The sequence below is a fragment of the Streptomyces sp. NPDC057623 genome, assembly GCF_042800355.1.
Taxonomy (GTDB): domain Bacteria; phylum Actinomycetota; class Actinomycetes; order Streptomycetales; family Streptomycetaceae; genus Streptomyces.
Map to the genome: position 1 here is coordinate 1 of NZ_JBHVGZ010000021.1, position 57,214 is coordinate 57,214.

Consider the following 57,214-nt stretch of genomic DNA (forward strand, 5'->3'; position numbering starts at 1 on the left):
CGCTCCCACCCGCATCAGCCCCCTGGCAGCACTGCGCCCCACCGGATGACCCGATGGGGCGCAAAGACAGCCCACAATTCGCCAACAGCGTCCCGATTCACCTGGTCAGGGGCCGTTCTCACTGCTCTCAGAGCGGAGGCGGTGGGATTTGAACCCACGGTGACATCGCTGCCACGACGGTTTTCAAGACCGTTCCCTTCGGCCGCTCGGGCACGCCTCCCCGCGCCGGTCCTGATCGGCGGCGCGGGGACAAGAGTAACGGGTGGGCACACGCGCGCGCGGTGGGCTCTTGCCGAAGTCGGCGTACGCGCGCGTGGCCGGTCGTGTCAGCTGTCGCCGGTGCGGGCGCCCAGGGTGACGTCGACGGTGCGGGACTGGCCGCCCCGTTCGTAGGTGATCATGACCTTGTCCCCGGGCTGGTGGGTCCAGATCTCGCCGATCAGGGTGGGGCCGGAGTCGATCACCGTGTCGTCGAGCTTGGTGATGACATCGCCGGGCTTGAGGCCGGCCTTGGCCGCGGGACCGCCCGACTCGACCGCGTCCGAGCCGCTGGCACCCTGCTCGGTGATCTTGGCGCCGTCGCCGGTGTCCTCCAGGGAGACGGAGGCGCCGATCTTGGCGTACACCGGCTTGCCGGTCTTGATCAGCTGCTGGGCGACGTACTTGGCCTGGTTGACCGGGATGGCGAAGCCGAGGCCGATCGAGCCGGACTGGCTGGTGCCGCCCAGGCCGTTGGCGGCGGACTGGATCGCGGAGTTGATGCCGATGACGTTGCCCTGGGCGTCCAGCAGCGGACCGCCGGAGTTGCCGGGGTTGATCGAGGCGTCCGTCTGCAGGGCGCTCATGTAGGAGGCGTTGCTGCCGGTGCCGTCGCTGGAGGCGACCGGGCGGTTCTTGGCGCTGATGATGCCCGTGGTGACCGTGTTGGAGAGGCCGAAGGGGGCGCCGATCGCGATCGTCGAGTCGCCGACCGCCACCTTGTCGGAGTTGCCGAGTGTCAGCGGCTTCAGGTTCGACGGGGCGTTCTTGAGCTTGATGACCGCCACGTCGTAGCCCTGCGCGTGGCCGACGACCTCCGCGTCGTACTTCTTGCCGTCCGGGAAGGTCGCCGTGAGCTTGCCGCCGTCGACCGCGTCGGCCACCACGTGGTTGTTGGTGAGGATGTGTCCCTCGGTGTCGAAGACGAAGCCCGTGCCGGTCCCGCCCTCGCCCGCGTTGCTCTCGGCCTGGATGGTGACGGTGCTCGGCAGTGCCGTGGCGGCCACGCCCGCGACGGTGCCGGGGTCGCGCTTGACCGAGCCACCGCTGTCGGAGGCGGAGACGGTCGTCGAGGAGGTGTTGTCGTCGTTCTTGGCCAGCGTGTAGCCGAGGCCGCCGCCCAGGCCGCCCGCGACCAGCGCGGCGATCAGGACCGCGGCGAGGATTCCGCCGCGCCCACGGCCGGACTTCGGCGCCGGCTCCTGGTAGGTCGCACCCCAGCCGGAGCCCACACCGGCACCGCCCACACCGGCACCGCCCATCCCCACGCCGGCCGCGGCACCAGCACCCGCGGCGGCGCCGGTGTCGGCGTACGGCGGTGCGGCGGGCGGCGGCGGAGGCGGCCAGGAGGCGTCAGGGGCCGAGCCCTGCGGGCCGGTCGGGCCGGCCGGCTGAGCCCCGTTCGAGGCGGCCTGTGCGGGGGCCTGCCGCGATCCGTCGGCCGTCGGCTCGGCGGCGTACGGCTGGGTGCCGTTCGAGCCGGCCGGGTTGTCGCTCGGCACCGGCGGGAGCGGCGTGGTCGGCGCGGCACCACTCTCGGGAGCCGGGGGCTCCTGGGACGCCGGAGCAGCAGGAGCATCCACCGGCACGGGGGGTGCGGACGGGGCCGGGGGTACCGCGGCGCCCTCGTTCTCGGTGCTCACAGCTTCTCTCCTCGATCCACGGCTGGTGTTTTCGGTCGCACTCGGTCACGCCCGTTCACGCTTGTCGACGGCCGGTGCGCTTCAGCTGTGCAGGCCTATTCGTATGCGGTCAGCTTTTCCCACGGGCCGTCAGAGCACCATAAGCGGTTGCTGTGCGTCCACGGCCACTCCTTACATAGGTCATGTGCGGTTAAAAAGGCACAATCCCAGTGTCCTCATGACTCCTACGACCGCACGTCTACCCCCGCGCGGTGGCACCATGACGCGGTGACCCACGCACGGCAGCACCAGATCCAAGTCGTCGCCCATCGCGGAGCCTCCGAAGACGCCCCCGAGCACACCCTGGCCGCGTACAAGAAGGCGATCGAGGACGGTGCGGACGCCCTTGAGTGCGACGTACGCCTCACCGCCGACGGTCATCTCGTCTGCGTCCACGACCGCCGCGTCAACCGTACGTCCAACGGCCGCGGCGCGGTCTCGGCACTGGAGCTCGCCGAGCTCGCCGCCCTGGACTTCGGCTCCCGGAAGAACCGCGACTCGTGGAAGAACCGGGCCGAGGAGCCCGACTGGGAGTTCCGGCCGGAGGACCCGGAGGACACCTCCGTACTCACCCTGGAGCGGCTGCTGGAGCTCGTCGCGGACTCGGGGCGACGCGTGGAGATGGCCATCGAGACCAAGCACCCGACCCGGTGGGCGGGGCAGGTCGAGGAGCGGCTGCTGCTTCTGCTGAAGCGGTTCGGGCTCGACGCGCCCGCGTCGGCCGCCGAGTCCCCGGTGCGCGTCATGAGCTTCTCCGCGCGCTCGCTGCATCGCGTGCGTGCCGCAGCGCCGACGCTGCCGACGGTCTATCTGATGCAGTTCGTCTCACCGAGGCTGCGGGACGGCCGGCTGCCCGCGGGTGTCCACATCGCGGGCCCCTCGATCCGCATCGTGCGCAGTCACCCGGCCTACATGGAGCGCCTGAAGCGGGCCGGCCACCAGGTGCACGTCTGGACCGTGAACGAGCCACAGGACGTCGATCTCTGCGTCGACCTGGGCGTCGACGCCATCATCACCAACCGCCCGCGCGCGGTGCTGCACCAGCTCGGCCGCTGACACGCGCGCGTGAAGCGGGTCGAGCACGGGGGCCGCGTCCGGCCCGGGCGGCGCGCGTCCCCCGCAAACCGCGCATCCGGAAACCCCTGAAACCTCATCAATCCCTGCGCAACCTCTTGACCCAGGTGCCCCTTCAGCCCCATCCTCCACTCTCGGCCACACCGACGGATTTCAGCCATCCCGATTACAGGGAGTGCTCCGGCGCGTTCGGTCCGTGTTCGATCGTTGCGAATGCGTCCCCGGACCTTGATTGGCCGGTTTCCGGTACAGGCCAATGGGGCATCCACACCGTGGCGTGGGGCAAAGGAGGTCTCGGGGGTGGCGTTGGTGGTGGCACAGGAGGTGCCCACGTCGTCGAGCATGGCCGTACCCCATGGCCCTGCGGGCGTGGGCAATGCGAGACACCGTATGCGCTCACAGTTGCGTAGGGGTGGCGTAGCGGAATCGGTCATCGACGATGCCGTTTTGATTCTTTCCGAACTCTTGAGCAACGCGTGCAAACACGGCCGGCCGTTGGGTGACGCGCTGTCCGGGGACGGCGACGTCCTGGCCGCATGGCGCGTGGACACGAGCGGCAGGCTCACCGTGGAGGTGACCGACGGCGGCGGGCCCACCCGCCCTGCTCCGGCCACGCCCTCGGTCACCGCGCACGGCGGCCGCGGGCTGAACATCATCACCGCCCTGGCAGACGACTGGGGTGTCCGCGACGACGCCCGTGGCGAGGTCACGGTCTGGGTCGTGGTCCATGACGACGTTCACGATCCTGACGCGGGGCACCGTCGTGATGACTTCGCTACGCGCGTCGCCGCTCCGGCGGTGAGCGCGATATCCGGCCTCGACTTCGCGGACGCCTTCGAGAGCATGGACTGAGGGCACCGGTTTCGGCAGCGGTTCCGCTTCCGCCCGGAATCGGCTCCGGCACGACCGGTGGGTTGTCCACAGGCTCCCGTCGACGATGGCGTGAACGGCTAGGCTCGCGCCCGTACGAGACGAGCCGTAACCGGGAGACACCCACGATGGCCAAGAAGCGACCCCAGACCAAGGCCAAGCGCCCGCAGCTCAGCGACGGGGCCCGCGCCGTAGGCGCTGATGGACAGGTTCCGGTTGTCGGCGCGCGCGAACCCTGCCCCTGTGGCAGCGGCCGACGCTACAAGGCGTGTCACGGCCGGGCCGCCGCGCAGGCGGTGACCGAGCTGGTGCAGCGTCCGTTCGAAGGACTGCCGGGCGAGTGCGACTGGGTGGCCCTGCGCGAACTGGTGCCTGCCGCCACCGTCGAACTTCCCCTGAAGGGCGGCCTCCCCGAGGGCGTCCCGTCGGTCACGCTGGCCACGGTGCTGCCGATGGCCTGGCCGGCTCTGCGCCGCGACGACGGCTCGGTGCTGCTCGGCCTCCAGAACGACACGGCGTCGGGCGACATCAGCCGCGACCTGGCCGACACGCTCCAGCAGGCCCTCACCGCGAAGCCCGGCACCCCGGTCCAGGGCCGGCGCGCCCCGGCCGACGGTCCGCGGCTCCAGGATCTGCTCGACCCCGAAGGCACCTTCGAGCCAGTTGTGCATTCGGGCTTCGAGTTCTGGGTCCCGGACGCGGAGAACGCCACTCCGGAAGTGTCCGCGTCGCTGGAGCGGGCCAACGCCGCGGCCATCCCGACCGTGAAGCTGACGGGCGTGGACGCCGCCTACTGGTGCGAGACGCCGGAGAAGAACCACCTGCGCTGGGTCATGCCGCACCCCGAGGAGCAGCTTCTGGACGCCCTCGCGCGGCTGCACGCGGCAGGGAGGTCGAACCTCGGCGAAGGCACCCGCTTGGTGGGCTCCTTCCGCGCTCACGGGCTCACGGTGCCGGTCTGGGACCTGCCGAGCGGCGTCGGCGCGGAGGATGTGGAGAAGCCCGCGGCCGAGTTCGCCGAACGCCTCGCCACGGCACTGGCCACGGACGCGCCGCTCACCCCCGACGAGCGTCGCGCGCGGGGCGGCCTGACCAACCGGCAGGTCACGCTCAGCTGACGCGTACCGCGGAGATCGGGTTCGGCTGAACGGCCGTTCAGCCGAACCGGTCCGCGCATGAGGGTGAATCCGCTCACAACTCCCATGCGGAGCAAGGGAATCCGTGACTGGAAAGCCCGGATCGAATTTGCGAACCGCCGATCTCTTGTTACCGTTCGAGTAGCCCGGTTGCTGGTGCATCCCCCGTCGCCAGCAACCGGGTCTTTCCATGCGCTCGTTCCTTTACGGAACGACGTCACATGTCAACTGCCCGTGGAATCCTCGGAATTACCCGCCGCGGAGTTGCTCGCGGAACGCAGCAACAGCGCCCCGCGCCCGGCCCGCTCCGCGAACTCCGTGACCGCCGTATAGGCGTCCTGGCCTCCGCGCGTGCGCCCCCGGGGCGTCTCACACGTTCCCGGCTCGTCCTCGGCGCCCACGACGCACCGCATCTGGAGCGTGCGCCCACCGGGCCCCATGAGGCTCAGCACGGAGTCCAGCGCACCGCCCGTCGCGTTGCGGAAGTACGTGCGTGCCCAGGTTTCCTCACCCTGGGTGAGGACACAGGTCTGCGCCTCGATGCCTTCGGGCGAGGTGAGTTCGGGGCCGCAGCGCACGGCGGTGGCGAGGCCCAGGTCGAGCAGCAGTGCGGTTCCGGACGGATCGGCGGAGGGCGCCTTGGCGTCGACGCGTGGGGACGGACGTACGGCGCCGCCCTTCGGGGCGGGTGAGGGGGACCGTACGGCATCCCGTTCGGGCGCCCCCACGGCGGCCCGGCCCGCGTCGACGACCTGACCGGCGGCCGCCCAGGCCAGTGGCAGGGCGACCGCGGCCGCGGCGACGGACGCGAGGGCGATCAGACGGACTCTTCGGTGGTTCGGCCCGCGGCGATGCGACGACGGTGCCCTTTTTCCCCTGATATGACGCGGCATATAGCGGAAGATAACGACCACGCGCGCGTGCACCGTCCCGCGCACGCCGGACGGCCCTACAACTCGGGCGCGCTCACACCCGTACGAGTGAGGGCCTCGACCACGGCGTCCACCACGGCCTCCACGTCGGGCACCCAGGGGGAGGCCGAGCCGGGGAGGGGGGCGCGCTGCCAGGTGATGGGTCCCTGGCCGGTCTCGGACGGCGGCAGGGCGATGTAGCCGCCCTCGCCGTGGAAGCGGAGCGAGCCGGGGACGAAGTCCTTGGCGTAGAGCAGTTCGCCCAGCTGCTCCATGGAGTACGGCTGCACCAGGATCGACCAGCGGGCGGGCGAGGCGACGACCGGGCCGAGCCGCATGCCCATGCGGTCGAGCGCGGCGAGGGCGTGCGCGGCCGGCAGGGCGGGCAGGCTGACCGCGCAGGGGGCCGTGTCGCCGGTGGCGAGGATGATCGGCGCCGTGGGCCGGTTGCTCCACCACCAGCGCACCATGCGCTCGTCGGTGGTGGCCGCGAGGAGGCCGGGGTCGAAGGGGTGCGCGCCGGGCACCGTGCAGTCCGGGTCGGGACAGCCGCAGCGGGAGTTCCCCTGCGGGTGCGTCGTCACGCCCGGGAGTACGGGCCAGCGCCATTCTGTCGCGAAGGTCAGGGCCGCGCTGATCAGCTCAGACTTCCCGTCGCTGCGCAGGAGCCTGCGTCGCCTTCCGAGGATCTCGCGCATGAGCGCTCGTTCCTTTCCGTTGCACCGCTGGCAACACCGTGGTCACATCACACCATGTGTCGATCACTTCACTGTGCGTACCTGTAGGCGCATCACACCCCTGCGATGAGCAAGGGGATCCCCTATGGGCCGAGCGTTGGCTGCTTCCGTGGCAGCCTCGTCCATACCGCGTCTGTCAAAAGCATGGGCGTGGCGTGGGGTGGCGAAGTATGGCGTTTGCCGTCGCGCGTATTTCTCCTCGCCTCCACCACGGGAGGATGGGGCACGATCGTCAGTGGCTAAGACGCCCGGGTCCGTCACCAGGTTCCGGGTGGTTGTCAACCACCCCTGGCCTTCACCGAGTACGTACCCATCACGACCGCTGTGACGCTCTGTGGAGCGAAACCAGTCGACCGCAATACCCCGTTCCCTGAGGCAGTTTTAGGCCAACATTGCCTTTACGCAAGAGGCCTACGACAAGTGCTCGGGTTACCCACGGACACCAGGAATCCCGGCAGGACAATGCTGGACATCCCCTTACGAGTGCGTGTACATGTGGAGACACTGCTAGCGGCGCAGAATGACATGGGGGTTTGCGATGCTTTTGAGCAATACGCACCGGTCGGAAAGCCGGACGCCATGAACGCTCCTCACCCTCCGAAAGTGGCCGGAATCGATTCCACGGTTCCCTCGCCCGCACACACTGTCGCGCCCGCGCCCGTGGCCTCGGGAACCTCAGCGGTCCCCCCGCCGAACCCACCGGGCGCCGTGCTGCAGGACCGTCTCGCCGGCTGGGTCTCGGACCTCACGACACTGCACGAACTCACCGAGCGCCTGGTCCGCACGGACACGCTCGTCGACGCCCTCCAGGAACTGCTGCGCGCCGGATCCGCCCTCGTGGGTGCCCGGCGCGGTCTCGTCGTGCTGGAACCGGCGGACGGACTGGGCCCGGACACGACCATCGGGCTGGGCCTCGCCCGCGCCGACCTCGGGCACATCGAAACCGTGCCGCGCAGCGCGATGTCGTACGGCAGGATCCTCGACGGACTTCCGGGCGGCGACGGTGAGATCGCCCAGCCGGACCTGCTCTCCGAGGACGGACTCGACCCCCGCCACCGCGAGGTCGCGGCCCGCCTCGGCTACGCCGCCAGCTATGCGCTCCCCCTGTCCAGCGAGGCCGCCGGCCGCCTCGGTGCCGCCGTGTGGCTGTACGACGAGCCCGCCGAACCGGCCGAGCGCCAGCGCCACCTCGTCGGCCTGTACACCCGCTACGCCACCGAACACCTCGCCCGGCTCCTCGAAGTCGAGCGCACGCGTGCGTGCCTGCGGACAGTGGCCGAGGAGCTGCTCCCCTCCCGGCTGCCCCGGATGGCCGGCGTCCAGCTCGCCGTGCGGCACCGCACCGGCCCGCGCGGGGGCGGCGACTGGTACGATGCGCTGCCGTTGCCGGACGCCGCCCTGGGCCTGGCGGTCGGCTCGGTGACCGGGTCCGGGCCGAGCGCGATCGCCGCGATGGGACGGCTGAGGGCCAGCCTGCGGGCGTACGCCGTGATGGAGGGGGAGGATCCGGTCGCGGTCCTGTCCGACCTGGAGCTGCTGCTCAGACTCACCGAGCCCGCCCGCTCCGCCACCGCCCTGTTCGCCTACTGCGAGCCCTCCCTGCGCAAGATCACACTCGCCGGGGCCGGGCACACCCCGCCGCTGCTGATCGGCGACCGGCGCACGGAGTTCGTGGAGACCTCCGTCTCCGCGCCGCTGGGCATGCTGGCCTGCTGGGAGGCGCCGAGCGTGGAGCTGACGGCGGAACCCGGAGAGACGGTTCTGCTGTACACCGACGGGCTGCTGCACCGCACCGGCGACCCCACCGACCGCGCCTTCGCCCGGCTGCACGCGGCGGCGGCCGGCGTGCCCAGGGCGATCCGGCACGACCCGGACGCCGTCGTCGACCATGTGCTGCGGACCGTGCTGCCGAACGGACTGGACCAGGCGGCCAGCGAGGAGGACGTCGTTCTGCTGGCGGCCCGCTTCGAGTAGCGGCGCGGGGCCCCTCGGTCACTTCCCATAACAGGCACGTGGTCCGCGCCATAGCAGCGGCGGGCGGCAGTTCGGTCGTCCCTGGGTCCTGCCCCGTACGACCGTACGATGGACGGGGTCCAGTGCCGTATCGAGGAGGATGACCGTGGCCGACGAGCTCACCCCGGCTGTGTCAGATCCTGCTGCTGACGCAGCGGGCCCGGAAGGCGAGTCCGAGGAGCCGATCAAGAAGCGCAAGAACGGCCTGTACCCGGGCGTGTCCGACGAGCTCGCCGAGAACATGAAGTCCGGCTGGGCCGACACGGAGCTGCGCGACCTGGAGCCGATCCCCCAGGCCGCCGAGACCGCCGCACGGCGCTCCGCGCTGTCGGCGCGGTTCCCGGGCGAGCGTCTGGTGATCCCCGCGGGCAACCTGAAGACACGCTCGAACGACACCGAGTACGCCTTCCGGGCGTCCGTCGAGTACGCGTACCTCACCGGCGGCCGGCCCGATGAAAGCGCAGACGGCGTGCTCGTCCTGGAGCCCGAGGGCGAGGGCCACCGGGCCACGATCTACCTCCTGCCGCGCTCCGACCGGGAGAACGGCGAGTTCTGGCTCTCCGGCCAGGGCGAGCTGTGGGTCGGCCGCCGGCACTCGCTCACCGAGGCGCAGACGCTGTACGGCATCCCCGCGTCCGACGTGCGCGAGCTGGCGGACACACTGCGCGAGGCGACGGGTCCCGTGCGGGTCGTGCGGAGCTACGACGCCGGCATCGAGGCCGCGCTGACCGACAAGGTCACCGCCGAGCGGGACGAGGAGCTGCGCGTCTTCCTGTCCGAGGCACGGCTGGTCAAGGACGCGTTCGAGATCGGCGAGCTGCAGAAGGCCGTCGACTCCACGGTGCGCGGCTTCGAGGACGTGGTGAAGGTCCTCGACAAGGCCGAGGCCACGAGCGAGCGCTACATCGAGGGCACGTTCTTCCTCCGCGCGCGCGTGGAGGGCAACGACGTCGGCTACGGCTCCATCTGCGCGGCCGGCCCGCACGCCTGCACCCTGCACTGGGTGCGCAACGACGGGCCCGTGCGCTCCGGTGAGCTGCTGCTGCTCGACGCGGGCGTCGAGACGCACACGTACTACACAGCCGACGTCACGCGCACGCTGCCGATCAACGGCCGGTACAGCGAGATCCAGAAGAAGATCTACGACGCCGTGTACGACGCCCAGGAGGCCGGTATCGCGGCCGTGAAGCCGGGTGCGAAGTACCGGGACTTCCATGACGCGTCGCAGCGGGTGCTGGCCGAGCGGCTCGTCGAGTGGGGGCTCGTCGAGGGGCCGGTGGAGCGGGTGCTGGAGCTCGGGCTTCAGCGGCGGTGGACGCTGCACGGGACCGGGCACATGCTCGGCATGGACGTCCACGACTGCGCCGCCGCGCGCGTGGAGTCGTACGTCGACGGCACGCTGGAGGCGGGGATGGTGCTGACCGTCGAGCCGGGGTTGTACTTCCAGGCCGACGACCTGACCGTGCCGGAGGAGTACCGGGGCATCGGTGTGCGGATCGAGGACGACATCCTGGTGACGGAGGACGGGAACCGGAACCTCAGCTCCGGGCTGCCTCGGCGGTCGGACGACGTGGAGAGCTGGATGGCCTCTCTGAAGGGCTGATGTTTGATTGATGGCCGGATACCAAGGGGGTATCCGGCCATCATCGCGGTCTGCGGGCAGTTCGTGGCTGGTCGCGCAGTTCCCCGCGCCCCTTCAGGGAGTTGGTGTGGACCTGCATATAGAAATCGCCGCCGTCCAAGGGCGCCGCGCGGGACTGGAGCGCGCCCTGCGGGACGCTGTGCGGGATGGGCGGCTCAGCCCTGGAACGCGGTTGCCGGCCACCCGGCGCCTGGCCGACGAACTCGGCATCTCGCGGAACACCGTGAAGGCCGCCTACGACCAACTCGTCGCCGAGGGATATCTGAGCGCTCGGCAGGGGTCGGGGACCCTTGTCGCCTCACTGCCCACCACCGACGCCGAACCGCATGAGACCGCCGCACACGCGCGTGCGCCGCGTTTCGATCTGCGGCCCGGCAGTCCGGACGTGGGGGCGTTTCCGGCAGCCGCCTGGTTGCGGGCGCTGCGCAGGGCCATCGCCACGGCGCCCTCACTGGCGTACGACTACGGCGATCCGCGTGGGCGGATCGAGTTGCGGACCGCGCTGTCGGGGTATCTGGGGCGGGCGCGTGGGGTGATCGCGCCGCCGGAGCGGATCGTGATCACCTCCGGGTATGTGCAGGGGCTGGCGCTGCTCACACGTGTGCTGGAGGGCGGGGTCATCGCCATGGAGGACCCCGGGCTGCCGTTCCATCGGGAGGTGGTGCGGCGGGCCGGGGGTGTCGTCGTGCCCGTGCCCGTCGACGAACGGGGCGCGTGCGCACAGGCGTTGGGGGACTGCGCGGCCGTTGTCGTCACGCCCGCGCATCAGTACCCGACCGGTGTGACCCTGCACCCGCAGCGGCGGCGGGCGCTCACCGACTGGGCACGCGCGCGTGGCGGCCTGGTCGTCGAGGACGACTACGACGGGGAGTTCCGCTACGACCGCCAGCCCGTCGGTGCGCTCCAGGGGATGGCGCCGGGGCAGGTGGCGTATCTGGGGACCGCCTCGAAGACCCTCGGGCCCGCGCTGCGGCTCGGCTGGATGGTGGTGCCGCCGCACCTGGTCGACGCCGTCGCCGACGCCAAGCTGCACAGTGACCACCACACCGAGTCCATCGGCCAGTTGGCGCTCGCCGAGCTGATCGAGAGCCATGCGTACGACCGCCATGTGCGGGCCTGTCGGCTGCGGTACCGGCGGCGCCGGGATCAGCTCGTGGAACGGCTGGGCGGGCTGGGGGCGCGTCGGCCCGTGCGGGGGATCGCGGCAGGGCTGCACGCGCTGGTGGAGGTCGACGACGAGCCGGCGGTGCTGGCGCGGGCGGCGGCTGAGGGGCTCGCGGTGGGGCATCTGGGGGAGCACTGGCATGCGCCGGGCGGAGGCGAGGGGCGGCCCCAGGGGCTGGTCGTGGGGTACGGGACGCCTCGGGAGCGGGTGTACCCGGAGGCCCTGGACGTGTTGGGGAAGGTGCTGGGCGGCGGCTGAATTGGACCACTCAGGCGGGGGGTCATTGGGCCTGTCGAGGGGCCCACGGTGTCTTTAGCGTCGTGGGCATGAACGTCGTTGGCATGACCGACCGGCTCGTCCCGCCCGCGGGCCCGCAACGCGTCCTGGCGTCGGCCCAGTTGGCCAACTCGATCGGCGACGGCGCCTACTACGTGACGTCGGCGCTGTACTTCACCGAAGTCGTCGGTCTCGCTCCCGCGCGCGTGGGGCTCGGACTGACCCTCGCGTGGGGCGTCGGCTCGCTGGCGGGGGTGCCGCTCGGGCGGCTCGCCGACCGGCGCGGGCCACGAGGCACGGCGGTGCTGCTCGCGCTGGCGACAGCGCTGGCGGTGGCGTCCTTCCTGGTCGTCCGCGGCTTCGTGCCCTTCGTCGCCGCCGCGTGCGCGTACGCGACCGCCCAGTCGGGGCTGGCCGCGGCCCGGCAGGCCCTGCTCGCCGGGCTGGTGTCCGCCGGGGACCGGACCGGGCTGCTCGCGCATCTCCAGTCCACGCTCAACGCGGGGCTCGCCGTGGGGGCGGCGCTGGGCGGACTGGCACTGAACGCCGGGACGCGGGAGGCGTATCTCGGCGTGTTCGCTCTGGACGCGGTGAGCTTCGTCGTGTGTGCGGGGGTGCTGCTGCGGCTGCCTGCCGTGGAACCCGTTGCCGTGCGCGCAGGTGCCTCCCTCGGCGTCCTGCGTGACCGCCCGTACGCCCTGGTCACGCTCCTCAACGCCGTCCTGCTGCTGCGGATGCCGCTGCTCAGCCTCGGGCTGCCGTTGTGGATCGCCGAGCGGACGGACGCGCCGGCCTGGCTGGTCTCCGCGCTGTTCGTGCTCAACACCGGGGCCGTCATGGTCTTCCAGGTGGGGATGGCGCGCGGCGTGACCGGGCTCGCGTCGGCCACGCGCGCGGTGCGGCGATCGGGGTGGGTGATGCTGGCGGCGTGCGCGGTGTTCGCGCTGTCGGCGGGAGCGTCGCCGTGGGTGGCCGCCGGGGTGCTGGTCGCCGGGGCCCTGCTGCAGGTCGTCGCCGAGATGGGGCAGTCGGCGGGGTCCTGGCAGCTGTCGTTCGATCTGGCGCCGGCGGATCGGGTGGGCGAGTACCAGGGGTTCTTCGGAACGGGCGTGACGGTCGCGCGGACACTGGGACCGCTCGTCCTGACCTCGCTGCTGGTGGGGTGGGGGACGCCGGGGTGGCTGCTGCTGGGCGCGGTGACGCTGGTGGCGTCGTACGCCATGGGGCCGGCGGCGGGGTGGGCCGCCGGCACCCGGGCGCGCCGTGGGCTCAGGCCCGAGTGCGTGCCGTGACGGGCAGCGCGTCCAGGAACAGCGCCCCGGCGAGCAGCCCCGCACTCCCCCGCGGGCTCCACGCGCGCGCGTGCAGGTCGGCGTCGAGGGCCGCCAGGGCCTGGGCGCCCGCGTCCGTCGCCGAACCGCCCGCTTCCATGACTCCCCGGGCGCCCGCCTGGACGTGCCGCAGTCCGTGGGGGCCCGCGGTGTGGAGGAGTTCGGTGTCCTGGAGGGTGGACATCACGGTGAGCAGGGCGTCCAGGCGGGCCTGTCCCTCCGTGGCGCCGGTCGAGCGGGCTGCGGCGAGGGCGTCCAACGCCCGCCGTACGTGCGGGAATCCGGCCCGCGCCTCACCCCGTGCCCCGGCGGCCCCGTACTTCGCGGACACCGAGGAGCCCCGGGAGGGCCTGCGCGGGGCGCGCTTGTCGGTGTGCGCGGCGATGCGCTTGGCGGTCGCCGCGACGTCCCGCGCGCCGGCCCGTGGGTCGAGCGCGGCCGCGGCGACCAGCAGGCCGAGGGCCCACAGGGCGCCCCGGTGACCGCCGCCCGCGAGGTGCACCGAGTGCTCGGTGCACCTGCCGATCGCACCCAGCTCGGTACGGAGCCCGGGCGTCGGTTCGCCGGTGCGCCGGGCGGCGGCGGCCATCGCCGCGAGGCCCGGCGCCAGCGCCTTGGCCGACCAGCGCAGCATGCGGTGGTCCCGGTGGCTGACACGGGCGCCGAGGTCGCGCGGGTCGGGCAGGCCCGGCTTGGGAGCCAGGGCCAGTTGCCCGGTCAGCGCGGTCACGGCGGCCTGCGCGAGCGCCTCGTCCTCACGGCTGCTCATGGCCGTACCCCCTACGAGGAGGCCGAGGCCGACGGGGCGCCGCTGGGCGGGGTGCCGGTCGGGGCGTCGCCGGGCGGCGTACCGCCCTCGCCGCCACCGCCGCCGCTGCCCGCGCCGGTGTTCTCGGCATCGGGGTCGACACCGATGGTGAGGAAGCCCTTGTAGCCCTTGGAGGGGTCCTTCTTGTGTACGGCCTTCAGGGTCAGCAGGCCGCTGGAGGCGCCGCCGCCGTCGTAGACCATGTCGTTGTCGAGGGTGGTGTAGCTGCCGGAGTGCTTCGAGTAGGGCTCCAGCGTGAAGACCTCCTCGGCGATGTCGTCGGCGAAGAACAGCTGGCCGGTGTAGTTGACCTTGCCGCCCTCGTAGGTGCCGTCCTCCTTCTGGCCGCCCGTGTGCACCTTGAGGTGGATGTGGCAGGTGCGCGGGGTGTACCAGCCCGGGAAGATCGTCTCGAACTTGACGACCCCGTTGGCGTTGGCGATCTGGTAGCCGCGCAGGTACGTCTTGTCGTTGGCGGTCGAGCCGTCCTCGCTCTCGGCGGGCGCGGAGCCGCCGGGGTTGGCCGTGGTGTAGCCGGAGTAGTAGCCCCAGGCGTCGCAGTGCCAGATCTCCACGGCGGCGCCCTTGACCGGGGTGCAGCCGTCGGTGGCGTCCACGACGGTGAGGCGCAGCGTCAGCGGGACGCCGCTCTTGCCCTCGGTGATGTCCTTTCGCACCAGCGCGTTGTCGAGGTAGTACGGGCCTTCGGTGACGCTGGACATCAGCGTCATGCAGGTGGTGCTCTCCGAGGCGGTCGTGGTGGCCGTGGCCGCCGCGTCCGTCGTGGTCGTCCCGGAGTCGGCGAAGGCCGCCTGGTAACCCGCGACGGCGAGGCCGCCCGCCGCGACCGTGCCCCCGGTCACCGCGATCGCGCGGCGCCTGGTGATCGACTTGTCCTTGTGGTTTCCCGTCATGACCAGGAAATTAGGGACGCCACCCGTCAACAGCTTGAGGTGGCGCTGTGCGGCGGCTGTGAGTCCTGAGGAAGCTGAAGTCGCCGGCGCTCGCTCTCCGCGCCGCCGACCGCCGGCTTCAGCACTACACCGCCACCAGAGGGGCGCCTTCCCGCCACTTGAGGATCTTGTCGAAGCTCACCACCGCCCCGCCCCGGCCCGGCTTGTTGCCGATCTGGACGTGGTCGGCGAGTTCCTGGATGAGGCAGAGCCCCCGGCCGTGCTCCGCGTCGGAGGTCGCCGGGCGGGGTGGGCGGTGGGGTGCGGTGAAGCCGGGGCCCGCGTCGGCGACCTCGATGTGGCACTTCTCGCCGTCCAGATAGGCCGTGACGCGGTACGCCTGCGGGGGGCCGTCGGGCACGGTCTCGCCGCCGTGCTCGACCGCGTTGGCGCAGGCCTCGCTGAGGGCGACGGAGAGGTCGTAGGACACATCGGGGTCGACGCCCGCGGTCTCCATGGTGCCGATCAGCAACCGCCGGGCGAGCGGCACGCTCGCGGCTTCCCGCCGCAGATGGAGTGACCACCAGATGCTCATGCTCCAGCCTCCTGGCCGCGGCTCGACATACCGTTACGTATTGCCGCGAGTGCCCGGCTGTAAGCACATCATTGACGTGATGCCGCCCATATGGTCGATGTGCCTACGCAGGAATCGGTGTATGTGGGTGCGGGCCACATCAGATGGTGATCTTTTGGTCGTACGACTCCTATGCCCCGTACGTCCCCAACCACCCGTATGTCATCTTGCGGACCTGCCGTATGGCGGTCATAAGGCCAGTGCGATGATGAGCCCGCCATGCCTGCCCCCCACCCGCGCACGACGCGCTCCGGAAGTGATCTCCGGATACTGCGGGCCGCGGTGTTCGCCGCGGTCTGCGTCGTGCTGGCCGGAGTCGGGCACGTGCTGGGCTCCTGCGCCTCGATCCCGCTGTGGACGCTGGGCGCGGGGTTCCTGGGGGTCCTCCTCGTCACGGTGCCGTTCGCGGGGCGCGAGCGCTCGCTGCCCGCGATAGCGGCGCTGCTGGCGGTCGGCCAGACCGTCCTGCACACGCTGTTCGGGCTGGGTCAGCACGGGGCGGCCGGCGGGGTCTCCGCCGCGTCCGCCGCCACCTCCGCGCCCGCCTCCGACGCCGCGCTGGTCGAGCAGGCCGCACGTCTCGTCTGCGGGACCGCCGCGGCCGCGATCAGCCCCGCCCAGGCCCAGCGGATCCTCACCGAGGCGCGGATCGGCCCGGCCACCGGGGCGCACGCCGCGCACCCGTCGGCGGACGCCCTGTCCACCGTCACGGACTCCGCCACCGGCTTCTCCTCCTCGCTGCTGCCCTCCCTGCCCATGCTGCTCGCCCACGTTCTCGCGGCGGTCGCCGCCGGGTGGCTGCTGCGGCGCGGGGACCTGGCCCTGCTGCGGATCGTCGAGATGTCCGCGGTGTCGGCGCACTCGGTCGCCGAGGGAGCGTTCATACGATCCCTGCGCGGGGCGCTCGCGCTGGTGCGCGCCCTGCGTGCGGGGCTGCCGGGCGCACCCGAGGCGGGACCCCGCTTCCGGCGCACCGCGCCGCTCGCACGGCCCGCTCCGCGCACCGTCGCCCTCCAGCACACGGTGATCAGACGCGGCCCGCCGGCCACCGCTTTCGCTCTCGCCGCCTGACACGACGCGACCACCGCACTCCACCGAAGTGGCTCTCCACCGAAGTGGGAACGAGGGCCGCCGTCGTGCGGCACGCGCGCGTACCCGTGTTTCCGATCGTGGGACGACTCGACGACTCTTTCGCGTCGTTCCCGGCTGATCGGGCACCCCTGCGCACGCGTACTCCTCTTCACCACCGGAATCCCGAATCTCACTCACAGTGGAGTGCTCCGAATGAAGGCCTCTCGTCTCGCCGCCGCAGGCACCCTCGCCGGCACCGCCGTGCTCGCCCTCTCCGCCCCCGCCTTCGCCCATGTCAGCGTGCAGCCGGAGGGCACCGCCGCCAAGGGCGGTTACGCGGTCGTCGACTTCAAGGTGCCCAACGAGCGTGACAACGCCTCGACCACCAAGCTCGAGGTCAGCTTCCCGACCGACCACCCGCTCGCCTCCGCCATGCCGGAGCCGATGCCCGGCTGGAAGATCGAGGTCACCAAGTCCAAGCTCGACAAGCCGATCGAGATGCACGGCGAGAAGATCTCCGAGGCGGTCTCCAAGATCACCTGGACCGCCGACGGCAAGGGCGTCGAGCCGGGCTACTTCGAGAAGTTCCCGGTCTCCATCGGCCAGCTCCCCGAGGACGCCGACCAGCTCGTCTTCAAGGCGATCCAGACGTACTCCAACAAGGAGGTCGTGCGCTGGATCGAGGTGCAGCAGGAGGGCCAGGACGAGCCCGAGAACCCGGCGCCGGTCCTCGCGCTGTCCGCCGCCGAGGACGGTCACCACGGCTCGTCCTCCTCCGACAATGCCTCCGACTCCGACGACTCCGAGGCCGCCTCCGCGAAGACCGAGGCCGCCGAGCCCGCCGACACCAGCGACACGACCGCCCGTGTCCTGGGCGTGGTCGGCATCGTCGTCGGCGCACTGGGGGTGGCGTACGGCGTACTCGCCGGCCGTCGGCGCACCAACGCCTGACAGCCCCTCCGATTCACGGCGCGCGCCGGGGCACGCCTCCCGGTGCGCGCCGGGGCACTCATCACTGGGACGTTTTTTCTATGCGTAAGAAGAATTTCTATGCCTGAGACCGCGCGTAAGACCATGCGCAAGAAGACCTTCGCCGCGGCCGCGCTGCTCGCCGCCGCCACCCTGACCCTCTCTGCCTGCGGCAACGGTGACGACAGCGCCGAGCCCGTGACCGTGGTCTCCGAGGAGGCCGGCTCGGACAAGGCGGCCATCGTCCTCGACAAGCCGTTCGAGAAGCCGGACCTGGTCCTCACCGACACGAACGGCAAGAAGTACGACCTCCGCAAGGAGACCGAGGGCCGGCCGACGCTGATCTACTTCGGCTACACCAACTGCCCGGACGTCTGCCCGCTGACGATGAACAACCTCGCCGTCGCCAAGAAGCAGCTGCCCAGGGCCGAGCAGGACGAGCTGCGCGTCGTCTTCGTCACCACCGACCCGGAGCGCGACACCGCGTCCGCGCTCGGCAAGTGGCTCAAGGGCATCGACCCGCAGGTCGTCGGCCTGACCGGCGACTTCGACACCATCCAGGCCGGCGCCCGCACCCTCGGCATCTCCATCGAGCCGCCGCACAAGGACAAGAACGGCAAGATGGTCTCCACCCACGGCACGCAGGTCGTCGCGTTCTCGCCGAAGACCGACGCCGGGTACGTCCTCTACACCGAGGACGCGAACGTCGACGACTACACCAAGGACCTCCCCAAGCTCATCAAGGGGGAGAAGCCGTGAGGCGTCTCGTCGCGCCCGTCGCGGTGCTGGCCGGGGCCCTGGTCCTCGCGGGCTGCGGTTCCGGTGACTCCCGGGCCGAACTGTCCGTCAGCGGCGCCTACATGCCGCAGCCCGTCTCCGACTCCATGGCGGCCGGCTTCCTCACCGTCACCAACAAGGGCGGTACGAAGGACGAGTTGACGTCCGTCACCAGCGACGCCGGCGAGGTGACCGCCCACGAGACGGTCGGTTCGTCGATGCAGGAGGCCAAGGACCTGGCCGTACCCGCACATGGTCGACTCGTGTTCAAGAGCGGCGGAAGCCATCTGATGTTCGAGAAGCTGAAGCGCAAGCCCGAGCAGGGCGAGAAGGTGACCGTGAAGCTCCACTTCGCCGAGTCCGGCACGGTCACGGTCGAGATGCCGGTGAAGCCGGCGACGTACAACCCGAAGACCGGACACTGAGGGAGAGATCGCCTTGACCCAGACCATCGCCCCCCGCGTCCGGACCCTGGTGCTGCTGCTCCTGGCCGCCACCAGCCTGCTTCTCGCCGGTGCCGGGCCGGTCTCCGCGCACGCCGCGCTGACCGGCAGCGACCCCCGGCAGGGGGCTGTGGTCGACAAGGCCCCCACGCAGGTCTCGCTGACCTTCTCGGAGAAGGTCGCCCTGTCCGACGACTCCCTGCGCGTGCTCGACCCCAAGGGCAAGCGCATCGACCGCGGCGACCCGGCCAACCTCAGCGGCACGACGTACGCCGTGAAACTCCACAGCGGCCTGCCCGACGGCACGTACACCGTCACGTACCAGGTGGTGTCCGAGGACAGCCATCCCGTCGCCGGCGCCTACACCTTCTCCATCGGCGCGCCCTCCCAGACCACCGTCTCCGTCTCCGGCCAGACGGCGGGCGGCGGGATCGTCGGCACGCTCTACGGCTTCGGCCGGTACGTGTCGTACGCCGGCTTCATCGTCATGGTCGGCGGCGCCGCCTTCGTGCTCGCGTGCTGGCAGCGCGGGGCGGGGGTGCGGGCGCTCCAGCGGCTCGTCGTCTCCGGATGGCTGGCCCTGACCGCCGCCACGCTCGGACTGCTGCTCCTGCGCGGCTCGTACACCAGCACCGGGAAGGTCGGGGACATCTTCGACCTGGAGCTGCTGGGGCAGGTGCTGCAGACCAAGACGGGTGCGGCACTGGTGTCCCGGCTGCTGCTCCTCGCCGCGGCGGCGCTGTTCATCGCCGTGCTGTTCGGGGCGTACGACAAGCGGGAGGACGAGGAGAAGCGGGACCTCACCTTCGGGCTCGCCATCGGCGGAACCGTGGTGGCGGCGGGGCTCGCGGCGAGCTGGGCGATGTCCGAGCACGCCTCGACCGGGCTCCAGGCCGGGATCGCGATGCCGGTCGACGTCGTCCACCTGATGGCCGTCGGCAGCTGGCTCGGCGGCCTCGCCGCGCTGCTCGTCGCCCTCTACCGGGCCCCCTCGGACACACCGGTCGACGGGTCCGCCGTACGACGGTTCTCGCGCGTCGCCTTCGCCAGTGTGCTCGCGCTCATCGCGACCGGGATCTACCAGTCGTGGCGCCAGCTCGGCTCGTGGTCGGCGTTCACCGGCACGCGATACGGCCAGTTGCTGCTGGTCAAGATCGGGCTCGTGGTGCTGCTGGTGGGGATCGCGTGGATCTCGCGGCGGTGGACGGCGCGGCTGGCGGAGACCGTGGCGGTGAAGCCGGGGAGGGCGAAGGCCGCGGGCGAGGCGGACAAGTCCGCCGAGGGCGGGACGGAGGCCGTCGAGCGCGGGACGGAGGCCGTCGAGCGCGGGACGGAAGGGGCCGACGACGAGGAGAAGGCGGTCGGGGGAGAGAAGGAACACGCCGCTGCCCGGGCCGGTGCCTCCACCGCCGCCGGCGGCGGCAAGGGCGGCGATTCCAAGGACGGCAAGTCCAAGGGCGGCGGCTCCCAGCGCGCCACCCAGCTCGCCCGGCAGCAGGCCGCGATCGACACGGCACGGCAGAAGAAGCAGCGGGACGCCGACCCGAACCGGTTCGGACTGCGCCGCTCGGTGCTCGCCGAAGCGGGCGTCGCCGTCGTCCTGCTCGCCGTCACCACGATGCTGACGTCGACCGAACCGGGGCGCACGGAGGAGGAGGCCAGGGCGGCCACCGCGTCCTCGGCCGCCGACGCGTCGTCGGCCGGGGCGCTGACCCTGGACATGTCCTTCGACACCGGTGGCGAGGACGGCGCGGGCGTCGTACGGATCGACCTCGATCCCGCGCGCGTGGGCGGCAACGAGATGCACGTCTATGTGCAGCGGCCCAACGGCCGTGCCTTCGACATCCCCGAGGTGAAGGTCGCCTTCACCCTGGAGTCCCAGGACATCGGGCCGCTCCCCGTCGTCCCCGACCACATCTCCACCGGCCACTGGTCGGCGAGCGGCGTGCAGATCCCCATGGCGGGCGAGTGGAAGATCGCCGTGACCGTGCGGACCTCCGACATCGACCAGACCACCATCTCCAAGAACGCGCAGATCGGCTGAACCACACCATGGCTGACCAGTCCATTCCGGAGGCCCGTACTCCCAAGAGCCCCAAGGCGGCACGCACCACTCCCGAGACGGGACTTAATGCCGGCGTTTCCGGAGGTGCCTCCCTCAAGGAGGGCCTTTCGCGACGCCGGCTGCTCGGAACCGCCGGTGCGACCGGGCTGGTCCTCGGTGCGGCCGGCGGGGCCGTGGGATACGCCGCCCGGCCGGCCGAGGCGACGCCGCTGACCTCCCTGGGCGCCGATCAGGTGATGTTTCACGGGAAACATCAGCCCGGCATCCTCCAGGGCCTCCAGGCCCGCGGCCACGTGGTCGCCTTCGACCTGGCGGCGGGCGCGGGCCGCAAGGAGGCGGTGGCGTTGCTGCGCCGCTGGTCGGAGACGGCTCGGCGGCTGATGGCGGGCGAGGCGGCCCGGCAGGACGACACGGATGTCGCCCAGGACGCCGGGCCGTCGTCGCTGACGATCACTTTCGGCTTCGGCCACAGCTTCTTCGCGCGGACCGGCCTGGAGAAGCAGCGGCCGGTCGCCCTGGATCCGCTGCCCGACTTCTCCTCCGACCAGCTAGACAAGGCACGCAGCAACGGCGACCTGTGGGTGCAGATCGGCGCGAACGACGCCCTGGTCGCCTTCCACGCCCTGCGCGCGATCCAGAAGGACGCGGGGCGGGCCGCCAAGGTGCGGTGGCAGATGAACGGCTTCAACCGGTCGCCGGGCGCGACCGCCCACCCGATGACGGCACGCAACCTCATGGGCCAGATGGACGGCACGCGCAATCCGAAGCCGACCGAGGCCGACTTCGACGAGCGGATCTTCGTGCCGGAGTCCGGCTCGAAGGACCCCGCGTGGATGGCGGGCGGCTCCTACGCCGTCGTACGCCGCATCCGCATGCTCCTCGACGACTGGGAGCAGCTCTCGATCAAGGAGCAGGAGGACGTCGTCGGGCGCCGCAAGTCCGACGGGGCACCGCTGTCCGGGGGCACCGAGACGACCGAGATGGACCTGGAGAAGACGGACAAGGCGGGGAACCTGGTCGTCCCCATCAACGCGCACGCCCGCATCACAAGGCCCGACCAGAACGGCGGTGCGGCGATGCTGCGGCGCCCGTTCTCGTACCACGACGGCATCGACGCGGACGGGGTGCCCGACGCGGGCCTGCTCTTCATCTGCTGGCAGGCCGACCCGCTGCGCGGTTTCGTCACCGTCCAGCGCAAGCTCGACCGGGGCGACGCGCTGTCGAAGTTCATCCGCCACGAGGCGAGCGGGCTGTTCGCGGTGCCGGGTGGGGCGGCGGAGGGGGAGTACGTGGGGCAGCGGTTGCTGGAGGGGTGACCGGGGCGCGGTAAGGGCGACGTCGGCACAGAAGAAGTGACGTCGAGGCCGGACGGGGCGGCTTCGACGCCCGTTCACCCCTTTCGGCGGCCGGGCGAGATCTGTACGCGGCTTTTTACACGGCCCATTAGGGTGAGGTCATGCCAGCGAGCTATGCCTATCTCGGCCCCGAGGGCACCTTCACCGAGGTCGCCCTGCGCACGCTTCCCGAGACCGCGACCCGGGAGCTGATCCCGTACGTGTCCGTGCAGTCCGCGCTCGACGCGGTGCGCGTCGGCGAGGCCGAGGCCGCGTTCGTACCGATCGAGAACTCCGTCGAGGGCGGGATCACCACCACGCTCGACGAGCTGGTCTCGGGCGCGCCCCTGATGATCTACCGCGAGGTGCTGCTGTCGATCACCTTCGCGCTGCTGGTCCGGCCCGGCACGAAGCTGACGGACATCAAGACGGTCTCCGCGCACCCGGCCGCCCAGCCACAGGTGCGCAACTGGCTGAAGAAGAACCTCCCCGACGCCGACTGGGAGTCGGCCGCCTCGAACGCGGACGCCGCGCGCCTGGTCCAGGAGGGCCAGTACGACGCCGCCTTCGCCGGCGAGTTCGCGGCCGCCCGGTACGGCCTGGAGGCCCTGGAGACCGAGATCCACGACGCGGAGAACGCCCAGACTCGGTTCGTGCTGGTGGGCCGGCCCGCCCGACCCGCGGCGCCGACCGGCGCGGACAAGACGTCCGTCGTGCTGTGGCAGCGCGACGACCATCCCGGTGGCCTGCGCGACCTCCTGGGCGAGTTCGCCACGCGTGGCATCAACCTGATGCTGCTCCAGTCCCGGCCGACCGGCGCGGGCATCGGCAACTACTGCTTCTGCATCGACGCCGAGGGGCACATCTCCGACCGCCGGGTGGCCGAGGCGTTGATGGGACTCAAGCGGATCTGCCTGGAGGTGCGGTTCCTGGGCTCGTATCCGCGCGCGGACCTGAAGCCCGGGGAGGTCCTGCCCCCGCGTGCCGGGACGTCGGACGGGGAGTTCGTGTCGGCGGCGGACTGGGTGGCGCGCTGCCAGGACGGGCGTTTCTGAGCGGTTTGTGACAGGCGCTCCCGGCGGCCCTGGGGTGCGCCGGGGACCGGCTTCAGCACGCTTTCCCCGCCAGTACTACCAGCCGATTATCGTTATCCACAGGGGTTATCCACAGGTACTCTTCTCGACCTGGGGACAAGTCGACAGGCAGGCGTGAGTCTGTCGACAAATAGATCCCCAGGCCGTTCCGGAGTCCACCATCGCGCAAGTCACCCTTCGTCCACTCTTTTCCTTTGGGCCATCCTTTGGGGCGACCAGTTTCCACTCGAACGTGGGGATGGAGAGGGTTTGTCCTGGGAATCCTCGACTTGCTCGGCACGTTACGGAGTGATCAATTCCGGCATCCACAGATCATCCACACACCCTGTGGATAACTCTTCGGGGGCTGGGGATTCCTGTGGACAACCGCGACCCAAGTCCCTTTCTCCACAAGGGAATCGAGTCAACCGGCCACCCTGGGCCTGCCCCGTTCCAGGGAGTGAGACGCCTTTTATTGACACGGCCCCCATTCCCCCCATAACGGTAGATAAGACTCGGCTCGGAATAGCGAGTCGTGGGCTGTCACCCCACCCCGGTAGCCTTGAGCGCGTGATTGACCTTCGCCTGCTCCGTGAGGACCCCGACCGAGTGCGCGCCTCGCAGCGCGCCCGTGGAGAGGACGTCGCGCTCGTCGACGCCCTCCTGTCTGCCGACGAGCGGCGCAGGTCGTCCGGCGTCCGCTTCGACGAGCTGCGTTCCGAGCAGAAGTCGCTCGGCAAGCTCATCCCCAAGGCCACCCCTGAGGAGCGTGCGGAGCTCCTGCAGAAGGCGGAGCAGCTCAAGGCCGACGTCAAGGTTGCCGAGGCCGCGCAGAACGACGCCGACGAGGAGACCAAGCGCCTCGCGGCACAGCTGGGCAACCTCGTCCACCCCGACGTCCCCGTGGGCGGCGAGGAGGACTTCGTCGTCCTGGAGACGCACGGCACCATCCGCGACTTCGGTGCCGAGGGCTTCGAGCCGAAGGACCACCTGGAGCTGGGCGAGGCGCTGGGCGCCATCGACGTCGAGCGCGGCGCCAAGGTGTCCGGCTCGCGCTTCTACTACCTCACCGGCGTCGGCGCCCTGCTGGAACTGGCGCTGGTCAACGCAGCGATCGCCCAGGCCACCGAGGCCGGGTTCACCCCGATGCTCACCCCGGCGCTGGTCCGCCCGCGCGCCATGGAGGGCACCGGCTTCCTCGGCCAGGCCGCGGAGAACGTCTACCACCTGGAGAAGGACGACTACTACCTGGTCGGCACCTCCGAGGTCCCGCTCGCCGCGTACCACATGGACGAGATCCTCGACTCCGACAAGCTGCCGCTGCGCTACGCCGGCTTCTCGCCGTGCTTCCGCCGCGAGGCCGGTACGTACGGCAAGGACACCCGCGGCATCTTCCGCGTGCACCAGTTCGACAAGGTCGAGATGTTCTCGTACGTCGCCCCCGAGGACGCGGAGAACGAGCACAAGCGGCTCCTGGAATGGGAGAAGCAGTGGCTCACCGGCCTTGAGCTGCCCTTCCAGGTCATCGACGTGGCCTCGGGCGACCTGGGCGCGTCGGCGTCCCGCAAGTACGACTGCGAGGCGTGGATCCCGACCCAGGGCAAGTACCGCGAGCTGACGTCGGCCTCCAACTGCGACGGCTTCCAGGCGCGCCGCCTGGCCGTCCGCATGCGTGAGGGCAAGAAGGTGCAGCCGCTCGCGACGCTCAACGGCACGCTGTGCGCCGTACCGCGCACGATCGTGGCGATCCTGGAGAACCACCAGCAGGCCGACGGCTCCGTCCGGGTGCCCGAGGTGCTGCGCCCGTACCTGGGCGGCCGAGAGGTCCTGGAGCCGGTCGCCAAGTGAGCGCCGCTCCTCCCGTCGCCGGGTTCCCGTACAAGTTGATCGCGACCGACCTCGACGGAACGCTCCTGCGCTCCGACGAGTCGGTCTCCGGGCGCACCCGTGACGCGCTCGCCGCGGCCACCTCGGCGGGAGCGGCGCACATCGTCGTCACGGGCCGGGCGGTCCCCTGGACCCGCCACATCCTCGACGACCTCGGCTACGAGGGCCTCGCCGTCTGCGGTCAGGGCGCCCAGGTGTACGACGCCGGCGAGCACCGCCTGCTGACGTCGGTGACCCTGGACCGGCAACTCGCGGGTGTGGCCCTGGCCAAGATCGAGGCGGAGGTCGGCCCACTGTTCCTGGCGGCGAGCCGCGACGGCCTGGACGGCGACGTGCTGGTCGGGCCCGGTTACGCGGTCACGGGCACCCTGCCGTCGACCCCGTTCACGGACGCGTCGGATCTGTGGACCGCCCCGCTGAACAAGATCTACATACAGCATCCGCGACTGTCGGACGACGAGCTGGCCACGACGGCCCGTCAGGCCGCGGGTGGCTTCGTCACGGTGGCGATGGCGGGCGAGGGCATCGTGGAGCTGCTGCCCCTCGGCCTGTCCAAGGCGACGGGCCTGTCCCTGGCGGCTCGCCGCCTGGGCATCAAGGCCGCGGACACGATCGCCTTCGGTGACATGCCGAACGACATCGCCATGTTCGCCTGGTCGGCACACGGGGTCGCCATGGCCAACGCCCATGAGGAACTCAAGGCGGTGGCGGACGAGGTGACGTCCTCGAACGAGGAGGACGGCATCGCGGTGGTGCTGGAGCGGTTGCTCGGCTAGCGGTTGCTCGGCCAGTAGGGCAGGGGCGGCGGGCCCGCGCGACGGCGAGCAGCCCCGCCCGGGCCGGTCGTGGCCGGCCCTGTCCGTCCCCGCGGAACGGGTGGGCACGGCCTGCGACGCCGTGATCCTGTGCAAGGCACCCAAGCCCTGCACAACGGCCCAGCCCCAGTGGCAACGTCTCGCGGAGGATGCACGGATCGAACGTGCGCGGGCTTTTCAGCCCGACCTTGGCTTAGCAAGCCAGTGCCTTACCACTCGGCCAATCCTCCGGGTGGGCGACCCACGCGAGAGCGACATCGCGTGCTCGAAGCGGCCGCCCCGGGCAGCTCCCCGTGCGGTACAGACTCAACGGAGGGGTAGCGATTACTCCGGAGCCCGCCGCCGGCTGCCCTGTCGGGAGCTCGACGTACTGCCGTGCATGGACATCGTCGCGCTCCTCTCCCAGAACGTGGCGCCGAACTCGTCGTCCGGCGGGGTGGACACAACCACTGTGCCTGTACGGCGAGTTGGGCGCCACTGATTAAAAGGCCCTGGATGGCGGCGTACGCCCCTTACCGGCGGCGCCACTTGCGTCGGCGCCCCTTGCTGAAGAACCAACCGGCCGGCGGCTCGTCGGAACGCCATGGCTGCGGCTCGGGCGCCTCACGGCGCCAGCGGGCGGCCAGCATGCGGGCCCGGGCGGACGGCTCGGCGGTCTCGGCCTCGCGTATGAAGTCGTCGTCCAGGACCAGGTTGCTCCAGGTGTCGTCCCCGGACTGCTCGCGATCCTCGTGCTGCGCCATGCCGCCTGCCATCGCCGTCCTCCAGTTCGTACAGTGCATCCCCTTTGCCCAGTGTGCCCGGACCGAGGTGAAGCCCCCGTCAAGAGCGGGCCCCGGCAGGGCCCGACTCCTTGGCTCCTTGGCTCCTTGGCTCCTCGCGCGCCTACTCCTCGCCGGCGAGCGTCAGCGACCGCAGCTTCTGCCCCGCGTACCAGGTCGCGAGGACGGTGACCACGGCCAGGAGCACCGTCGCCGTGGGCAGTGCGACGTCCGAGCGCACCATCTCCCCGCCGGCGACCTTCTGGGCCACCGCCAGCGCCCACTGCTGGACGCTCAGGGTGCGCGCGCCGGACACCAGGGAGCCGAACAGGGCCTCCCAGACGAGGGCGTAGACGAGCCCGAAGACCACCGCGTGCCGGGACACGGTCCCGAGCAGCAGGAAGATCGCGGCGTAGGCGATCGAGGCGACGAGCGCGGCGACCGTGTAGGCGACGGCGATCTGCTGGCCGTTGCCGTTGAGGATGAGGCCCGCGACGAAGGTGGGCAGCGCCGAGAACACCATCGTCACGGCGACCGCCACGATCAGCTTGGTGAAGATGATCGTCGGCCGTTTCACCGGCTTGGAGAGCAGATACACCACCGAGCCGTCGTCGATCTCGGGCCCGATCGCGCCCGTGCCGGCGATGACGCCGATGATCGGCACCATGGTGGCGAGCGCCAGCCCGCCGAGCAGGTCGGACGCGGTCTGGTCGTCGGCTCCGGCGAGGCCGCGCACCACGACGGCGATGCCGATGAGCAGCAGCGGCAACGCGCCGAGGATGAGGGCCCGGCGGCGGCCGAGCAGGGCTCGATAGGTGAGCCGGGCGACTGTGGGGTCGTACATCTTCGGCCTCCTACGCCGCGACGAGATACGAGAAGACGGACTCGAGGGACTCGTCCGACGGCGAGACGGTGAGCAGGCGGATGCCGTGGTCACGCGCCACCCTGGGCAGCAGGGTGGTGAAGCGGCCGAAGTCGACGGCCTGGATGTGCAGCGCGCCCTCCGCCAGGTCGACCTCGATGCCGGACGTCGACGGATCGGCGATCAGCGCGGCCGCGAGGGTGCGGTCGTCGCTGGAGCGCACGAGGTAGCGGTGCGGGCGGTCGGTCATCAGGCGGCGGATCTTGCGGAAGTCGCCACTGGCCGCGTGCCGCCCGGCGACGACCACCTCGATGTGCCAGGCGAGTTGCTCGACCTCTTCGAGGATGTGGGAGGAGAACAGCACCGTGCGGCCCTCGTCGCCCATGCGTCGCAGCAGGTCCATGAGCTGCATGCGCTGGCGCGGGTCCATGCCGTTGAAGGGCTCGTCCAGCAGGAGCAGCGAGGGGTTGTGGACGAGGGCGCTCGCCATCTTCACGCGCTGGCGCATGCCCTTGGAGTACGTCTGGATCTTGCGGTCCTGCGCGTACTCCATCTCGACCGTGGACAGGGCCTTCTGGGCGGCCTTGGCTCCCAGGCCGTGCAACTCGGCGTTGGCGAGGACGAACTCGCGGCCGGTGAGGAAGTCGTACATCGCCTCGCGCTCGGGGACGATGCCGATGTGCTTGTAGATCGACTCGTTGCGCCACACCTGCCGGCCGTCGAGGGTGACCGTGCCGGTGGAGGGGGCCAGGAAGCCGCCCATCATGTTGATGAGGGTGGACTTTCCGGCGCCGTTGGGGCCGAGGAGGCCGGTGACGCCGGGGCTGATCGTCATGGTGATGTCGTTGACGGCGACCACGTTGCCGAACCAGCGGGAGACGTGGTCGATCTGGAGCGTGGTCACAGTCCCACCTTCTTGTAGCGACGCATCAGGAGGCCGTAGCTGGCGGCGATCAGGCCCAGCGTGAGGAGCACGTAGATCGCGCCTTCCCCGTTGGTCGGGCCGACTCCGCCGGGGAAGGCGGACGTGGCTCCCAGGAAGGCGGACTGCACGCCGTCGATCAGCGTGACCGGCGAGAAGAGGCCGATCCAGGCGATGGCGCCCGTGCTGTTCTGCACCTCGGCGATGGCCTGGAGGGTGGAGACGGCACCGTAGGAGATGGTCAGTACGGCGATCACGGCCGCGATGCCGAAGCCACGGCGCGGGGTGACCGACGCGATGACCAGGCCGATGCCGGCGAACAGCAGCGAGAGCAGTGCCACGGAGACGAGTCCCTGTGCGAACCCCTTGGTCTGGTCGGCGAAGTCGAGCTTGGCCAGCAGCGCGCCCACGTAGAGCACCAGCAGTGGGGCCGCGGTGAGGATGAACAGCGCCGAGGCCAGCGCCGCGAACTTCGCGCGTACGTAGTCGGCGGTCTCGATGGGCCGCGAGAAGTACAGCGGTACGGTCTTGAAGCGCAGGTCGCGGGAGACGGACTGGGGGGCCTGCGAGGCGATGTACAGGCTGATCACGGCCTGCATGACGATCGCGTAGCGGGTGTAGTGGAGGGGCAGGTCGTTCGCCTTGGTGGCGACCGCGACGGCGACCATGATGGCCGCGGGCACGCACATCACCACGAAGAGCAGCATCGGCAGCACCTTGGACTTCACCGAGCGGCCCAGGCCGTAGGCGCCCCGCAGGGACTGCGAGTAGAGGGAGCGCGTGGCGTAGGAGCGGCCGAGGCGGGGTCCGTCGTAGGTGCGGTAGCCGATGTTGTGGATACGGGTCTGGTCACCCGGCTGGGTGACCGGTGTCCGCGTGGGCTGCTCAACCGCCATGGCCGACCGCCTCCTTCCGCTGTGCGTCGGTGCTCTGCTCGCTGCCCTGCTCGGTGTCGGTGAAGACCTCCGCGATGTGGTGCCGGCGCTGTTCCATGCGCACCAGGCCGAGGCCGAGGTCGGCGACCACGTCGCGCACCAGGTCGTAGGTCTCGTCGCCCTGCGCGGTGAGCAGCAGGATGTGACCGGCGCCGGGGAGGCCGCCGCTGCCGTCGAGGACGTCCACCCCGCGCGCGTGGAGCGCGTCGCGGACCGCGCGGGTGCCGTCCGGGTGGTCGTCGGTGTCGGTGACCTCGATGGCGAGGGTCGTCGTGGTCTGGGTGAAGTCGGTGGTGGAACTGGAGCGCAGGAGCTTGCCGCCGTCGACGACCACGACGTGGTCGCAGGTGCGCTCCAACTCGCCCAGCAGGTGGGAGGTGACCAGGACCGAGATGCCGAAGTCGGTGTGGATGCGGCGGATGAGGCCGAGCATCTCGTCGCGGCCGACCGGGTCGAGGCCGTTGGTCGGCTCGTCCAGGAAGACCAGCTGCGGGTCGTGCACCAGGGCCTGGGCCAGCTTCACGCGCTGCTTCATGCCGGTCGAGTAGCCGCCGATGGGGCGGTAGCGCTCCTCGTACAGACCGACGTGGCGCAGGGTGTCCGCGGTGCGCTCGCGCGCGGCGGCGGGCGGCAGGCCGGACATCCGCGCCATGTGCACGACGAACTCGGTGGCCGAGACGTCGGGCGGCAGACAGTCGTGCTCCGGCATGTACCCGACCCGCTCGCGGATGGCGGCGCCCTTGGTGGCGACGTCGAGACCGAGCACTTCGGCTCGGCCCTCGGTGGCGGGGGACAGACCCAGCAGGATCTTGATCAGTGTGGACTTGCCGGCTCCGTTGGCTCCGACGAGTCCGGTCACACCGGGCCCGACGTCCACGGAGAGCCGGTCAAGCGCGGTCACCCTGGGGTACCGCTTGCTCAGGCTTTCGGTCGCGATCACAGTCACGCTTCGAAGGTAGTGACGCGGACCACGCCGGTCGTCACCCCGCAGAGCTGTATTGGGGTCAGACTCCAGGACTACGGGGCCCTAGGGGTCACCCCTGAGTCGAACAACGCGACCCTGGTTTTGCACATCTGCGGGGTTTTCCACAGCCCGAGGCACCCCTATTGACGCAGCCTCTAACAACTGTCACATTCACCAGTGTCAAGTTACGGACGCGTACCGCGGTCAGTGTGGACAAGGTGGGGCGGTGGCATGACTACGGCGGTGACAGGCGAACTCTCCGTGGACTCAGCGCAGTTGCGCGGGTTCAGGCAGGTCCAGCAGCTGGCGTACGAGTGCGCGGAGGCGGTCGCGGCGCAGCTGGAGCCCGGCGTCACCGAGCGCGAGGCGGCGCGGATGCAGCGCGAGTGGCTGCGTGGGCGCGGGGTGCGGGACTGGTTCCATCTGCCCTTCGCCTGGTTCGGGGACCGCACGGCGTTCGTGGACTTCCGGATCCCGTTGCAGTTCTTCCCCACCAACTGCCGACTGGAGCCCGGGATGCCGTTCATCCTGGACATGGCCCCGGTGTACGGCGGTTACACGGCCGACATCGGCTACTCCGGCTCGCTCGGCATCAACCCGGTGCAGGACAAGCTGATGGCCGACCTGGAGGCACACCGGGAGCTGATCCTGCGCGAGGTGCGCGAGCGGCGGCCGCTGCGGGAGATCTACGAGGACGTGGACCGGCTCATGGTCCGCCAGGGCTACGCCAACCGGCACCGCGCCTATCCCTTCGGCGTGATCGCGCACAAGGTCGGCCGGGTCCGTCAACGCCGCTGGTCACCCCATGTCTTCGGGTTCGGCACACAGTCCCTGAAGGGTCTGGCGAGCGACGCGCTGCACGGTCACCGCGACGGCTGGTCCCCGCTGTGGTCGCCGTACCGCTTCTCCGACCACCCGCCGCAGCCGGGCCTGTGGGCGGTCGAACCGCACCTCGGCTTCAGAGGTACGGGCGCGAAGTTCGAGGAGATCCTGGTCGTCACCGACTCCGCGGACCCCGAGCAGAGCGCCTTCTGGCTGGACGACGATCTGCCGCACGTGCGGCGCTGGGCGGAGGAGAAGTGACGGAGCCGGTGACTCTTCAGGGCGCGCGCGAGCGCAGGGTGCGGACCGGCGGGGTCGAGCTGTGCGTGGCCGAGCTGGGCGAGCCCGGACAGCCGACGGTGGTCCTCGTGCACGGCTATCCGGACAGCAAGGAGGTGTGGTCCGCCGTAGCGCCGCGGCTGGCCGACCGCTTCCATGTCGTGCTGTACGACGTCCGAGGTCACGGTCGTTCGACGGCACCGAAGCCGCTGCGCGGCGGGTTCACGCTGGAGAAGCTGACGGACGACTTCCTGGCCGTCGTGGACGCGGTCAGCCCGGATCGGCCCGTGCATGTGGTGGGGCACGACTGGGGCTCGGTGCAGGCTTGGGAGTTCGCCACGGTCAAGCGCACCGAGGGCCGGATCGCGTCCTTCACCTCGATGTCCGGGCCGTCCCTCGACCACTTCGGGCACTGGATCAGCGGGCGCCTGAAGCGCCCCACCCCACGCCGGATCGGGCAGCTCCTCGGCCAGGGCGCCAAGTCCTGGTACGTCTACGCGCTGCACACGCCCGTGCTGCCCGAACTGGCCTGGCGCGGCCCCCTCGGCAAGACCTGGCCGCGCATCCTGGAGCGCGTGGAGAAGGTCCCCCGCGGCGGCTATCCGACCTCGTCCCTCCCTACGGACGCGGCGCACGGAGCGTGGCTGTACCGGGACAACGTGCGGGCCCGGCTGCGCCGCCCACGCGCGGACGCGTACGCCCACGCGCCCGTGCAGCTCATCACGCCCCTCGGGGACGCCTTCCTGTCGGAGCGGCTGTACGACGAACTGGAGCTGTGGGTTCCGCAGTTGACCCGGCGCACGCTGCCGGCCAAGCACTGGATCCCACGCAGTCGCCCGGACCAACTGGCAGCCTGGATCACGGAGTTCGTGACCTCCGTCGAGGGCGGGCGACCGGAAGGGGTGACGGCGACCGGGAAGTACGCCGACCGCTTCGGCGGGCAGCTCGTCCTGGTCACCGGCGCCGGCAGCGGCATCGGACGGGCGACGGCGTACGCGTTCGCCGAGGCCGGCGCACGTGTGGTGGCCGTCGACCGGGACGCCGAGGCCGCCGCCCGCACCGCCGAGATGTCCCGGCTGATCGGCGCACCCGAGGCCTGGGCGGAGACCGTCGACGTCTCCGACGAGCAGGCGATGGAGAAGCTCGCCGCGAAGGTCGCCGCCGAGTACGGCGTGGTCGACGTCCTGGTGAACAACGCGGGGATCGGCCTGTCCGGGTCCTTCCTCGACACCACTCCGGAGGACTGGAAGAAGGTCCTCGACGTCAATCTGTGGGGTGTCATCCACGGCTGCCGGCTGTTCGGCAAGCAGATGGCCGAGCGCGGGCAGGGCGGCCACATCGTCAACACCGCCTCGGCGGCGGCCTTCCAGCCGTCCAAGGTGCTGCCCGCCTACAGCACCTCCAAGGCGGCCGTGCTGATGCTGAGTGAGTGCCTGCACGCGGAGTTGGCCGGCCAGGGCATCGGTGTCACCGCGATCTGCCCCGGCCTCGTCAACACCAACATCACCTCGACCGCGCGCTTCGCCGGGGTCGACGCCGAGGAGGAGAAGAGGCGCCAGAAGAAGTCCGCGCGGCTGTATGGGTTGCGCAACTACCCGCCGGAGAAGGTCGCCGACGCGATCCTGCGGGCGGTCGTACGGGGTGAGGCCGTTGTTCCGGTGACTCCGGAGGCGCGTGGGGCGTATCTCATGTCGAGGTTCACGCCGAGGGCGCTGCGCAGGATCGCGCGGTTGGAGCCTCCGCTATGAGTGAGGTGCACCGCGGGGCGGCCGCACAGCCCGGTGCGGTCGGCGGCATGGCCGGGGGACCGGCCGAGCCCGCCTACCGGATCGAGGATCTCGCCCACCTCAGCGGTGCCACCGTCCGCACTATCCGCGCCTACCAGGACCGCGGCCTGCTCCCCCGCCCCGAGCGCCGTGGCCGCGCCAACGTCTACGCGGACGCCCATCTCGTCCGGCTGCGCCAGATCGCCGACCTTCTCGACCGCGGCTACACCCTCGCCTCCATCAAGGAACTCCTGGAGGCCTGGGACGCCGGCCGTGGTCTCGGCGGGGTGCTCGGGCTGGTCGCCGAGGTGGACGGGCCATGGACCGACGAGGAGGCGGTGCGGATCTCGCGCGCCGAGCTGGACCGGCGCTTCGGCGGCATCCCCGACGACGCGGCGGTGGCCGAAGCCGTGGAGCTCGGCGTGCTGGAGCCGGTCGCCGACGACGAGGACTTCTTCGTCGTCCCGAGCCCTCAAGAGCTCGCTGTGGCAGTGGAGTTGCATGCCGCAGGGGTGCCGCTCTCCGCGATCTCCGCCCACCTGCGGGAGTTGAGGGGCCAGGTCGAGCACATCGCCGCCCGTTTCCTGGAGTTCACCACCGAGCATGTCTTCGCCCGCTACCTCGGCGGACCGCACCACCCGACGGACGCGGAAGCGACCGAGGCGGCCTCCCTCGTACGACGACTGCGCCCTCTCGCCCAGCACACCGTGGACGCGGAACTCGCCCGTGCGATGCGCCGGTTGGCGGTGCGCCACCTACGCCAGCAACTCGGCGCGGGCGAGACGTCGGATCTTCGGAACCGGACAAGAGCGATGCCCATCGCCGAGGAGACAATGCGGGCTGTCGAGAGCTTGGTTGGCCCCGACCAGGCGGCGGCGTTCGTCACATTGGCCGCTGAACGGGAGGTGCGCGCACGGGCCTTGGACCGGCTTGCCGCAAATCACAGCTCATCAGCTGATCTTGGCGAAACCCTTTGAATCGGCGGCTCGTTGTCCACAGAATCGCCAAATCCCCTGTGGATAACCGCACTTGCTTGTGGACCAAACCTGCGGAGCGAAATCGTTCGCGTGATTCGTGCCTCTCCCGGCAGGCTGGTGGCATGGACGAAAGACGCACCGTGAAGGTGTCGAAGTACCTCTCGAAACACCTGCGCCATCAACCCGAGCGCATCGGGCTCACGCTCGACGAGGGCGGTTGGGTCGAGATCGACGCACTGATCGCCGCCGCGGCCGCGCACGGATTCCGGTTCAACCGGGAAGAGCTGGACCACGTGGTGGCCGCCAATGACAAGCGGCGCTTCGCGATCGAGGGCTCCCGGATCCGCGCCAGCCAGGGCCACAGCATCGACGTCGATCTCGGACTGCCCCCGGCGACACCGCCGCCGTACCTCTACCACGGCACCGTGGAGCGCAACCTGGACGCGATTCGCGACGCGGGCCTCAGGCCCATGAACAGGCACGACGTGCACCTCTCCGCCGACCGCGAGACCGCGACGCGGGTCGGCGCCCGACGGGGGCGTCCGGTGGTGCTCTCCGTGGACGCCGGCGCCATGCACCGGGACGGCCATGTCTTCCACGTCAGCGCCAACGGGGTGTGGCTGACGAAGGCCGTGCCACCGGAGTACCTGCGCTTCCCCGCGTCGCACTGATCTCCCTGCCGCTCCGTAGCCGGGCAACCGCGCACGATGACCGTTTCACGTGAAACCCGTTCGGCCGCATACGCTCGAAAACATGAGTCTGCGCCTGAGCTCCGTGATCCTCCCGTACCGACGCTGGTCCGAGGGAGGCCGCGAGGCATGGCAGCGCGCTGAGCAGCTCGGCTTCCACGCGGCGTACACCTACGACCACCTCTCCTGGCGCAGCTTCCGTGACGGCCCCTGGTTCGGTGCCGTGCCGACACTGACCGCCGCCGCGGCCGTCACCGACCGTCTGCGACTCGGCACGCTGGTGACCTCGCCGAACTTCCGGCACCCGGTGCCCTACGCCAAGGAACTGCTCTCCCTCGACGACATCTGCGGCGGCCGTCTCACACTCGGTGTGGGGGCGGGCGGTTCCGGGTTCGACGCCACCGTGCTCGGCCAGGACCCGTGGACGCCGCGTGAGCGGGCCGACCGGTTCGCCGAGTTCGTCCAGCTCCTGGACCGGCTCCTGACCGCGGACTCGGTGTCGTACGAGGGCGACTTCTACTCGGCGCACGAGGCGCGCAACATCCCGGGCTGTGTGCAGCGCCCCCGGCTGCCCTTCGCGGTCGCCGCGACCGGGCCGCGCGGGCTGCGGCTCGCGGCGCAGTACGGTCAGGCCTGGGTGACCACGGGCGACCCCAAGCTGTACGAGAACGGCACTCCTGAACAGTCGGTTCAAGCCATTCGCGGACAGGTCGACAGGCTGGCCGACGCCTGCGCCGAGCTCGGGCGGGACGTCGCCGGGCTCGACAAGATCCTGCTCACCGGATTCACCCCGGACCGTGGCCGCCCGCTGGAGTCCGTCGACGCGTTCGTGGACTTCGCGGGGCGTCATCGGGAGCTGGGCTTCACCGAGATCGTGATCCACTGGCCGATCCCCGACTCGGACTTCGCGGCCGACGAGAAGGTCTTCGAGCAGATCGCCATGGAAGCGACGGCGCAGCTGCGTTGAGATCGACAGAGGCGACCGTGCTGGTCAGGGTGGTGGAGACGGTGCTCTCAGGGGCGGTTTCTCCTCACCTGCCGTCTCAGATGTGCGGACTGCCGCACGGCCGTGCAGGCATATGCGGGAGAATGACCCGGTGACCTCAGCGACTCGACAGCCCCAGACCCCGGCGGCCGCTGTCCGCCCGCGGCTCATCGCCACCGACCTGGACGGCACCTTGCTGCGGGACGACAAGTCGGTCTCCCCCCGCACGATCGCCGCGCTGGCCTCCGCCGAGGAGGCGGGAATCGAGGTGTTCTTCGTCACCGGCCGCCCGGCTCGCTGGATGGACGTGGTCAGCGATCACGTCCATGGTCACGGCCTGGCGATCTGCGGCAACGGCGCCGCCGTGGTCGACCTGCACGGCGGCCCCGGCGCCCACCGGTTCGTGAAGGTGCGGGAGCTGGCCCGGGAGAACGCCCTGGACGCCGTACGGCTGCTGCGCGAGGCGGCGCCGGGCACGGTGTACGCGGTGGAGCAGACATACGGCTTCTACCAGGAGCCGGACTATCCCAAGCTGCACATGGAGATACCGGACAACCTCGCGCCGGCCGAGCACCTGCTGGCGCCGGACGCCCCCGGGGCCGGTGAGCCGGTGCTCAAGATCCTCGCCTACCACCGCACCATCGATCCCGACGCCTTCCTCACCCTCGCCCGCCTCGCCATCGGCGACCGCGCCAATGTCACCCGCTCCAGCCCCAGCGCCCTGCTGGAGATCAGCGGCCCCGGCGTCTCCAAGGCCAGCACGCTCGCCCTGTGCTGCGCCGAGCGCGGCATCTCGCACGAGGAGGTCGTGGCCTTCGGGGACATGCCCAACGACGTCGAGATGCTGACGTGGGCGGGCCAGTCGTACGCGATGGGCAACGCGCACCCGGATGTGGTCGCCGCGGCGTCGGGGCGGACGGTCGCCAACAACGAGGACGGCGTGGCGGTCGTGATCGAGCAGTTGCTGGCGGAAGGACACTAGGGCTACTCGACGGTCACCTCGCGATCCGTCAGCCACGGCACCGGATCCACCGCCGAGCCCAGCTCCGGAGTGACCCGCACCTCGAAATGCAGGTGCGGGCCCGTGGAGTTGCCGGTCGTGCCCGACTGGCCGATCCACTGTCCGGTGTCGACCCGCTCGCCCTGGTCGACGCCGACGGACGCGAGATGGGCGTACTGCGTGTAGTAGCCGTCCGCGTGCCCGACGACGACCTGCATCCCGAAGGCGCCTCCGCACGTCACCTTGACCACCCGGCCGTCCCCGACCGCCCGCACGGGCGTTCCGATCGGCACCGCGAAGTCCTGCCCGGTGTGCCGCTTCGCCCACCGCAGCCCACCGCTGCCGAACGCGGCGGACAGCTCGTACGACTCCACCGGCGTGACCCATGCGCTGGCGAGGGCCTTCTTCTTCTGGTCGAGCCGAACGGCACCGGGGCAGGAGCCGGCGGCCACGGAGGCGTCGGCCCGCCCCTGCAACTGCCAGCGCGCGTCTTCGAGCTTGCCCTCAATGCCCTTCTTCAGCTCGGCCAGCTCGGTGTTGCGCTTCTCCAGCGACTGCCAGGCCGCCGCGGCCCTGGCCTCGTCTCCGGCGAGTCTGGCCTCGGCGCGACGGCTCTTCTCGATGGCGTTGGTGACGGCCAGATTCGTCTGTGAGAACACATGCTGACCGCGCATCAGCTGTTCCGGGCTCGACGCGAGGATGATCTGCGCGGTGAGCGGCATCCCGCCGCTGCTGCGGTACTGGGCGCGCGCGATCCGGCCCAGGTCCTCGTGCCGGACGTGGATCTCCCGCCGTTCGCGTTCGAGCAGCGCCTCGATCCGCAGTGCTTTCGCCCGCTGCGCCTCGGCCTCCTTCCGCCCCGCCTCGTACCGCTCGGTCGCCAGGGCCGCGTCCTCGTACAGGCGCACCACCTGCGCGCTGAGACCCGAGCCACCGTCGGTGCCATCGCCGAAGGCACCTGCGGGCCGGGCCACGAGTGCGGTGATCACACACAGAAGCGCCGGAACGACCTGGAGGCGACGGCGATATGAGCACATGCCAGCGATCCTGGCTCGCAGACGGCGTCATGGCCTGTTCACGGCGTACGCCTGGGGGACATGTTGCTGCGGATGGGCCAGTACGGCTGTTGACGTGAGCACCAATCAGCACGGCCCGGTTCCGCATTCACCCGCGCCGACGCCTCGGCCGTGCGCTACGGCGCCCCCACCAACAGATCCGTCTCCTCCTCCCGCTCCACCATCCTCCGCAACGGCCCCTCCTCCACGGCCAGTTCCGCGAACGTCCCCTGCTGCACCACCCGCCCCTCCTCCAGCACGATCACCTCGTCCACAGCCTCCAGTCCGGCCAGCCGATGAGTGATGAGCAGGGTCGTACGGTCCTCGGTGGCAGCCAGCAGATCGGCGGTGAGGGCATCGGCGGTCGGCAGGTCGAGGTGCTCGGCGGGCTCGTCGAGGACGAGGACGGGGAAGTCGGCGAGCAGCGCCCGGGCCAGCGCGAGCCGCTGCCGCTGCCCACCCGAGAGCCGTGCCCCGTGCTCGCCCACGAGCGTGTTCATGCCGTCGGGCAGGCTGTCGGCCCAGTCGAGCAGCCGGGCGCGGTCCAGGGCGGCACGCAGTTCCGCCTCGGTGGCGTCCTTCTTGGCGAGCAGCAAGTTCTCGCGCACGGAGCTGTCGAAGAGATGCGCGTCCTGCGCGCACAGCCCGACGAGCCGCCGTACGCCGTCGCCGTCCAGCGCGTACGCGTCCACGCCGCCCAGCGTGTACGAGCCCGCCTCGGCGTCCAGGAGGCGCAGCAGCGCCTGCGCCAGCGTCGTCTTGCCTGACCCGGACGGTCCGACGACGGCGATCCGGCGGCCTTCCTCCAGGTTCAGGTCGAGGCCGGCGAGCGCGTCCCGGTCCTGCCCCGCGTGGCGGACGGTCAGCCCCCTGAGGGCGACCGGGAAGGGCGACGCGGGTGCCTGCCGGGGCCGCTCCGGCTCCCGCACCGGCTCGGGCGCGTCCAGCACCTCGTAGACGCGCTCGGCGCTCCTGCGCACCCGCTGCCGGTACTGCACGGCGAGCGGCAGGCCCATGACGGCCTCGAAGGCGGCCATCGGCGTGAGGACGACGACGGCCATCGCGACGCCGCCGAGCCGCCCGTCGGCGACCGCCTGGGCGCCCACAAGGGCGGTGGCGGCGACGGTGAGCCCGGAGACCAGCGCGGTGAGTCCATCGCCTAGCGCGGTCGCTGTCGCGGCTCGCGAGGCGATCCGGGTGAGCGTCCGGTCGGCCCGGCGCGCCTCGGCGGTACGGCTGGGCAGGGCGCCGGCGACGGTCAGCTCCGCGGTGCCGGTGAGCAGATCCGTCACACGCGTCGCGAGCACTCCGCGGGCGGGGGCCAGCCTGCGCTCGGCGCGCCGGGCGACGCCGCCGGTGACGAGCGGGACTCCGGCCCCGGCCACGAGCAGCCCGACGGCGAGTACGGCGCCCGCCTCGGGCAGCAGCCAGGCGGTGAAGCCGACGGCCCCGGCGGACACCACGGTCGCGGCTGCGGCGGGCAACAGCCACCGCAGCCAGTAGTCCTGCAGCGCGTCCACGTCCGTGACGAGCCTCGCCAGCAGATCGCCCCGCCGCGTGCGGCGCAGCCCGGCCGGAGCCAGGCGCTCCAGCCGTCGGTACACGGCGACCCGGGTGTCGGCCAGCATCCGCAGCACCGCGTCGTGCGACACCAGACGCTCGGCGTACCGGAACACGGCCCGCCCGATACCGAACGCCCGCGTCGCCGTCACGGCCACCATCAGATACAGCACGGGCGGCTGCTGCGAGGCCCGTGAGATGAGCCACCCGGAGGTGGCCATGAGCCCGACGGCGCTGCCGAGCGCGAGGCTCCCGAGCAGCAGCGCGAGGACGAGACGACCGCGCCGGGGGCCGGACATGGCACGGACACGGGCGAGGGCACCCCGCGCGCCGGTCGTGAGCGACACGGACTCGGAGCCGCCCGAATGGGCGGCCTCGGCGCTGTCCGAGACGGACACGTCGTCCGAAGCGATACCGCCGTGCACGTCCCGCTCGGTGTCCGAGCGAACATCGGACGCCTTGGGCATGCCCTGCGCCTGCGCGGGCGCCACGGCCCCCACCAGCCGCACCACCCGGTCCGCCACGCCCAGCAGGGCCGGCCGGTGCACCACGAGCAGGACGGTCCGACCCACGGCCAGCCTCCGCACGGCTTGCACGACCTCGGCTTCGGTGGCCCCGTCCAAGGCGGCCGTCGGCTCGTCCAGCAGCAGTACGGGCCGGTCCGCGAGGAACGCCCGGGCCAGCGCGAGCCGTTGCCGCTGCCCCGCGGACAGTCCGGCCCCGTCCTCACCCAGCACCGTGTCGACGCCCTCGGGCAGCGCCTCCACGAACTCCAGGGCTCCGGCATCCGCCAACGCCCGCCTCACGGCCACGTCATCGGCGTCGGGACGCGCCAGCCGTACGTTCTCGGCGATCGTCCCTGCATACAGATGCGGCCGCTGCGGGACCCAGGCGATGCGCGAGCGCCACTCCTCCGGATCGAGCTCGGCGAGATCGGCTCCCCCGACCATCACACGCCCCTCGGTCGGCCGCACGAAGCCCAGCAGCACGTTCAGCAGGGTCGACTTGCCCACGCCGCTCGGTCCGACGAGCGCGACCGTCTCACCGGGCTCGACACGGAAGGACGCGTCCGACACGGCGTCGGCGGACCGCCCGGGATAGCGGACCGAGACTCCCTCGAACGACACCGCCCCCGTCGGCACCGTCGCGGTCCCCGAAACCGGCACCGGAGTCTCCAGCACCTGGAAGATCTCCTCGGCCGCGGACAGACCCTCGGCCGCCGCGTGGTACTGCGCGCCCACCTGGCGCAACGGCAGATACGCCTCCGGCGCCAGCACCAGGACGACCAGGCCGTCGTACAGATGCATCTCGCCGTGGACGAGCCGCATGCCGATCGTCACCGCGACCAGGGCCACCGAGAGCGTCGAAAGCAGTTCCAGCGCGAAGGAGGAGATGAAGGCGATGCGCAGGGTCCGCATGGTCGCCCTGCGGTACTCGCCGGTGATGCTCCGGATCGACTCGGCCTGCGCCTTGGCGCGCCCGAACACCTTCAGGGTCGGCAGACCGGCGACGACGTCCAGGAAGTGCCCGGACAACCGGGACAGCAGTTGCCACTGCCGGTCCATACGGGACTGCGTGGCCCAGCCGATCAGCATCATGAAGACGGGGATGAGTGGAAGCGTGCCGACGATGATCGCCGCCGAGACCCAGTCCTCGGTCACGATCCTCGCCAGCACCGCCACCGGCACGACCACCGCGAGCCCCAACTGCGGGAGGTAGCGCGAGAAGTAGTCGTCGAGAGCGTCGACTCCTCGGGTCGCGAGGGCGACCAGCGATCCCGTCCGCTGTCCGCTCAGCCAGCCGGGCCCCAACTCGGCCGCCCGCGCCAGCAGCCGCCCCCGCAGCTCCGACTTCACTGCCGCGCTCGCCCGGTGTGCGGCGAGTTCGGTGAGCCAGGCGACCACCGCGCGGCCGACGGCAACCGCCACCAACCACAGCAGGGGAGTGCGCAGTTCAGCCGCGGACATCCCGTGCTGGAACGCCCCCACCACCGCCTCGGCGATGAGCATCGCCTGCGCGATGACCAGCACCGCGCCGACGGCACCCAGAGCTACGACTGCGAGCAGGAAGAGGCGAGTGGCACGGGCGTAGCGAAGGAGACGCGGGTCGATCGGTTTCACGTGAAACATGCCCTTCGGTCCGGGGCGGGGAGTTTCACGTGAAACATCGTGAACCACCCCGCCCGCAGCGGACTCAGTGCTTGGCCCCCGCAGCGGCGTCCGCGGCGATGTGCTGCGTGCCGATCCGCTTACGGAACACCCAGTAGGTCCAGCCCTGGTAGAGCATGACGATCGGTGTGGCGATCACCGCGCACCAGGTCATGATCTTCAGTGTGTAAGGGCTCGACGACGCGTTGGTGACCGTGAGGCTCCACTGGTCATTCAGCGAGGACGGCATGACGTTCGGGAAGAGCGTCAGGAAGAGCATCGCCACGGCGGCCACGATGGTGACGCCGGAGAAGGCGAACGACCATCCCTCACGGCCGGCCTGGTTCGCCACCAGCGCCGCCACCAGCGCGGTCACGGCCACCACCAGCGCTACCAGGCTCTTACCATCTCCGTTCTCGACCTGCGTCCAGAGCAGGAAGATCAGCGCCAGCACGGCGGCGACCAGGCCGACCCACAGGGCCAGCTTCCGGGCCCGCTCCCGGATCTCCCCGACGGTCTTGAGCGCGGTGAACACCGCACCGTGGAAGGTGAACAGCGTCAGCGTCACCAGACCGCCGATGAGCGCGTACGGGTTGAGCAGGTCCCACAGGTTTCCGACGTACTCGAAGTTCCGGTCGATCTTCACGCCGCGCACGATGTTGCCGAAGGCCACACCCCACAGGAACGCCGGGAGCAGCGAGCACCAGAAGATGGCGTGCTCCCAGTTGCGCTGCCAGTTCTCCTCGGGCCGCTTCGCCCGGTACTCGAACGCGACACCCCGGACGATCAGGCAGACCAGGATGAGCAGCAGGGGCAGGTAGAAGCCGGAGAACAGCGTGGCGTACCACTCGGGGAAGGCGGCGAAGGTGGCACCACCCGCCGAGAGCAGCCACACCTCGTTGCCGTCCCAGACGGGGCCGATGGTGTTGATCAGCACCCGCTTCTCGGGCCGGTTGCGGGCCAGCAGCTTGGTGAGCACGCCGACCCCGAAGTCGAAGCCCTCCAGGAAGAAGTAGCCGATCCACAGGACGGCGATCAGGACGAACCAGACGTCGTGAAGTTCCATGACTGTGCAGCTCCCTCGGCCTAGTACGAGAAGGCCATCGGCTTGTCGGCGTCAGGGGAGTCGCCGCCGATCTTCGTGGGCGGATTAAGGTCGGCCTCCGTCAGCTCGGGCGGACCGGCCTTGACGTACTTCACGAGCAGCTTGACCTCGACGACGGCGAGGATGGCGTAGAGCGTGGTGAAGACGATCATCGAGGTGAGGACCTCGCCCTGGGAGACGCCGGGGGAGACCGCGTCACGGGTTCGCAGGACGCCGTAGACGACCCATGGCTGACGACCCATCTCGGTGAAGATCCAGCCCCAGGAGTTGGCGATCAGCGGGAAGCCCATGGTCAGGACGGCGATGCGCCAGTACCACTGGGTGAGCTTCGGGCCGAGGGCCTTCTTGGGCAGCAGCACGACATGCGGCACCTCGTCGTCACCGACCCTCAGGTGCTGCGGCAGCATGAACTTCTTGCGGGTCAGCCAGAGTCCGGCCAGGCCGATGGCGAACGACGTCATGCCGAAGCCGATCATCCAGCGGAAGCCCCAGTAGGCGACGGGGATGTTGGGCCGGTAGTCACCGGGACCGTACTTCTCCTGCTCGGCCTTGTTGACGTCGTTGATGCCGGGGACGTACGAGCTGAAGTCGTCCTTGGCGAGGAAGGACAGCAGGCCGGGGATCTCGATGGCGACCTTGTTGTGGCCCTTGTCGACATCGCCGTAGGCGAAGACGGAGAAGGGCGCGGGAGCCTCACCGTCCCACAGGGCCTCGGCGGCGGCCATCTTCATCGGCTGCTGCTCGTACATGATCTTGCCGAGGACGTCGCCGCTGATCGCGGTGAGCATGCCGCCGATGACGACCGTGACCAGGCCGAGCCTGAGCGAGGTCTTCATCTCGCGGATGTGCTTCTTGCGCAGCAGGTGGAAGGCGGAGATGCCGACCATGAACGCGCCACCGGTGAGGAAGGCCGCGGAGAGGGTGTGGAACGCCTGGGCGAGCGCGGTGTTCTGGGTCAGTACGAGCCAGAAGTCGGTCAGCTCGGCCCGCCCCTTCGCCTCGTTGATCCGGTAGCCGACCGGGTGCTGCATCCAGGAGTTGGCCGCGAGGATGAAGTACGCCGACAGGATCGTGCCGATGGAGACCATCCACATACAGGCCAGGTGGATCTTCTTCGGCAGCTTGTCCCAGCCGAAGATCCACAGACCGATGAAGGTGGACTCGAAGAAGAAGGCGATCAGGGCCTCGAAGGCGAGTGGGGCACCGAAGACGTCGCCGACGAAGCGCGAGTAGTCGGACCAGTTCATGCCGAACTGGAACTCCTGCACGATGCCGGTGACCACCCCCATCGCGATGTTGATCAGGAAGAGCTTGCCCCAGAACTTCGTCGCCCTGAGGTACTTCTCCTTCTCGGTGCGCACCCAGGCCGTCTGCAAGCCGGCCGTGAGGGCCGCCAGTGAGATCGTCAGGGGGACGAACAGAAAGTGGTAGACGGTGGTGATACCGAACTGCCAGCGCGCCAGAGTCTCCGGCGCCAAAGCCAGGTCCACGTCGCCGCTCCTTACTACCGCTTGTGAAAGCGTTCACATTCACAAGCAATTATGCAGCACCGTCCTCCCGACCCCCAAGGGGGGTCCCTTCTTGAGGTCAACCCCTTGGCGCGAACTTCAACATATTGTTGAATCGGCGGCATGCAGACACCGACGCCGACACACATACGGATCTCCTGGCCCGCGGGACACCTCACCGCGGCCCTCGACGACACACCGACCACACAGGCCCTCGCGAAGGCCCTGCCCCTCGTCTCCACCGCCCGCACCTGGGGCGAGGAGGTCTACTTCGACACGGGTGTCGCCGTTCCACGTGAAACCAACGCCCGGCAGGTAGTCGAGCCGGGCACGGTCGCCTTCTGGACGGACGGCGACGCGCTCGCCCTCCCCTACGGCCCCACGCCGATCTCGCAAGGCGACGAGTGCCGCCTCACGAGCCCGTGCAACGTCCTGGGCCACATCGACGGCGACCCGCGCCTGCTGGCCACCGTCCGCGACGGCGACCCGGTGCGCGTGGAACTCGTGGAGGCCTGACCGGCTTACGGAGCCCTACAGCTCCTTGCGGAACCCTTCCGACACCTTCAGGAAGATGTCGTTCGCCTCGGCCTCTCCGATCGTCACCCGCACACCCTCGCCCGGGAACGGTCGGATCACGACGCCCGCCTGCTCACAGGCCTGAGCGAAGGCGACCGTGTGCTCCCCCAGCCGCAGCCACACGAAGTTGGCCTGGGTCTCGGGCACTGTCCAGCCCTGAGCGCGCAGCCCGTCGACCACGCGGTTGCGCTCGCACACCAACGAACCGACCCGGCCGATCAGTTCGTCCTCTGCTCGCAGCGAGGCGATGGCCGCCTCCTGCGCGATCTGACTCACCCCGAAGGGCACGGCCGTCTTGCGCAGCGCCGCCGCGACCGGCTCCTGGGCGATCGCGAAGCCGACGCGCAGGCCGGCGAGGCCGTACGCCTTGGAGAACGTCCGCAGGACACAGACGTTGGGCCGCTCGCGGTAGATCTCCACACCGTCCGGTACCTCGGGGTCACGGATGAACTCGCGGTACGCCTCGTCCAGCACCACCAGGACATCGCCGGGCACCCGGTCGAGGAACCGCTCCAGCTCGGGCCGCTTCACGACCGTGCCTGTCGGGTTGTTCGGGTTGCAGACGAAAATCAGCCTGGTGCGGTCGGTGATGGCGGCGGCCATCGCGTCCAGATCGTGCACATCGCCCGGGGTGAGCGGCACCTTGACCGACGTGGCCCCGCTGATCTGCGTGATGATCGGGTACGCCTCGAAGGACCGCCACGCGTAGATGACCTCGTCGCCGGGTCCGGCGGTGGCCTGGATCAGCTGCTGGGCGACGCCGACCGAGCCGGTGCCGGTGGCCAGGTGCGCGGCCGGGACGCCGAAGCGCTCGGACAGCTCGTTCATCAGCCCCGTGCACATCATGTCCGGGTAGCGGTTGAAGGACGAGGCGGCGGCCGTCACGGTCTCCATCACGCCGGGCAGCGGCGGATAGGGGTTCTCGTTGGAGGACAGCTTGAAGGCCACCGGGCCACCGGCCGCGGCGGGCTTGCCCGGCTTGTAGGTGGGAATACCCTCCAACTCGGCGCGCAGCTTCGGGCTCGTCTCGCTCACCGCAGTCCTCCTCGCGACCACCGGCGGCCCATCACCACCGCCGGCTCCAATACTTCTCACCTTATGAGGATTCGGCGCCGATGCGTACAGGTGCGGCGGGCTCGTCTGCCAACCCTGCTCCCCCTCCTGGATTCCCTCCTGTCACACCTGCATCAGGGGCATCGCCGTACGAAGGCGTACGAATTAGGGGGCGCATCACACATATATCTATGCGCCGGTGGCTCGCGCCGTGGCGCGCATCACCCGTGCAGGTGAGTTGAGACCTCTTCGAAACATCGGGCACTTGGCAGGCACGTGCGTGCCGACAAGTCACGTCCTACCATTGGATCGTTCAACTCCCTTGGTTTCCAAGGGGTTTGACGCAAGATGACCTTGCAGAAACGTGTCTGTCAACGACTGCATATGCGTCCGCACTACCCCACCGAATGAGCCCTACTATCGGCTCGCCATGACAGCAGCAGGGAAGCACCAGGTGAGCCGCGCGGAAACCTCACGTCGAGGCAGCCGGCCCGGCCGGGCGGGTATCAGAGACGTGGCCGCCGCCGCCGGGGTCTCCATCACGACCGTCTCCGACGCCCTCAACGGCAAGGGCCGGCTCCCGGACGCCACCCGACGCCATGTCCGTGAGGTGGCCGACCGGCTGGGCTACCGCCCGTCGGCCGCCGCCCGGACACTCCGTACCGGCAAGTCAGGACTCATCGGCCTGACCGTGACGACATACGGGGATGAACCTTTCACCTTCACCGAGTTCGCGTACTTCGCCGAGATGGCCCGTGCCGCCACCTCGGCCGCGCTCGCCCGCGGCTACGCCCTCGTGATCCTGCCCGCCACCTCACGCCACGACGTCTGGTCGAACGTCGCCCTGGACGGCACGGTCGTCATCGACCCGTCCGACCAGGACCCGGTCGTCAGCGAGCTGGTCCGGCAGGGGCTCCCGGTCGTGTCCGACGGCCGCCCGGCCGGCTCGCTCCCGGTCACCGCCTGGGTCGACAACGACCACGAGGCCGCCGTACTCGGCATCCTCGACCACCTGGCCGACGCGGGCGCCCGCCGGATCGGACTGCTGACGGGCACCACCACGGACACGTACACCCACCTGTCGACCACCGCGTATCTGCGCTGGTGCGAGCGGGTCGGCCAGGATCCGGTGTACGAGGCCTACCCGGCGCACGACCCGTGCGCGGGCGCTGTCGCCGCCGACCGGCTGCTCGCCCGCCCCGACCGGCCCGACGCGGTCTACGGCCTGTTCGACCCCAACGGCACCGACCTGCTCGCCGCCGCCCGCCGCTACGGTCTGCGCGTACCGGACGACCTGCTTCTGGTGTGCTGTAGCGAGTCCACGGTGTACGCCAACACCGAGCCGCCCATCACCACGCTCTCCCTGAAGCCCCGCCGCATCGGCACGGCCGTGGTCCAGCTCCTCATCGACGCCATCGAGGGGGTCGATTCGGACCAGCCGGTCGAGCAGGTGATACCGACGGAGTTGATCGTGCGTACCTCGTCCCAGCGACGCCCGCCGCGTACGACGGTCAGTCCGCCCCGGTCGCCCGAGGACCGGTAGGAGCCGGCCGAGGAACGGCACCAGCAGGTCGAGGGGCTGCGGGAGCGCGATCAGCGAGTGGTCGAAGCCCGGCCCAATCGGGGCGAAAGCCGCGGTGAACAGTAGTCCTGCTCCGATTCACCACCCCTGGGTCATCACATGGCGCGATCGGCATTCCTATGATGGGCCCACGACACCCGCGGGCCGCTGCGACCAGGCAGTCCGATGCGGTGCAGCTGCGGCGCGATGGTGGAGGGGTCTGATGACTCAGGGGGCCGGTCAGGGACCCGAAGTGGAGCGGACGGCGACGTTGCGCGACTTCCGGGTGCCCGCTTACGTGCACGAGACCGGTCCGTACGCCCACAGCACACACCCGGGCGAGGTCGCGCCGCTCCTCGACCAGGCGTATCCGGAGGGGTACACGCCGACCCAGCGGGACCTGCCCGTGATCAATCGCGGCGACACGGTCCAGGTGCACGTCGACCCCGACTCCCTGCCCGCCCCGCAGCCGGCGGACGGTCCCGGCCCGCTGTTCGTCGTGGGCGACGTGCACGGCTATCTCGACGAGCTGGTGGCCGCCCTCCAGGAGAAGGGCCTCATCGACTCGGCGGGAAACTGGTCCGCGGGCACCGCCCGGCTGTGGTTCCTCGGTGACTTCACCGACCGTGGCCCCGACGGCATCGGCGTCATCGACCTCGTGATGCGCCTGTCGGCGGAAGCCGCCGCGGCCGGCGGCTACTGCAAGGCCCTGATGGGCAACCACGAACTGCTGCTGCTCGGCGCCAAGCGGTTCGGCGACACCCCTGTCAACTCCGGGGCGGGCACCGCCACCTTCCAGGCGGCCTGGCTGCTCAACGGCGGCCAGAAGACCGACATGGACCGCCTCCAGGACCACCACCTTCAGTGGATGTCCCGGCTGGACGCCATGGAAGAGGTCGACGGCCATCTGCTCGTGCACTCGGACACCACTGCCTATCTCGACTACGGCAACTCGATCGAGGCGGTCAACGACACCGTCCGCGAGACGCTCACGCGCAACGACGCCGACGAAGTCTGGGATCTCTTCCGCAAGTTCACCAGGCGCTTCTCCTTCCGCGACGAGGGCGGCGCCGACCATGTGCGCTCCCTGCTCGATACGTACGGCGGTACCCGCATCGTTCACGGCCACAGCCCCATTCCGTATCTGATGGGCGAGGTCGGCTCCGAGGACGGCGAGGACAGCGGCGGGCCCGTGGTCGAGGGACCGCATGTCTACGCCGACGGCCTCGCCATCGGCATGGACGGCGGCGTGACCATGGCCGGAAAGCTGCTGGTCCAGCAACTTCCCCTGGATATCTGAAGGTTCACCGGGCAGACGTCCTCGCATCGCGCAGTGACGGATGACGGCGCAGGCCAGGGCCCAATTTTGGCAAACCCCCTGTCACCGTGTGCCGTCACCGCTCTACCATCGGCTTATCCGTAGCAGGCTCCCCTCCGTTTCTGCCCGACGGCTCGTTGGCATGCGAGCCCCAAGCCCTACGGAGCATCGGGGGATGCACATGAACAGCGTTCCGCAGCACCTGCACAGCGAGGACCGCCAGGAATACGAGCGGATCCTCGATGAGGCGCTGCGCTCCGCACCACACCACCCGGAACTGACCGCTGTCGGACAGCGGCTCAATCCCGAACAGCTGCGCACCATGGCGCTCAACGCCACCGCACTCATCACGGCGGCCGCGGCGACCGAGTACCAGCACTACGTGAAGGTCCGCGAGGAACTGCGCCAGCCGGCGCCGTCCACCCCGTCGTCCACCCGCGAGTCCGGCTCCAGCGAGTCGGGGACGGGCGGGATGGGGCTCGCCACCACCATGGGAGAGGTCGCCGAGACAGCAGGCCCGGGCATCGTGGCCGTGCTCGCGGTCCTGGCACCCGTCCTCGCCGGCACCGCCGCGGCGATCTTCCTGCTCGTCGGCTACATCCTGAAGATGTTCAAGCCCGAGCCGGCGTTCGCCCAGACGATGCTCACCACCGGCTGGGTGTTCGGCGCCCTGGCAGCGGCCGCGATCCTGGTCGCCGCCGTCGGGCTCCTGCTCACCGCTCTGCGTAACCGCCCGGCCTTCGACGGCGGTCCGTACGGCGAACTGAGCGAGGAGGTCACCCGAGCCAGGGACGTCTGGCGCGAAGCCCTGCTGGAGCGTGGCATCCTGCCCTTCCTGCGGGAGGCACTGGCCGACCCCGGCACGGCAGCGGTCCTGCACCGTACGCCGCCGTCGACGCCGGTCAGCCGCATCCCGAACCTGGGCTACGACCGTCCAGGGTTCAGCAGCCCGGACGAGGGCGCCTCCCGGGGCTCGCGTCCGAGCTACACGAGCCCGGACTACACGAGCCCGGACTTCGGAGGGCCGGAACACCAGCCGGAGTAGCCCCTCGGCTTGCGCCCCCGCCTGGGGAAGCTCTCGCTTTTGGGGAGCGCAAGCCGGACACCCGGCCGGGTCCGCCGTCGGCTGTCTACAGGCGGCGGAGCACCTGAGCCTCGACGCGTTCCACGAGCGTACGGCTGAAGGCGTGCACCAGGGCCAGGTGGAAGAGCGCCGGTGCCAAGGGCGCCCAGCGGTGCACCCGGTCCTCCCTCAGCAGGTAGCGGACCACCGGAGCCGGCCGGAACGGCACGTAGTCGATGGTCTGGTGCTCCCATCGGTCCGCGACACCCCTGCTGATCCGCTCCTGGAGATCCTGGCTGCGCAGTTCCTTGAGCCGGGCGAAGAAGTGAGCGCTCCAGTGACGCTTGTCCACGTCCAGGACGAAGGCCAGGAGCTCCAGCTTGTACTCGTGCGGTTCGAGCGCCAGTTCCTCCCGCATGCCGCGGCGCGCCACCGCGTGCAGATCCGGTGCGCTCCGCCCGGAGGAGTCGATGTGCCGTGACATGCCCTCGTTCACAGACGAGTTCCACACACCCGGCGCCATCCGCACCCGGTCGCTGCGTTGGCTGACGACCAGCATGTCGTCCGCGGTCACCACCGCGATGTTGACGGCGAAGCTGCAGTGCAGAAAGGGCGGCGCCTTCAAGGGCTCGTTCGCGTCCAAGTAGGCGGAACGGGGGGTCGATCCGTCGGGCAGCCGACGATCCAGCTGCTGGGCGGCGAGAAAGGTGTAGTAGTCGGTCGGCCTCAGCCTCAGATGGATCTCGGGTCGCTCGTCCAGGGGGGTGCGGGAGATGTCGAACGACTCGACCGCGTATCGCGGGCCGTTCCACAGCGGGGTGCGTCCCTCCTCCCGTAGCCGCTCACTTTCCACAGCGATCTCGTCCCGCCAGGGCACCATGTCCGCGGGCAGTGCCACCTCCTCGTCGAGCACATGGACGTAGACCGTCTCGGGGGGAATGAGGGCCTCTCCGTCACCCTCCACGACCAGCGCCGATGTCTGCAGCGGCCCGAGGGAGAAGGTGCTCCACGCCGGACCCGACTCCTCCCGGCGCCCCAGGCTGCGTATCGCGCTCCTCGAACGTCTGCGCATCCGGAACAAGGCGTCCTGCAGAGGTTGCTGGGACAACACCGCGAACAGCATGCCGAGTACGGCGCCCACCACGCCGTTGGGCCACGTCTATCCCGCCCATGTCAGAGACAGTAGTGATCTTGACGAGGCCGGGCGGCAACGTGCCCGTTCCGTTATGACGGCCGCACCCGCGTGCGCCCCTCGGAGAATCGGCTAGCCCCACCGTCCCGCGCCTCCGGCTCAACCCACCGGGCCGGCCGGAAACTCGGGACGGTGACCGGCGCAGCTCAGTCCGCCATCGGCAGGTACACCCTGTTGCCCGCCGCAGCGAACTCCTTCGACTTCTGAGCCATGCCCTCCTCGATCTCCTCCTGAGACCCGCCGTGCTGGCGGCGGATGTCCTGGGAGATCTTCATCGAGCAGAACTTCGGCCCGCACATGGAGCAGAAGTGAGCCGTCTTGGCGGGCTCGGCCGGCAGGGTCTCGTCGTGGAACTCCCGTGCCGTGTCCGGGTCGAGAGCCAGGTTGAACTGGTCCTCCCACCGGAACTCGAAGCGGGCGTCGGACAACGCGTCGTCCCACTCCTGCGCACCGGGGTGCCCCTTGGCGAGATCGGCCGCGTGGGCAGCGATCTTGTAGGTGATGACGCCGGTCTTGACGTCGTCACGGTTGGGCAGGCCCAGGTGCTCCTTGGGCGTGACGTAGCAGAGCATGGCCGTGCCCCACCAGGCGATCATCGCGGCACCGATGCCGGAGGTGATGTGGTCGTACGCGGGGGCGACGTCGGTCGTCAGCGGGCCGAGCGTATAGAACGGAGCTTCATCGCAGATCTCCTGTTGAAGGTCGATGTTCTCCTTGATCTTGTGCATCGGGACATGTCCCGGGCCCTCGATCATGGTCTGTACGTTGAAACGCTTGGCGATGGTGTTGAGTTCCCCGAGGGTCCTCAACTCCGCGAACTGCGCCTCGTCGTTGGCGTCCGCGATCGAACCGGGCCGCAGACCGTCGCCGAGGGAGTACGTCACGTCGTACGCGGCGAGGATCTCGCAGAGTTCCTCGAAGTTCTCGTACAGGAAGCTCTCCTTGTGGTGCGCCAGGCACCACGCGGCCATGATGGAGCCGCCGCGGGAGACGATGCCGGTCTTCCGATTGGCCGTGAGCGGTACGTACGGCAGGCGCACACCGGCGTGGACCGTCATGTAGTCCACGCCCTGCTCGGCCTGTTCGATGACCGTGTCCTTGTAGATCTCCCAGGTCAGCTCCTCGGCCCGGCCGTCGACCTTCTCCAGCGCCTGGTACAGCGGCACCGTGCCGATGGGGACAGGGGAGTTGCGCAGCACCCACTCGCGGGTGGTGTGGATGTTGCGGCCGGTCGACAGGTCCATGACCGTGTCGGCGCCCCAGCGGGTAGCCCAGGTCATCTTCTCGACCTCCTCCTCGATGGAGGAGGTGACCGCGGAGTTGCCGATGTTGGCGTTGACCTTCACCAGGAACCGCTTGCCGATGATCATCGGCTCGATCTCCGGGTGGTTGACGTTGGCGGGCAGCACCGCCCGGCCCGCGGCGATCTCCTCGCGGACCACTTCGGGGGACACGTTCTCCCGGATGGCCACGTACTCCATCTCGGGTGTGACCTCGCCGCGACGCGCGTAGGCGAGCTGTGTCACCGCCTTGCCGTCGCGGCCCCGACGGGGCTGGCGCGGCCGTCCGGGGAAGACCGCGTCGAGGTTGCGCAGGCCGCCGCGAGGCGAGGTGTGCTTGATCCCGTCGTCCTCGGGACGGACGGGACGGCCGGCGTACTCCTCGGTGTCGCCCCGGCCGATGATCCAGTTCTCCCGCAACGGGGACAGCCCCCTGCGGACGTCCGTGTCGGCGAGTGGATCGGTGTACGGGCCCGAAGTGTCGTACAACGTGACCGACTGCCCGTTGGTGAGGTGCACCTGGCGGACCGGCACCCGCAGATCGGGGCGTGAACCCTCGACGTACGCCTTGTGCCAGCCGATGGACTTCCCGGCCTCCTCGGACGTGTCGCCCTGAACGGAGGCAGGCGTGCGTGCGTCCTTGATGGTCATGAGACCTACTCCCTACGCCGGCATTACCCGGTAACAGGTTCGGCGGTCGACGCAGCGGCTTCCGTCTGCCGACGTTTCGTGTGAAACATCACTCGCGATGGGTGATGTTTCATGTGAAACATCGCTGGGACGGAGGTCAGCGCCCTCTCAGCCCGGTGCTCCGAGCTCCCGCGTGTACAAAGGTGGCACCACGCTAGCGTCAATTCGGGCGCGGTGAACAGAGGGCCCCGGTCGTTCTTGCGATGATCGGTCGGTGACCACGACCCATGAACCCCCGTACCCTCCGTCCGAGCCGCCACGTGGCTCCGGCTCCGGAAACGGCCCCGCGCGGGGCAACGGCCGTACGGACGGCCGGGGTTCAGGTGCTCCCGTCGGCAGATACGACGGTGGTTACGGTCATGCTGCCGGCGGCGGTCACGACGATCACACGTCCGGAACCGGTGGTTGGCATGAACACGGCTTCGGACCCGGTGGGATGCAGGAGCACGAGGGCGGGGTCGGCGGCGGGCACGGATCCGGTTCCGGGGGCCTGCACGATCACGGTCACGGTGTCGGCGGCCCTCCGGGGCGGGGGCCCGGCCCGGGTGACGGACACGGTCACGATTCCGGTGGCGGTCATGGGCATGGTCCCGGTTCCGGCGGTCGGCGTGGCGGCGGTGACGGTGGCGGTGGCGGTGGCGGTGGCGAGCACGGGCCTGGGCATGGGCATGGGCATGGGCATGGGCATGGGCATGGGCACAGTCATTCCCACGGCCCGGCGGCTCCCGTATCCCAGCATCTGCGCAAGGTCATCGCGGCGATCCTGATCCCGTTCGCCGCGGCGGTGGTGGTGGGGCTCGCTGTGCTGTGGCCGGGCGGAGCCCCGCCGCACGAGCGCACCGGGGTCGGATTCGACCGGCAGACACAGCAGGCCACGGTCACCAAGGTGGTCGAGCTGAGCTGCAAGGACGTCAACGCCTCGGGAGTCCCCCCGACCGGCGACACCTCCACCGCCGAGGGCTCCTCCGCCGTGCAGCAGGACAGCGGCACCTGCAAGAAGGCGACGATCCGGGTCGACACGGGCAAGGACAAGGGCCGTACGTTCACGGAGATCGTGCAGCCCGACCAGTCACGCCAACTGCACGAGGGCCAGGAGGTCGTGGTCGCCTACGAACCCTCCGCGCCCAAGGACCTCCAGTACGCGGTCACCGACGTGAACCGTAAGTTCCCGATGGCCCTGCTCGCCGGCATCTTCGCGCTCGCCGTCGTGGTGGTGGGCCGGATGCGCGGTGTCATGGCGCTGGTCGCGCTGGCCATCAGCTTCCTCGTGCTGACCTTCTTCATCCTGCCGGCGATCCTTCAGGGCTCGAACCCGCTGGTCGTGGCGGTGGTGGGGGCGAGCGCCATCATGCTGATCGCCCTCTACATGTGCCACGGCCTGTCGGCCCGTACCTCCGTGGCAGTGCTCGGCACGCTGCTTTCACTCCTGCTGATCGGCGTTCTCGGCTCGGGGTTCATCGACTGGGCCGCACTCACCGGCAACACCGACGACAACACCGGCCTGATCCACGGGCTCTATCCGTCGATCGACATGAGCGGTCTGCTGCTCGCCGGCGTCATCATCGGTTCGCTCGGTGTCCTCGACGACGTGACGGTCACCCAGACGTCCGCGGTCTGGGAGCTGCACGAGGCCAATCCGACGATGGGCTGGCGCGGTCTGTACCGGGCGGGTATCCGCATCGGCCGCGACCACATCGCGTCCGTCGTCAACACCCTCGTCCTCGCCTACGCGGGTGCCGCGCTGCCGCTGCTGCTGCTCTTCTCGATCGCGCAGAGCGGCGTGGGGACGGTCGCCAACAGCGAGCTGGTGGCGGAGGAGATCGTGCGCACGCTGGTGGGCTCCATCGGTCTGGTCGCGTCGGTGCCGGTCACCACCGCCCTCGCGGCCCTGGTGGTCTCAGCCGACCGGCCGGCCAACGGGACGGTGCCGGCGGGCGCCCAGCCGGTCCCGGCGGGCGCGGCCACGGCTTCGACGGGCGCACAGCCGGCTTCGGGGCGCGGCGGGCGGGGACGTCGACGCAAGCGGTGACGGGAAAGAACGCCGAGCCGGGGCGTCAGGCTCCGCCCGTCCGGCGGAGCGCGAAGCACATCCAGCGGTGCGGTAGCGCTCCCACGCGCCCCTTGCGTACCCGCTGAAGCGTTACGCCACCCCACCGCACGACGGCTGCCGTAACGCTTCAGCCCGCGCTCTGTTCCTCCGCGAGGATGCGGTCCAGGGCCTCGTCGAGGTGGGCGTCGAAGTCGGCGAGCGCGCCCTCCTGACCGAGCGGCACCAGCTTGTCGGTGCGGTCGAGGAAGGCCACCAGCGGCGCCACCGAGGAGCGGAACAGCGCCTGGTCGGCACCGACCTGAAGGCGGATCAGCACGTCACCCAGGGTCTCGGAGCCGGCCGGGGAGACCCGTACGTCTCCCTCCCCGCAGGGCCTGCCCACTCCGTCGACCAGCAGTTCCCGGCCGAACGCCCAGGTCACCGGCGCATCGCCGGGCAGGTGGAAGGTCAGTCGTACGGCATAGGGATCGCAGGTCTCGTAGCGCAACTCCACCGGGATGCGGAAGGAGAGCTCCTCGGACACGAGAAAGCTCATCATGACCTCTGCCTCTACGGACTCGCGCATCGCCTACCCCGTCGTTTGCCGTCGACTGGCCGGGAGAGGGTGCCCCGACACTGGTGGAATCTTGCTGAACGTACACGAGAGATCACAAGGAGTGAGTTTTCAGATACTGATAGAGATCGCGAGTGACCCCAGGAGCCGTCCGATCTCGTCCTGCAGCTGCCGTGCCGCCGACAGCAACCGGTCGGCCTGATGGACGGGCAGCGAAATGGCCATCGTGGCGGCCGTGGTGCCCACCGTGATCGGGATCGCCGCACACACCGTGCCGAGCGCGTATTCCTGGCGCTCGGTCACCGGCTCCATCCGACGGGTCCGTTCGAGGCGCCGTAGCAGGGTGCGGCTGTCGCGCACGGTGTACGGGGTGATGGACTGCACGGGGTGACGGTCGAGGTGATCGCGGCGGGCGTCGTCGTCCAGCTGGGAGAGCAGGCACTGACCGATGGCGTGCGCGTGGCCGGTCTCCCTGAAGTCGGCCCATTCCTCGACCGCGGGATTGCCCGGGGTGTCCGAGACGCACATGACCTCGATCTCACCGTCGCGGTACTGGGCGTAGTAAACAGGGACACCGATGGCATCACGCCATTGAGCGAGCGCGTCGGCGACCGTGCTGCGACGTTTCTGCTGGGCACCACTGCTGCTCAGCCGTACAGCCGCGTCACCGAGGAAGAACAGCCCTTTGTCCCGGCGCAGATAGCCCTCGTGCACCAGCGTGCGCAACAGGTGGTAGGCGGTGGGCAGCGCCAGGCCGGTCTCACGGGCGAGTTGCTTGGCGGGAGCGCCGTAGTCGTGCTCGGCGACACACTCCAGCAGGCGCATCGCCCGCTGGACGGATCCGATGAGCGTCGCGGACTGCGGCTGCTCGGGGGATGTCGGGGAGGCCTGCCGCGGTACCTGGGGTACGGAGGAATGCGGCCGTCCGAGGGGTGAGTGGGGTTCTGAGGGGGCGGTGTCAACCGTGGCCAAGGGTCACTCCCGGAGCGCGAGGGGGGAGCCCGTGCGGGGAAACACGGGGTGGGGGTGCACGCCGCTCGCGGGGGCGTCCCCGCGTCGATTTCCGGACTCTATTGGTCGGCCACCGCTCGCAGACGCACTGCCCGGAAAACTTCCCTCGCCCGAGGGAACCGGTGATTCCTGTTACCGCCCACCGGTCCCCACGGCCCTCACGGCCCTCACCAGTCGCTGCGTGACGAGGAACTCGTCGTGAACTTCCGTACGACGTAGATCAGTCCGCCGACCAGGGCCACGAAGACCAGCACCTTGAAGAGCAGTCCGATGACGAACCCGATGACGCTGGCTATCAGCCCGCCGAACACGACCAGGGCGATGACCGGCACCGCGATCCACTTAACCCACCACGGCAGTCCTGCGAAGATCTCACGCATCGCCCTCGTCCTTACCTCTCCGCCCGTCTCTGCGCCGGGTTCTGATGTTTCGAATCCGCTGACTTCGTGGCCTTCGTATCCACTGAGACCCAAGCCGCTGATTCCCTGCCCTCGATGCTAGGTCCGGCAGGTGCCCCGGCGGGGGCCTCGCAGCCCTTGTCCTCCCCTGATCGATCCCCTAGGGAACCCCTAGGCCAAGGGTCAGCTCTCAGGCGGAGAGAACATCACCAGCACCCTCAGGTCCTCGCTGATGTGGTGGAACCTGTGGGCCACACCGGCCGGCACG

Annotated in this window: 49 protein-coding genes, 2 tRNA genes and 1 riboswitch (1 of these 52 cut by a window edge); of the genes, 27 read left to right on the forward strand and 24 right to left on the reverse strand. The window is 70.2% G+C overall.

Annotated elements, in window-relative coordinates:
- Positions 1-133: 133 nt before the first annotated feature.
- Together ACFU95_RS22050 and ACFU95_RS22055 are read right to left on the reverse strand one after the other, a co-directional pair.
- Positions 134-220: transfer RNA gene (locus tag ACFU95_RS22050), tRNA-Ser, on the reverse strand.
- A gap of 106 nt (positions 221-326) precedes the next feature.
- On the reverse strand, positions 327-1,901 hold the full coding sequence (locus ACFU95_RS22055) for a trypsin-like peptidase domain-containing protein (protein ID WP_383830125.1): 1,575 nt from the start codon (positions 1,899-1,901) through the stop codon (positions 327-329).
- A gap of 267 nt (positions 1,902-2,168) precedes the next feature.
- On the opposite strand from ACFU95_RS22055, the gene ACFU95_RS22060 reads away from it, so the two are divergent.
- The 3 genes from ACFU95_RS22060 (at position 2,169) to ACFU95_RS22070 (ending at position 5,002) form a co-directional block, all read left to right on the forward strand.
- Positions 2,169-2,996: a glycerophosphodiester phosphodiesterase gene (locus ACFU95_RS22060; RefSeq protein WP_383830128.1), complete on the forward strand. Its 828-nt coding sequence runs from the start codon at positions 2,169-2,171 to the stop codon at positions 2,994-2,996.
- A 231-nt stretch (positions 2,997-3,227) separates the two neighbouring features.
- Positions 3,228-3,866: an ATP-binding protein gene (locus ACFU95_RS22065; protein ID WP_383830131.1), complete on the forward strand. Its 639-nt coding sequence runs from the start codon at positions 3,228-3,230 to the stop codon at positions 3,864-3,866.
- Positions 3,867-4,012: 146 nt separating this feature from the next.
- Positions 4,013-5,002: a DUF5926 family protein gene (locus tag ACFU95_RS22070; RefSeq protein ID WP_383830134.1), complete on the forward strand. Its 990-nt coding sequence runs from the start codon at positions 4,013-4,015 to the stop codon at positions 5,000-5,002.
- A 242-nt stretch (positions 5,003-5,244) separates the two neighbouring features.
- Here ACFU95_RS22070 and ACFU95_RS22075 read toward each other — a convergent pair whose 3' ends face one another.
- Complete coding sequence (locus tag ACFU95_RS22075) at positions 5,245-5,913, reverse strand: hypothetical protein (RefSeq protein WP_383830137.1); 669 nt, start codon at positions 5,911-5,913, stop codon at positions 5,245-5,247.
- 56 nt (positions 5,914-5,969) lie between these two features.
- Positions 5,970-6,629 carry a bifunctional DNA primase/polymerase gene (locus ACFU95_RS22080; RefSeq protein WP_383830140.1) on the reverse strand — a complete coding sequence of 220 codons (660 nt, stop codon included), beginning with the start codon at positions 6,627-6,629 and terminating at the stop codon, positions 5,970-5,972.
- 501 nt (positions 6,630-7,130) lie between these two features.
- On the opposite strand from ACFU95_RS22080, the gene ACFU95_RS22085 reads away from it, so the two are divergent.
- From ACFU95_RS22085 to ACFU95_RS22100, 4 genes are all read left to right on the forward strand, one after another.
- Positions 7,131-8,642, forward strand: coding sequence for a PP2C family protein-serine/threonine phosphatase (locus ACFU95_RS22085; protein WP_383830143.1), 1,512 nt, complete (start codon positions 7,131-7,133; stop codon positions 8,640-8,642).
- A 145-nt stretch (positions 8,643-8,787) separates the two neighbouring features.
- The gene (locus ACFU95_RS22090; protein WP_383830146.1) at positions 8,788-10,284 is read left to right on the forward strand and encodes an aminopeptidase P family protein; all 1,497 of its coding nucleotides are present in this window, start codon (positions 8,788-8,790) and stop codon (positions 10,282-10,284) included.
- Positions 10,285-10,390: 106 nt separating this feature from the next.
- The gene (locus tag ACFU95_RS22095) at positions 10,391-11,746 is read left to right on the forward strand and encodes a PLP-dependent aminotransferase family protein (protein WP_383830149.1); all 1,356 of its coding nucleotides are present in this window, start codon (positions 10,391-10,393) and stop codon (positions 11,744-11,746) included.
- 83 nt (positions 11,747-11,829) lie between these two features.
- A complete protein-coding gene (locus ACFU95_RS22100) occupies positions 11,830-13,056 on the forward strand; it encodes an MFS transporter (RefSeq protein ID WP_383830452.1) in 1,227 nt (408 codons plus the stop codon).
- Here ACFU95_RS22100 and ACFU95_RS22105 read toward each other — a convergent pair.
- The 3 genes from ACFU95_RS22105 to ACFU95_RS22115 all read right to left on the reverse strand — a co-directional run bounded on the left by ACFU95_RS22105 (position 13,034) and on the right by ACFU95_RS22115 (position 15,391).
- The gene (locus ACFU95_RS22105) at positions 13,034-13,864 is read right to left on the reverse strand and encodes a triphosphoribosyl-dephospho-CoA synthase (protein ID WP_383830152.1); all 831 of its coding nucleotides are present in this window, start codon (positions 13,862-13,864) and stop codon (positions 13,034-13,036) included. The two genes, ACFU95_RS22100 and ACFU95_RS22105, sit on opposite strands and share 23 nt — an antisense overlap.
- A gap of 11 nt (positions 13,865-13,875) precedes the next feature.
- Positions 13,876-14,817, reverse strand: a complete 942-nt coding sequence (locus ACFU95_RS22110) for an intradiol ring-cleavage dioxygenase (RefSeq protein ID WP_383830155.1) — start codon at positions 14,815-14,817, stop codon at positions 13,876-13,878.
- Positions 14,818-14,941: 124 nt separating this feature from the next.
- Positions 14,942-15,391: an ATP-binding protein gene (locus ACFU95_RS22115; RefSeq protein WP_383830158.1), complete on the reverse strand. Its 450-nt coding sequence runs from the start codon at positions 15,389-15,391 to the stop codon at positions 14,942-14,944.
- 258 nt (positions 15,392-15,649) lie between these two features.
- Between ACFU95_RS22115 and ACFU95_RS22120 the strand changes: the two genes are divergently transcribed.
- The 9 genes from ACFU95_RS22120 (at position 15,650) to ACFU95_RS22160 (ending at position 25,825) form a co-directional block, all read left to right on the forward strand.
- Positions 15,650-16,501 (forward strand): hypothetical protein, encoded by an 852-nt coding sequence (locus ACFU95_RS22120; RefSeq protein WP_383830161.1) that lies wholly within the window; start codon positions 15,650-15,652, stop codon positions 16,499-16,501.
- Positions 16,502-16,714: 213 nt separating this feature from the next.
- Positions 16,715-17,452 carry a YcnI family protein gene (locus ACFU95_RS22125; protein WP_383830164.1) on the forward strand — a complete coding sequence of 246 codons (738 nt, stop codon included), beginning with the start codon at positions 16,715-16,717 and terminating at the stop codon, positions 17,450-17,452.
- 123 nt (positions 17,453-17,575) lie between these two features.
- On the forward strand, positions 17,576-18,229 hold the full coding sequence (locus ACFU95_RS22130; RefSeq protein WP_383830455.1) for an SCO family protein: 654 nt from the start codon (positions 17,576-17,578) through the stop codon (positions 18,227-18,229).
- Positions 18,226-18,672: a copper chaperone PCu(A)C gene (locus tag ACFU95_RS22135; RefSeq protein WP_383830167.1), complete on the forward strand. Its 447-nt coding sequence runs from the start codon at positions 18,226-18,228 to the stop codon at positions 18,670-18,672. The genes ACFU95_RS22130 and ACFU95_RS22135 overlap by 4 nt, the downstream gene beginning before the upstream one ends.
- A 13-nt stretch (positions 18,673-18,685) precedes the next feature.
- Positions 18,686-20,734 (forward strand): copper resistance CopC/CopD family protein, encoded by a 2,049-nt coding sequence (locus ACFU95_RS22140; RefSeq protein WP_383830170.1) that lies wholly within the window; start codon positions 18,686-18,688, stop codon positions 20,732-20,734.
- An 8-nt stretch (positions 20,735-20,742) separates the two neighbouring features.
- Positions 20,743-22,071 carry an iron uptake transporter deferrochelatase/peroxidase subunit gene (gene efeB / locus ACFU95_RS22145; protein WP_383830173.1) on the forward strand — a complete coding sequence of 443 codons (1,329 nt, stop codon included), beginning with the start codon at positions 20,743-20,745 and terminating at the stop codon, positions 22,069-22,071.
- A gap of 140 nt (positions 22,072-22,211) precedes the next feature.
- Entirely contained in the window at positions 22,212-23,144 is a 933-nt protein-coding gene (pheA, locus tag ACFU95_RS22150) for a prephenate dehydratase (RefSeq protein WP_383830176.1), read from the forward strand.
- 588 nt (positions 23,145-23,732) lie between these two features.
- Positions 23,733-25,010, forward strand: a complete 1,278-nt coding sequence (serS, locus tag ACFU95_RS22155; RefSeq protein WP_383830178.1) for a serine--tRNA ligase — start codon at positions 23,733-23,735, stop codon at positions 25,008-25,010.
- Complete coding sequence (locus tag ACFU95_RS22160; RefSeq protein ID WP_383830181.1) at positions 25,007-25,825, forward strand: HAD family hydrolase; 819 nt, start codon at positions 25,007-25,009, stop codon at positions 25,823-25,825. The genes serS and ACFU95_RS22160 overlap by 4 nt, the downstream gene beginning before the upstream one ends.
- A gap of 182 nt (positions 25,826-26,007) precedes the next feature.
- Here ACFU95_RS22160 and ACFU95_RS22165 read toward each other — a convergent pair.
- From ACFU95_RS22165 to ACFU95_RS22190, 6 genes are all read right to left on the reverse strand, one after another.
- Positions 26,008-26,094, reverse strand: a tRNA-Ser gene (locus tag ACFU95_RS22165).
- Positions 26,095-26,376: 282 nt separating this feature from the next.
- The gene (locus ACFU95_RS22170; protein ID WP_383830184.1) at positions 26,377-26,619 is read right to left on the reverse strand and encodes a hypothetical protein; all 243 of its coding nucleotides are present in this window, start codon (positions 26,617-26,619) and stop codon (positions 26,377-26,379) included.
- Positions 26,620-26,749: 130 nt separating this feature from the next.
- Positions 26,750-27,469 (reverse strand): ABC transporter permease subunit, encoded by a 720-nt coding sequence (locus tag ACFU95_RS22175; protein ID WP_383830186.1) that lies wholly within the window; start codon positions 27,467-27,469, stop codon positions 26,750-26,752.
- Positions 27,470-27,479: 10 nt separating this feature from the next.
- Entirely contained in the window at positions 27,480-28,391 is a 912-nt protein-coding gene (locus ACFU95_RS22180) for an ABC transporter ATP-binding protein (RefSeq protein ID WP_383830189.1), read from the reverse strand.
- Complete coding sequence (locus tag ACFU95_RS22185; protein WP_383830192.1) at positions 28,388-29,305, reverse strand: ABC transporter permease; 918 nt, start codon at positions 29,303-29,305, stop codon at positions 28,388-28,390. The genes ACFU95_RS22180 and ACFU95_RS22185 overlap by 4 nt, the downstream gene beginning before the upstream one ends.
- Complete coding sequence (locus ACFU95_RS22190) at positions 29,295-30,284, reverse strand: ABC transporter ATP-binding protein (RefSeq protein ID WP_383830458.1); 990 nt, start codon at positions 30,282-30,284, stop codon at positions 29,295-29,297. The genes ACFU95_RS22185 and ACFU95_RS22190 overlap by 11 nt, the downstream gene beginning before the upstream one ends.
- A gap of 255 nt (positions 30,285-30,539) precedes the next feature.
- Between ACFU95_RS22190 and ACFU95_RS22195 the strand changes: the two genes are divergently transcribed.
- The 6 genes from ACFU95_RS22195 to ACFU95_RS22220 all read left to right on the forward strand — a co-directional run bounded on the left by ACFU95_RS22195 (position 30,540) and on the right by ACFU95_RS22220 (position 36,808).
- Positions 30,540-31,391 carry a M24 family metallopeptidase gene (locus ACFU95_RS22195; RefSeq protein ID WP_383830195.1) on the forward strand — a complete coding sequence of 284 codons (852 nt, stop codon included), beginning with the start codon at positions 30,540-30,542 and terminating at the stop codon, positions 31,389-31,391.
- 8 nt (positions 31,392-31,399) lie between these two features.
- A complete protein-coding gene (locus ACFU95_RS22200) occupies positions 31,400-33,157 on the forward strand; it encodes an SDR family oxidoreductase (RefSeq protein WP_383830461.1) in 1,758 nt (585 codons plus the stop codon).
- A 47-nt stretch (positions 33,158-33,204) separates the two neighbouring features.
- On the forward strand, positions 33,205-34,152 hold the full coding sequence (locus tag ACFU95_RS22205) for a MerR family transcriptional regulator (RefSeq protein WP_383830464.1): 948 nt from the start codon (positions 33,205-33,207) through the stop codon (positions 34,150-34,152).
- A 122-nt stretch (positions 34,153-34,274) separates the two neighbouring features.
- Positions 34,275-34,823 (forward strand): RNA 2'-phosphotransferase, encoded by a 549-nt coding sequence (locus tag ACFU95_RS22210; RefSeq protein WP_383830198.1) that lies wholly within the window; start codon positions 34,275-34,277, stop codon positions 34,821-34,823.
- A gap of 82 nt (positions 34,824-34,905) precedes the next feature.
- Complete coding sequence (locus tag ACFU95_RS22215) at positions 34,906-35,808, forward strand: LLM class flavin-dependent oxidoreductase (protein WP_383830201.1); 903 nt, start codon at positions 34,906-34,908, stop codon at positions 35,806-35,808.
- Positions 35,809-35,920: 112 nt separating this feature from the next.
- Positions 35,921-36,808, forward strand: coding sequence for a Cof-type HAD-IIB family hydrolase (locus ACFU95_RS22220; RefSeq protein WP_383830204.1), 888 nt, complete (start codon positions 35,921-35,923; stop codon positions 36,806-36,808).
- Between the two features lie 2 nt (positions 36,809-36,810).
- Here the strand turns inward: ACFU95_RS22220 and ACFU95_RS22225 are convergent, their stop codons facing one another.
- The 4 genes from ACFU95_RS22225 to ACFU95_RS22240 form a co-directional block, all read right to left on the reverse strand.
- Positions 36,811-37,863, reverse strand: coding sequence for a M23 family metallopeptidase (locus ACFU95_RS22225; RefSeq protein WP_383830207.1), 1,053 nt, complete (start codon positions 37,861-37,863; stop codon positions 36,811-36,813).
- A 155-nt stretch (positions 37,864-38,018) separates the two neighbouring features.
- Positions 38,019-41,570, reverse strand: a complete 3,552-nt coding sequence (gene cydD / locus ACFU95_RS22230) for a thiol reductant ABC exporter subunit CydD (protein WP_383830210.1) — start codon at positions 41,568-41,570, stop codon at positions 38,019-38,021.
- Between the two features lie 64 nt (positions 41,571-41,634).
- Entirely contained in the window at positions 41,635-42,654 is a 1,020-nt protein-coding gene (gene cydB, locus ACFU95_RS22235) for a cytochrome d ubiquinol oxidase subunit II (RefSeq protein WP_383830213.1), read from the reverse strand.
- Between the two features lie 20 nt (positions 42,655-42,674).
- The gene (locus ACFU95_RS22240; RefSeq protein ID WP_383830216.1) at positions 42,675-44,183 is read right to left on the reverse strand and encodes a cytochrome ubiquinol oxidase subunit I; all 1,509 of its coding nucleotides are present in this window, start codon (positions 44,181-44,183) and stop codon (positions 42,675-42,677) included.
- A 141-nt stretch (positions 44,184-44,324) separates the two neighbouring features.
- On the opposite strand from ACFU95_RS22240, the gene ACFU95_RS22245 reads away from it, so the two are divergent.
- Positions 44,325-44,717 carry a cyclophilin-like fold protein gene (locus ACFU95_RS22245; protein ID WP_383830219.1) on the forward strand — a complete coding sequence of 131 codons (393 nt, stop codon included), beginning with the start codon at positions 44,325-44,327 and terminating at the stop codon, positions 44,715-44,717.
- Positions 44,718-44,732: 15 nt separating this feature from the next.
- Here the strand turns inward: ACFU95_RS22245 and hisC are convergent, their stop codons facing one another.
- Entirely contained in the window at positions 44,733-45,812 is a 1,080-nt protein-coding gene (gene hisC, locus ACFU95_RS22250) for a histidinol-phosphate transaminase (protein WP_383830222.1), read from the reverse strand.
- 448 nt (positions 45,813-46,260) lie between these two features.
- Between hisC and ACFU95_RS22255 the strand changes: the two genes are divergently transcribed.
- The 3 genes from ACFU95_RS22255 (at position 46,261) to ACFU95_RS22265 (ending at position 49,754) form a co-directional block, all read left to right on the forward strand.
- Positions 46,261-47,373 (forward strand): LacI family DNA-binding transcriptional regulator, encoded by a 1,113-nt coding sequence (locus tag ACFU95_RS22255; RefSeq protein WP_383830225.1) that lies wholly within the window; start codon positions 46,261-46,263, stop codon positions 47,371-47,373.
- 241 nt (positions 47,374-47,614) lie between these two features.
- Positions 47,615-48,691 (forward strand): metallophosphoesterase, encoded by a 1,077-nt coding sequence (locus ACFU95_RS22260; RefSeq protein ID WP_383830228.1) that lies wholly within the window; start codon positions 47,615-47,617, stop codon positions 48,689-48,691.
- A 193-nt stretch (positions 48,692-48,884) separates the two neighbouring features.
- On the forward strand, positions 48,885-49,754 hold the full coding sequence (locus ACFU95_RS22265) for a hypothetical protein (protein WP_383830231.1): 870 nt from the start codon (positions 48,885-48,887) through the stop codon (positions 49,752-49,754).
- Between the two features lie 85 nt (positions 49,755-49,839).
- Here the strand turns inward: ACFU95_RS22265 and ACFU95_RS22270 are convergent, their stop codons facing one another.
- On the reverse strand, positions 49,840-50,916 hold the full coding sequence (locus ACFU95_RS22270; RefSeq protein ID WP_383830234.1) for a hypothetical protein: 1,077 nt from the start codon (positions 50,914-50,916) through the stop codon (positions 49,840-49,842).
- A 194-nt stretch (positions 50,917-51,110) separates the two neighbouring features.
- Entirely contained in the window at positions 51,111-52,895 is a 1,785-nt protein-coding gene (gene thiC, locus ACFU95_RS22275; RefSeq protein ID WP_383830236.1) for a phosphomethylpyrimidine synthase ThiC, read from the reverse strand.
- A riboswitch (TPP riboswitch) is annotated at positions 52,888-53,077 on the reverse strand. (Overlaps the previous gene by 8 nt.)
- Positions 53,078-53,370: 293 nt before the next feature.
- Between thiC and ACFU95_RS22280 the strand changes: the two genes are divergently transcribed.
- On the forward strand, positions 53,371-54,963 hold the full coding sequence (locus ACFU95_RS22280) for a YibE/F family protein (RefSeq protein ID WP_383830239.1): 1,593 nt from the start codon (positions 53,371-53,373) through the stop codon (positions 54,961-54,963).
- Positions 54,964-55,111: 148 nt separating this feature from the next.
- Here the strand turns inward: ACFU95_RS22280 and ACFU95_RS22285 are convergent, their stop codons facing one another.
- The 4 genes from ACFU95_RS22285 to ACFU95_RS22300 all read right to left on the reverse strand — a co-directional run.
- Positions 55,112-55,549 (reverse strand): SsgA family sporulation/cell division regulator, encoded by a 438-nt coding sequence (locus tag ACFU95_RS22285; protein ID WP_030048438.1) that lies wholly within the window; start codon positions 55,547-55,549, stop codon positions 55,112-55,114.
- A gap of 99 nt (positions 55,550-55,648) precedes the next feature.
- Complete coding sequence (locus ACFU95_RS22290) at positions 55,649-56,383, reverse strand: IclR family transcriptional regulator (RefSeq protein ID WP_383830466.1); 735 nt, start codon at positions 56,381-56,383, stop codon at positions 55,649-55,651.
- Between the two features lie 332 nt (positions 56,384-56,715).
- Complete coding sequence (locus tag ACFU95_RS22295) at positions 56,716-56,928, reverse strand: DUF5326 family protein (protein WP_383830242.1); 213 nt, start codon at positions 56,926-56,928, stop codon at positions 56,716-56,718.
- 201 nt (positions 56,929-57,129) lie between these two features.
- A protein-coding gene (locus ACFU95_RS22300) for a cupin domain-containing protein (protein WP_383830245.1) crosses the window boundary here: on the reverse strand, positions 57,130-57,214 show its final stretch. It continues 233 nt past the right edge of the window; only the last 85 of its 318 coding nucleotides appear in the window; the start codon falls outside the window, past its right edge; it ends in the stop codon at positions 57,130-57,132.

Coding starts and splice junctions, on each gene's coding strand:
- ACFU95_RS22205 (WP_383830464.1), top strand. CDS start 33,205: ATGGCCGGGGGACCGGCCGAGCCCGCCTACCGGATCGAGGATCTCGCC.
- ACFU95_RS22185 (WP_383830192.1), bottom strand. CDS start 29,305: ATGGCGGTTGAGCAGCCCACGCGGACACCGGTCACCCAGCCGGGTGAC.
- ACFU95_RS22255 (WP_383830225.1), top strand. CDS start 46,261: ATGACAGCAGCAGGGAAGCACCAGGTGAGCCGCGCGGAAACCTCACGT.
- ACFU95_RS22125 (WP_383830164.1), top strand. CDS start 16,715: ATGAAGGCCTCTCGTCTCGCCGCCGCAGGCACCCTCGCCGGCACCGCC.
- ACFU95_RS22085 (WP_383830143.1), top strand. CDS start 7,131: ATGCTGGACATCCCCTTACGAGTGCGTGTACATGTGGAGACACTGCTA.
- ACFU95_RS22170 (WP_383830184.1), bottom strand. CDS start 26,619: ATGGCAGGCGGCATGGCGCAGCACGAGGATCGCGAGCAGTCCGGGGAC.
- ACFU95_RS22245 (WP_383830219.1), top strand. CDS start 44,325: ATGCAGACACCGACGCCGACACACATACGGATCTCCTGGCCCGCGGGA.
- efeB (WP_383830173.1), top strand. CDS start 20,743: ATGGCTGACCAGTCCATTCCGGAGGCCCGTACTCCCAAGAGCCCCAAG.
- thiC (WP_383830236.1), bottom strand. CDS start 52,895: ATGACCATCAAGGACGCACGCACGCCTGCCTCCGTTCAGGGCGACACG.
- ACFU95_RS22065 (WP_383830131.1), top strand. CDS start 3,228: ATGCGTCCCCGGACCTTGATTGGCCGGTTTCCGGTACAGGCCAATGGG.
- ACFU95_RS22080 (WP_383830140.1), bottom strand. CDS start 6,629: ATGCGCGAGATCCTCGGAAGGCGACGCAGGCTCCTGCGCAGCGACGGG.
- ACFU95_RS22220 (WP_383830204.1), top strand. CDS start 35,921: ATGCGGGAGAATGACCCGGTGACCTCAGCGACTCGACAGCCCCAGACC.
- ACFU95_RS22295 (WP_383830242.1), bottom strand. CDS start 56,928: ATGCGTGAGATCTTCGCAGGACTGCCGTGGTGGGTTAAGTGGATCGCG.
- ACFU95_RS22100 (WP_383830452.1), top strand. CDS start 11,830: ATGACCGACCGGCTCGTCCCGCCCGCGGGCCCGCAACGCGTCCTGGCG.
- cydD (WP_383830210.1), bottom strand. CDS start 41,570: ATGTTTCACGTGAAACCGATCGACCCGCGTCTCCTTCGCTACGCCCGT.
- ACFU95_RS22260 (WP_383830228.1), top strand. CDS start 47,615: ATGACTCAGGGGGCCGGTCAGGGACCCGAAGTGGAGCGGACGGCGACG.
- ACFU95_RS22175 (WP_383830186.1), bottom strand. CDS start 27,469: ATGTACGACCCCACAGTCGCCCGGCTCACCTATCGAGCCCTGCTCGGC.
- ACFU95_RS22115 (WP_383830158.1), bottom strand. CDS start 15,391: ATGAGCATCTGGTGGTCACTCCATCTGCGGCGGGAAGCCGCGAGCGTG.
- ACFU95_RS22130 (WP_383830455.1), top strand. CDS start 17,576: ATGCGCAAGAAGACCTTCGCCGCGGCCGCGCTGCTCGCCGCCGCCACC.
- ACFU95_RS22210 (WP_383830198.1), top strand. CDS start 34,275: ATGGACGAAAGACGCACCGTGAAGGTGTCGAAGTACCTCTCGAAACAC.
- cydB (WP_383830213.1), bottom strand. CDS start 42,654: ATGGAACTTCACGACGTCTGGTTCGTCCTGATCGCCGTCCTGTGGATC.
- ACFU95_RS22195 (WP_383830195.1), top strand. CDS start 30,540: ATGACTACGGCGGTGACAGGCGAACTCTCCGTGGACTCAGCGCAGTTG.
- ACFU95_RS22225 (WP_383830207.1), bottom strand. CDS start 37,863: ATGTGCTCATATCGCCGTCGCCTCCAGGTCGTTCCGGCGCTTCTGTGT.
- ACFU95_RS22110 (WP_383830155.1), bottom strand. CDS start 14,817: ATGACGGGAAACCACAAGGACAAGTCGATCACCAGGCGCCGCGCGATC.
- ACFU95_RS22265 (WP_383830231.1), top strand. CDS start 48,885: ATGCACATGAACAGCGTTCCGCAGCACCTGCACAGCGAGGACCGCCAG.
- ACFU95_RS22120 (WP_383830161.1), top strand. CDS start 15,650: ATGCCTGCCCCCCACCCGCGCACGACGCGCTCCGGAAGTGATCTCCGG.
- ACFU95_RS22285 (WP_030048438.1), bottom strand. CDS start 55,549: ATGCGCGAGTCCGTAGAGGCAGAGGTCATGATGAGCTTTCTCGTGTCC.
- ACFU95_RS22075 (WP_383830137.1), bottom strand. CDS start 5,913: ATGCCGCGTCATATCAGGGGAAAAAGGGCACCGTCGTCGCATCGCCGC.
- ACFU95_RS22070 (WP_383830134.1), top strand. CDS start 4,013: ATGGCCAAGAAGCGACCCCAGACCAAGGCCAAGCGCCCGCAGCTCAGC.
- ACFU95_RS22105 (WP_383830152.1), bottom strand. CDS start 13,864: ATGAGCAGCCGTGAGGACGAGGCGCTCGCGCAGGCCGCCGTGACCGCG.
- pheA (WP_383830176.1), top strand. CDS start 22,212: ATGCCAGCGAGCTATGCCTATCTCGGCCCCGAGGGCACCTTCACCGAG.
- ACFU95_RS22280 (WP_383830239.1), top strand. CDS start 53,371: ATGCAGGAGCACGAGGGCGGGGTCGGCGGCGGGCACGGATCCGGTTCC.
- ACFU95_RS22215 (WP_383830201.1), top strand. CDS start 34,906: ATGAGTCTGCGCCTGAGCTCCGTGATCCTCCCGTACCGACGCTGGTCC.